Below are 56,949 nucleotides of genomic sequence, written 5' to 3'. Positions count from 1 at the left end.
ACCTTGGCGACTACGCCGATCCGAGCGTCATGCCGATTGATCAGGCCGCTCGCCATCGCAGGAATGACAAGGGGCTGCAGATCAGACGGAACCGCCGACAACTGGACTTCCACAGGCGACTGCTCAGACCTGGGGCCGCGGTTGCTGGAGCGGTCCTGAAGCCGGATATGAACGTACTGAGTACCGTTGGGGTACAGGCGAAACAAATCCCCAGGCACAGGGAGGACAAGGGGCGTGTCTTCGAAGGGAAACTCTACATAGCCACTCGGCGCAGCGTCCGGTGGCGGGTTTTGGTCCGTAATCCAGTAATAGATCCTGTCCCAGGATCGACGACCGTTGTAGGGCGGCACTACCAGGTCAACGGTTGGATGCGTGGCCAGATAGCCTTCATCAATCAACCCCACCGGAAAAGCCGGGGACGGCGGGGTAACGTTATTGTTGGGTGGGCTCCGATCAAGCACCAGGGTCCGGAACTCCGACGTAGTCGGCAGACCGGTTTCATCAGTGATCCGATAAGCCAAGCGGACTGTGCCGTCGTTCTCCAGATAGTCTCGCGGCACACTGATCGGAAAAGGGAATGCCTTGGTAATCGGGCCATCCCACCGCTCCCGGAACGGCGGGACACCCTCACCGCCACTGCGCGACCAAACGATTTCGACAATATTGAACTCACCGGCTTGCGCAGCATCCTCCCACAGTTCCGGGATCACCACTTCCAGGTCGCTGTCGAGATATTGGTGAGGGATATACCCCTCCACGATCGGTGGGACAACATCGTCCAGAATGGGCACCCGAATATCGGCCAAGCGCAAAATGCCGTTATACAGCCGCCTACTTTCGGGGGTTTTATCAGCACTCATCGGAGCCTCCCGTCATACCCATGTCGCACACCGCCACGGCGCGTCTGGTATTCATTAAACGCTCAATGCCTGGCGTCGAATACTGTCAGAACTAACAGGTGGGTATCGCCACTTGTCGGATATCAAGCGATGCCGAGGGCATGAGACGCTTGACGAAATGAGCGAGTTGATGTCTTCTGAAACCGGTTTCAGCCTGCCAAGCCACGGCTGAAACCGACTCATCCAATAAGAAAGGCCTGCGACCGTGACTCCTTTTTCCGCCGCCCAGCGCACCCGCGTCACCATGCTCGACGTCGCCCAACACGCCGGCGTCTCCAAGGCCAGTGTGTCGCGCTTTATCGGCGACGACCGCGCCCTGCTCTCCGATGCCATCGCCCTGCGCATCGAACACGCCATCGAACAGCTCGGCTACCGCCCCAACCAGATGGCCCGCGGGCTGAAACGTGGCCGCACGCGCCTGATCGGCATGCTGGTGGCCGATATCCGCAACCCCTACTCCATTGCCGTGATGCACGGCGTCGAAACCGCCTGCCGCCGGCATGGCTACAGCCTGGTGGTGTGCAACACCGACCGCGATGACGAGCAGGAGCGCCAGCATTTGGCGGCGCTGCGCTCGTACAACATCGAAGGGCTGATCGTGAACACCCTCGGCCATCACCTCGACCAATTGCTGGAACTGCAGCGGGAAATGCCCCTGGTGCTGGTAGACCGCAAGGTCGAGCCGCTGCACAGCGACTTGGTGGGGCTCGATAACCCGGCGGCGGTGCGCATGGCGGTGGAACACCTGGAACAGCAGGGTTACCGCGATGTATTGCTGGTGAGCGAAGCCTGCGATGGCACCAGTTCACGGCAGGAGCGCCTGGACAGCTTCAAGAGCGAAATCGCCCGGCGCCCGGCGCTGACCGGCGCGGTGCTGGCGCTCGATGACGGGCTGGAACAACGCCTGCAAGCCTTTCTCGCCAAACCCGGGCCCAAGGCGGTGTTCTGTGCCAACGGCGTCGCCACACTGGCCTGCACCCGTGCGCTCAAGGCGCTGGACTGCAAGCTGTTCGACGACGTAGGGCTGATCGCCCTGGATGACCTGGACTGGTACCCGCTGGTGGGCAACGGCATCACCGCCCTCGCCCAACCCACCGAAGCGATTGGCGCCAGTGCGTTCGACTGCCTGCTCAAGCGCTTGCGCGGTGACACCGAACCGACCCGAACCCTGGACTTTTTGCCCCAGTTGATCATCCGAGGCTCAACCCAGCGCCCCTGCACGTAGCAGCTGCCGAGCCTTGGCGAGGCTGCGTCGGCGGCGTACCTGACACACCGCAAACGCAGCCTCGCCAAGGCTCGGCAGCTGCTACGGCAGAGTCGATTAGATATTTAACGCAAAAAATGAAACCGGTTTCAGAGGTAAACAACAATGCACAAATACCCCGTCTCCATCAGCCTTTCCAGCTACGGCGCCGACTTGGTCCGCCAGCAAGGCCAATTGAGTTTTGTCGAATTGCTGGCCGCCGCCGGTGCCCGGCGCATCGAGTGGCGCGAAGAACTGCTGACCAGCGAGCAACCTGCACAACTGGCCCAGGCTGCCGCCGAGCAAGGCCTGGAGTGTGTGTTCTCATCGCCTCTGGAATTGTGGATCGCCGGCCGCGCCCAGCCGAATGCCGACCTCAACGCAACCCTGGACCGCGCCCAGGCCTTTGGTGCGCGCTGGCTGAAAGTCTCCCTCGGCTACTTCACCGACACCAACGACCTGGAAAGCCTGCACGCCCTGCTCGCCCGCCATCCGGTCAAGCTCTTGGTGGAAAACGACCAGACCCTGCACGGCGGGCGCATTGAGCCGATGCAGCGCTTCTTCACCGAGGTCGAACGCCTGGGCCTGCCGGTGAAGATGACCTTCGATATCGGCAACTGGCAGTGGCAGGACCAGTCCGCCCTGACCGCCGCGCGCCTGCTCGGCCGGCACGTCGACTATCTGCACTGCAAGGCCGTGGCCCGTCGCGCGGACGGCAAGCTGGTGGCGCTGCCGCCCGGCGCCACCGACCTGCATCTGTGGGAACAACTGCTCACGCACATGACTCAAGGCATTACACGGGCGGTGGAATTCCCGTTGCAGGGCGATGACCTGGCCGACGTCACCGCGCAACAGGTCGCAGCCCTCGCCCTCCTTGGCCAACCCCGTGGGGAGAATGCCCATGTCTGAGATCGATATCCTCTCGTTTGGCGAAACCATGGCGATGTTTGTCGCCGAGCAGACCGGCGACCTGGCCCAGGTGGCACAGTTTCACAAACGCATTGCCGGCGCCGACAGCAATGTCGCCATCGGCCTGTCGCGCCTGGGCTTCAACGTCGCCTGGCTGAGCCGGGTGGGCAATGATTCCCTCGGGCGTTTTGTGGTCGACACGCTGAAAAAAGAAGGCCTGGATTGCCGGCACGTGGCGGTCGACCCGGCGCACCCCACCGGCTTTCAACTCAAGTCCCGCGAAGAAGCCGGCGATGACCCGCAGGTGGAGTATTTCCGCAAGGGCTCGGCCGCCAGCCATTTGTCCACTGCGGCCATCAGCCCGGCGCTGTTGCAGGCCCGCCATCTGCATGCCACCGGCATTCCGCCGGCCTTGTCCGAGGCCACCCGCGAGCTGTCCCGCGAGTTGATGACACAGATGCGCAAAGCCGGTGGCAGCGTGTCGTTCGACCCAAACCTGCGTCCGTCGCTGTGGACCAGCCAGGAACAGATGATCCGCGAAATCAACGCCCTCGCCGGTCTCGCCGACTGGGTCCTGCCGGGCCTGGGCGAAGGCCGTCTGCTCACCGGTTTCGACGACCCGGCGGATATCGCCGCCTTCTACCTCGACCAAGGCGCCGAAGCCGTGGCGATCAAGCTCGGCCCGGACGGCGCCTACTTCCGCACCCAGCTCGACCAGGGCTTTGTCGCCGCCGTGCGCGTGGACAAGGTGGTGGACACCGTCGGCGCCGGCGATGGGTTTGCGGTGGGCATGATCAGCGCCCTGCTGGAAAACCTCAGCTTCCCCGAGGCGGTACAACGGGGTAACTGGATCGGCAGCCGCGCCGTGCAAAGCCGCGGCGATATGGAAGGCTTGCCCACCCGCTCCGAATTACCCACCCGATCCGTCGCTTGACCCACACCCTGTTGCCACAACTACAACAAGCTCAGGAGCAACCTTATGGACACCGTGAAACTCGCCACCCGCCGTTGGTGGTACATCATGCCCATCGTCTTTATCACCTATAGCCTGGCGTATCTGGACCGCGCCAACTACGGCTTTGCCGCCGCCTCCGGGATGGCCGAGGACCTGATGATCACCCCCGGTATGTCGTCATTGCTGGGTGCACTGTTTTTCCTTGGCTACTTCTTCTTCCAGGTGCCGGGTGCGATCTACGCGCAGAAGCGCAGCGTCAAGAAGCTGATTTTCGTCAGCCTGATCCTCTGGGGCGGGTTGGCCACCCTGACCGGCGTGGTGTCCAACGCCTACATGCTGATCGTCATTCGCTTCATGCTCGGCGTGGTCGAGGCCGCCGTGATGCCGGCGATGCTGGTGTACCTGTGTCACTGGTTCACCCGTGCCGAGCGCTCGCGGGCCAACACCTTCCTGATCCTCGGCAATCCGGTGACCATGCTGTGGATGTCGGTGGTGTCCGGCTACCTGGTGCAGCATTTCAGCTGGCGCTGGATGTTTATCATCGAAGGCCTGCCGGCGGTGCTGTGGGCGTTTATCTGGTGGAAACTGGCGGATGAAAAACCCGCAGATGCCAAGTGGCTGAGCGAACAGCACAAAAAAGACCTGGAAAGCGCGCTGGCCGCCGAACAGGTCGGTATCAAGGCGGTGAAGAATTACGCCGAAGCGTTCCGTTCGCCCAAGGTGATCATCCTGGCGCTGCAGTTTTTCTGCTGGAGCATCGGCGTGTACGGCTTCGTCTTGTGGCTGCCGTCGATCCTCAAGAAAGGCCTGCAGATGGACATGGTCGAAGCCGGCTGGCTCTCGGCCCTGCCCTATCTCGCTGCCGTGATCGCCATGCTGGCGGTGTCGTGGGGCTCGGACAAACTGCAAAAGCGCAAACGCTTCGTATGGCCGCCACTGCTGGTTGCCTCCATCGCGTTCTATGCCTCCTACGCCCTGGGCGCCGAACATTTCTGGTGGTCCTACACCCTGCTGGTCATTGCCGGAGCCTGCATGTATGCGCCGTACGGACCGTTTTTTGCCATCGTCCCGGAAATCCTCCCCGCCAACGTCGCCGGTGGCGCCATGGCGCTGATCAACAGCATGGGCGCCCTCGGCTCGTTCGGCGGCTCCTACCTGGTGGGCTACCTCAATAGCAGCACCGGCTCGCCCGGCGCCTCGTACCTGCTGATGAGCGGCGCGCTGATGCTGTCGGTGGTGCTGACGATTTTCCTCAAGCCCGGCGCCAGTGACCGTGAACGCGCGCCCATCTCGACCCTCGAATTGAAGGTGAAAACCCCATGAAAAAGTCTGTGGTTCTGTACAAGAAGCTCTCCGCACCGTTAATGGCGCGCCTGCATGAACAGTGCGACGTCACCCTGATAGACGCACTGGACGAGACTGGCCTGGCCAAGCTGCGCGATGCACTGCCCAACGCCCACGGCCTGCTCGGTGCCAGCCTGCGCCTGGATGCCGGGTTGCTGGATCTCGCACCGCAACTGGAGGCCGTGGCCAGCGTGTCCGTGGGGGTCGACAACTACGATATCGACTACCTGACCCGGCGCGGCATCCTGCTCAGCAACACCCCGGACGTGCTCACCGAAACCACCGCCGATACCGGCTTCGCGCTGATCCTGGCCACCGCCCGGCGTGTGGTGGAGCTGGCCGACATGGTGCGCGCCGGCCAGTGGAACAAGAATATCGGCCCCTCACACTTCGGCAGCGACGTGCATGGCAAGACCCTGGGCATCATCGGCATGGGCCGCATCGGCGAAGCCTTGGCCCAGCGCGGGCATTTCGGTTTTGGCATGCCAGTGATCTACCACAGCCATTCGCCCAAGCCGGCGGTGGAACAGCGCTTTGGCGCGCAGTACCGCAGCCTTAACGATTTGCTGCAACAGGCCGATTTTGTCTGCCTGACCCTGCCGCTCACGGCTGAAACCGAAAAGCTGATCGGCGCCGAACAATTTGCGCGGATGGGCCCGGAGACGATCTTTATCAATATCTCGCGGGGCAAGGTGGTGGACGAGGCCGCGCTGGTGGAGGCCTTGCAGCAACGTACGATTCGGGCGGCGGGGTTGGATGTGTTCGAAAAGGAACCGCTTGATCACGGCTCACCGTTGCTGCGTCTGAACAACGTCGTGGCGACGCCACATATCGGCTCGGCGACCCATGAGACGCGGGAGGCGATGGCCACGTGTGCGGTGGACAATCTGTTGCAGGCGTTGGCGGGTGAAAAACCGAAGAACCTGGTCAACCCAGGGGCTTGGAAACAATAAACACATGTGGGAGGGGCGGTGCGACGATTCGACTTGCCCCCTCCCACATTTTTGCCAGTATTCCAAATACTTAGATAACGAACCTCGCCACCATCCCATTCAAATCCACCGCCAGGCGCGACAGCTCGTGGCTGGCGGCACTGGTCTGGTTGGCCCCCGCCGCCGACTGGGTGGCCAGGTCGCGGATGTTGACCAGGTTGCGGTCCACTTCGCGGGAGACCTGGGCCTGTTCTTCCGACGCGCTGGCGATCACCAGGTTGCGTTCGTTGATCAGGCTGATGGACTGGGTGATCTGCTCCAGGGCCACGCCGGCGGCGCGGGCCATTTCCAGGGTGTCCTGGGTGCGCTGGTTGCTCTGTTGCATCGACTGCACCGCTTCACCGGTACCGTTCTGGATGCCGGCGACCATCTTCTCGATTTCCTGGGTCGACTGCGCCGTGCGATGGGCCAGCGCCCGCACCTCATCCGCTACCACCGCAAAGCCGCGGCCGGCTTCACCGGCGCGGGCCGCTTCGATGGCGGCGTTGAGCGCCAGCAGGTTGGTCTGTTCGGCAATCGCGCGGATCACGTCCAGCACCTTGCCGATGTCACGGCCCTGGGTGGCCAGGCCTTCGATCATCGCGGCAGTGTTTTGAACGTCCTGGGTCATGGTCTGGATCGCGCCAACGGTTTCCATCACCCGGTCGCGACCTGACCGCGCGGCCTGGTTGGACTGGTTGGAGGCCTCGGAGGTGGACACTGCATTGCGCGCCACTTCTTCCACCGCCGCGGTCATCTCGTTGACCGCCGTGGCGGCCTGATCGATTTCATTGTTCTGTTGCTGCAGGCCCCGGGACGCTTCCTCGGTCACGGCGCTCAACTCTGTCGCCGCCGAGGCCAGTTGCGTGGCCGAACCGGCAATGTGCTGGATGGTCTGGCGCAGGTTGGTTTGCATGGTCGACAGGGCGTTGATCAGGCGCGCGGGTTCATCGTTGCCATTATCCTCAACGACGCTGGTCAGGTTGCCACCGGCGATGGTTTCAGCCACCTGAACGGCTTTGCGCAACGGCGTGACAATGCTGCGGGTCAGCAGCCAGGCCAGCAGCACCGTGAGCAGTGCAGCGCTGACCGAGACCACGATAATCCCGGTGATGGCACTGGTGTAACTGTGCCCTGCCGCGTCGCTGGCTTGCTTGGCGTTGGCGGCATTGATCGCAATCAGCTTGTTCAACTGCTCGCCCATCTGATCGGTGCCTTCCTTGATCCGGGTATTGATCAGGGTGCGCATCTGCTCGACGTCGCCTTGCTTGGACAGCGCCAGCATGTCCGCCTGGGCCTTGAAGTAGTTATCCAGGGTGCTGACAAACGTCTTGTACAACGCCGCTTCCTCCGTACCGGCGGGTAATGCCGCGTAGCCGGCCTGGGCCGTCTTGACCTTGTCGACCAGCACGCCGATGCGGGTTTCGGCTTCCTGCAGGCCGGCCGGCTCGCGGTTGACCAGCACCCGAAATGACAGGATACGCATGCGCAGGACGTTCTCCGTCATCTGGGCCAGGTACGTCACGCTGGGCAGCTGGTTGCTGCTCATGTCCACCGAGGCCTGGCGGATCAACGTCATGCGGTTGGCCGCAAACCCGCCCAACACCACCACTAACAGGGCGATGAAGGCGAAACCGAGGGAAGCGCGAGGGGCGATATTCAGGTGACGGAGCGACATAAGGGCGATCTCGAAATATAGAGTGGCGGCGCGCGTCCATGCCACGAAACGATCAGCCAGCGTCAACGCACTGCCTGACACCGGCCATCACTGTTGTTTTTGATAGATGGGCCTATAAGCAGTATCGGCAGGAATCGGGGTTTTATGCAGGGTCTTTATAAATATTTTTTTACACTTCTGACGCTGGGCCGTTTCTGGCATCCTGCGCCTCCATTTTCTGACCCGAGCCCTCATTTTGTCTGACGCTCAAGCCCCCCGCCCCCGCTATAAATCCGACCTGATCTACGGCCTGGAGGATCGCCCGCATTTCAGTGCGGCGATATTTGCCGCGTTGCAGCATGTGCTGGCCAGTTTTGTCGGCATCATCACCCCGACGCTGATCGTCGGTGGTGTGCTCGGTCTGGAAAGCGAAGTGCCCTATCTGGTGAGCATGGCGCTGTTTGTGTCGGGGCTCGGCACCTTCGTCCAGGCGCGCACGTTCGGCCCCATTGGGTCGGGGCTACTGTGCCTGCAAGGCACCAGTTTCTCGTTTATCAGCGTGATTCTCAGCGCGGGGTTCATGGTCAAGGCCCGGGGCGGCGGCACCGATGAGATCCTCTCGACGATCTTTGGCATCTGCTTTTTCGCGGCGTTTATCGAAGTGGTGCTCAGCCAGTTCATCGGCAAGCTGCGCAAGCTGATCACCCCGGTGGTGACCGGCACCATCATCACCTTGATGGGGCTGTCGCTGATCAAGGTGGCCGTCACCGACATGGCTGGCGGTTTTGGCGCCAGCGACCTGGGCGCCGCGAGCAATATGGGCTTGGCAGCACTGGTGCTAGTGACCATCGTGGTGCTCAACCGCTTCAACAACCCGTTCCTGCGCCTGGGCTCCATCGTGATCGGCCTGACCTTGGGCTTTGTGGTGGCGTGGTGGATGGGCCGTGTCGACCTGGCCGCCCTGCCCCACGTGCCACTGATCAGCGTGCCGGTGCCCTTCAAGTACGGTTTCTCGTTCGACTGGGTGGCGTTTATCCCGGTGGCGGTGATCTTCCTGATTTCGCCGTTGGAAGCAGCCGGTGACCTGACGGCCAACTCGATGATTTCCCAACAGCCGGTCAAGGGCCCGCTGTACATCAAGCGCGTCAAGTCGGGCCTGTTGGCCGACGGCCTCAACTCGGCGATGGCGGCGACCTTCAACAGCCTGCCAATGGTGACGTTCGCCCAGAACAACGGCGTGATCCAACTGACCGGCGTGGCCAGCCGCTACGTGGCGTACTTCATCGCGGGTTTGCTGGTGCTGCTGGGGCTGTTCCCGATGATCGGCGCGGTGCTGCAACTGATGCCCAAGCCGGTGCTGGGCGGCGCGACCCTGATCATGTTCGGCACCGTGGCGGTGGCCGGCATCAAGATCCTCGCCGAAGCCGGGCTGCACCGCCGCAATGTGCTGATCGTGGCGATCTCCCTGGGCATGGGCCTGGGCGTGGCCGCCGTGCCGGAAGTGTTGCGCGACCTGCCCAAGGCGCTGCACAACATCTTCGAGTCGCCGATCACTGTGGGCGCGTTCTGTGCAATCCTGCTGAACATTTTCCTGCCGGAAGCGTTCATAGAGCTGCAGGAAGATGAATTTGATCCGGAGTCCTCTACCCTCAAAGTGATGCAGGACCCGGACGTCACGAAATAGGAGCACCCTTTGCATGCGCAAGCTCATGGTTCTATCGCTGCTACTGCTGAGCTTGAGCGCCTGTGCGCTGTTCCCCAACCGCGACCCGGTGAATATCAATGTGGTGGGCATCGAGCCGCTGCAAAGCCAGGACCTGGAAGTGCGCTTCGCCGTGAAACTGCGGGTGCAGAACCCCAATGAAACGGCGATCGACTACAACGGCGTGGCCCTCGACCTGGAGGTCAATGGTCGGCCGCTGGCGTCGGGGGTGAGTGACCAGCGCGGCAGCATCCCGCGTTTTTCCGAAACCGTGCTGATGGTGCCGGTCAGCGTTTCGGCGTTTTCCGTGCTGCGCCAGACCTTAGGCCTGAGCCAGACCCAGAGCTTGAACAACCTGCCCTACGTGCTGCGGGGCAAACTGGCGGGCGGGCTGTTCGGCACGATGCGCTTTGTAGACCGTGGCACGCTGGACTTGCCGAATACCGCGACCTGGTAATGACACCATGCAACCGACACTCTTTACCGAACGCCTGATCCTGTCTGGGGAATGACCCGCGAGGAATGGCTGGAAACCCAATCGCCCAAAGGCTGAGAGAGCCAAAGGTGGAAGGGGCTTGCCAGAATGCCGTTCAGTTGGCTTTTTGTAGGAGCGAGCGTGCTCGCGAAGCACTCAGGGCCACCGCGTTTATCGAGAATGAACGCGTTGCCTGAGCGTTTTTCGCGAGCAAGCTCGCTCCTACAGGGATTAACTGAACGGCGTTAGGGCTTGCCCCCTCCCACATTTCGACCGTGTTTCAGTCCGTGATATAGCGCACGCCTGGCTTGGCCCGCTCATCCACCACCAACTCGAACACATCCGGACGGGCGTAATGCCCCACCACGTCATAGTCGTACCGCGCTCGCACCAGGTCATCGGTGTCGATCTGCGCCGTCAGCAGCCCGACCTCCCCCACCAGTGGCCCGGCCAGGATGTCGCCCATCGGGCCGACAATCACGCTGCCGCCGGCGATCAACGGGCGCTCTGCAGGCCAGTTGGCGACCTCGATGCCCAGTGCCTGGGGCGAGGCCTGCACCTGGCACGCACTGACCACAAAGCAGCGCCCTTCATGCGCCACATGGCGCATGCTCACCTGCCACATCTCGCGCTCATCCACCGTCGGCGCGCACCACACCTCGACGCCCTTGGCGTACATCGCGGTGCGCAGCAGCGGCATCATGTTTTCCCAGCACACCGCACCGCCGATACGCCCTGCCGCCGCGTCGATCACCGGCAAGGTCGAGCCGTCGCCCTTGCCCCAGATCAGCCGTTCGGTGCCGGTGGGCATCAGTTTGCGGTGCTTGGCCACCAGGCCGCCCGTGGGTTCGACATACAGCACGGTGCAATACAAACTGCTGCCACTGCGCTCGATCACACCCAGCACCAGGCTGGCGCCGGTACGTGCCGACAGGCCGGCCAGAGCCTCGGTCTCGGCGCCCGGCACATCGATAGCGTTGGCAAAGTAGCGGGCAAAGGCTTCGCGGCCTTCGGGCAGGCGATAGCCCAATTGGGTGCCAAACCCTTCACCCTTGGGATAGCCGCCGAGCAGCGCTTCGGGCATCACCACCAATTGCGCGCCGCTGCGCAGGATCTCGTCTTCATAGGCGAGGATTTGCGCCAGGGTCTCGGCCTTGCCGCCAGGCAGGGAACCGATTTGCAGGGCCGCCACAGTAGAAACGGGCATCACGATCACTCCAGATAAGGGGTTGCCCATTCTCTCGCCAGGCTCGATCATGAATAAAGCCCACCTCAGTGCTGAATGATATGAGCCAGATGAATATCGCCCAGGTCGACCTGAACCTGCTGAAAACCTTCGAAGCCCTGCACGATGAGTCCAGCGCCAGCCGCGCGGCATTGCGCCTGGGTGTCACGCAGTCGGCCATCAGTGCAGGCCTGCGACGTCTGCGCGACGTCTATGGCGACCAATTGTTTGTGCGCACCGGCCGTGGCCTGGCGCCGACGCTGCGGGCCAACCAATTGAAACCGGTGATCAGTGAGGCGCTGGAGCGCTGTCGGCAAAGCCTGGCGATGGTCAATCCGGACAACCCGAACTATCAAGGCCGCTCGGTGGTGGTGGGCCTGTCCGACGACTTCGAAATTGCCTATGGCCGCCGGTTGATGGACACCATCGCACAGCGCTTGCCGAAGCTGCGGGTGATCTTTCGCCAGACCCACAGTCAGATCGTCGCCGGCGCCCTGCTCGACCGCACCCTGGACCTGGCAATTACCGCGGGCGGCTTTGCGCAAAGCCGATTGAGTCGGCAGGTACTGGGAGAGGGGGATTATCGCTGCGTCGTGGACCCACGCAGCCTGGCGCCAGGCCAGGAAAGCCTCAGCCTGGATGAATTTATCACCCGCGAGCATGTGTTGGTGTCGTCAGGCGGGTTCATCGGCATCACCGACGAAGGGCTGGCAGCGCAGGGCCTGAGCCGCCAGGTGTGCGCCTCGACCAGTCATTTTGCCGCACTGCCGTTTCTGCTCAAGGGCAGCCAGGCGGTAGCGACCATTCCCGGGCATGCGGCGCAGGCCATCGCCGAGATGACCGGCCTGCGGGTCCTGCCCTGCCCGTTGGCACTGCCGCGATACCCGGTGGAACTGGGTTGGCGCACCCAGGCCCAGCTTGATCCGATGTTGCTTAAAGTACGCGAAGCGATTGCCGCCGGCTTTACTTCGCCGCCGCCATCAGTTTGTTGACTTCACTGCGCACCATGTTGGAAAACTCCGGTGGCGACATGCCGTCCAGTTCGGCGCGGACCCATTCGGACCACCTGCCCTTGCGCTTGGCGCGCTCACCGAACAACCGCGCGGCTTCGCCCTTGGCCTTGCCCAGGTTGGTCTGCCACAGGTCATAGAGGCGGGACTTTTCATCTTCCAGCTCGGCGCGTTCGGCGAGGGTCTTGTTGGCGAGATTGAAGCTCATGTTGAAATTCCTGCTGCACAAATAGACGACATCTTACACTGTAGGTCGATTTTTCCGGATTCGGATTTCGTTCGCCAGTGCCGACCCGGCAAAAAAACTGCAACTTTTGCCACCGCCCGGCACTCCATTGTTCACTGTCACATTCACTTGCAAGGAGTCACACCCATGGCCCGCAAAACTGCCGCCCAAGCTGTTGAAGATCAAATCAAGGATCAAGCATTCAGTGAACTGACGGCCCTGATCGAAGAATCGGACAAGCTGCTCAAAAGCAGCGCTGCCCTGGTGGGCGAAGAAGGCGAAACCCTGCGCGAACAGGTCGCCATCAAACTCAAGCAGGCACTGGATTCGGTATCCAACGTGCGCGAGCGTAGCAAGCCAGTAGTCGATGCCACCGAGACCTACATCGGTGGCCATCCATGGCAGACCGTCGCGATCTCCGCAGGCTTCGGCCTGGTGGTTGGCCTGTTGTTGGGTCGCCGTAACTGACATCGTCCGTATAGCGCTATGCGTGCGGAGCAGCTGCCGAGCGCAAGCGAGGCTGCGTCAGGCGCACTGCCGATTCAAGCTCGGGGCGCGGCCGACGCAGCCTCGCTTGCGCTCGGCAGCTGCTACGGAATTGCGCGGAGCGGGATAGACAGCCTCTACGTAGCCCAGTCCCGCAGCTGGTTCAGCGCTTCCAGATCCACCATCACGCCCTCCTCCAACGACTTCGCCCGCGTGCGATGACGTCGATCCCCCGGCAACCGCCGCAGCCCCGCCGCATGCATCTGCCGCACCAATTCCTGGCTGCGCTCGGCAAAGTTCTGCCCGGCGGTTTTGCTTGGGTCGATCAGGATCAGCAATTGCCCGGTCCAGGGTGTGCGCGCTCCCGGATGGTCGGCCCAGTTGAACTCAAAGGAGAAGTTACCGCCGGTCAAGGCCGCTGCCAGCAACTCGACCATCATCGACAACGCCGAGCCCTTGTGCCCGCCAAACGGCAGCAGCGCCCCGCCTTCCAGCACGGCTTTGGGGTCGGTGGTCGGTTGGCCAAGGCTGTCGACGCCCATACCCGCAGGCAAGCGTTCGCCTTTGCGCGCGGCGATCTGCACATCGCCATGGGCAATGGCGCTGGTGGCCAGGTCGAAGACGATAGGCGCGCCGTCGGCACGCGGTGCGGCGAACGCGATGGGGTTGGTACCGAACAACGGCCGGTCGGCCCCATGGGGCACCACGCAAGTCATGCTGTTGACCACGCTCAGCGCCACCAGGCCTTCTTCGGCGAACGGTTCGACATCGGGCCACAGGGCGGCGAAGTGATGGGAGTTGTGGATCGCCAGCAGCGCAATGCCGGCACTGCGCGCCTTGGCCACCAGCAGCGAACGGGCGGCCTGCAACGCTGGCTGGGCAAACCCGTTGCCGGCGTCGACCCGCACAAAGCCGGACGCCACGTCCGTGACGACCGGCACGGCCTTGCCGTCGACCCAGCCGCTGGCCAGGGTGCTGAGGTAACCGGGAATACGGAAGATCCCGTGGCTATGGGCACCGTCGCGTTCGGCGCCGGCGCAGTTATGCGCCAGGATCGCGGCGACGTCCGGCGAAGTGCCGTGCTTCACGAATACCGCGTGCAACAAACCCACGAGGTCGTTGAAACCGATGAGCGCTGTAGCGTTGTCAACTATCGGGGACTGGGCAGACATCTGTAGCTCCGATTTTATAATTGGAAGAGACAACAAGAATCCAGACCCCCGATTAAACAACGCCTCAGGTGCCTGCTGTCAACGGGCGCTTGACGTCTGCGGCGGTTTGATCGCGAGTTATCTACCCCCCTGCACTCCCGCGCAATCCTTAACGTGGGCGCTCGTAAACGTCTATCTGATGGAGAGTGCCCTATGTCGACGGTCATCCCGCCCTACTTCTTCGACGAGTTCCTGCTTCCCGTAAAACGCAAGGAGCCGACACCACGGGAGCGTGCCCTGGGGTTCACGGTCAAGGACCTTGAATGGTTGCACACGCTGTACTACGCCACCGACGCAGCCCGCCAGGACCCCGCGGTGCAAAGCAACCCCATGCACGTAGAACGGTTGTTGATCAACCCCGGCGGTCAACCCGCCATCCCACTGGCGGGCGCGTTCATGATGAGCCCGACGCCGGACGACAACAAAGCCGTGCTCTATACCCCCTACGGTGGCCTGGAACTGTTCGACAGCCGTGCCGGCCTGCTTGGCGAGGTGCAGGAACGCTTGACGCAACCGAGCAGGCGCAGCGAGTTGCTCCAGTTTCTGTCCATTGCCGAACGGGACGCGTTGCCGATAAACGTGCGCCTGACGCTGACCACCGCCACGATTGCGGACGCCGTGATGGCCGACCAACGGAGGATCATCCTGGCTAACCAGCAAAAAAATGTACGGGCGATGCTCGATGAACTGCGCAAGCTCCCCGGTCTGAACGACATGCTCGACACCTTGCTCGGCATCATGGCCCGCTCCTATTTCCCTGGGTTGAACCCGGCCGACACTCGCGTGAACTTCTTCAGCCGCCCGGCCACGGGCGAAGAGGCCCGCTGGGTCGACTCGCTTCCCTTGCGTGATGCGTTGCTGCGGTTTTATGTCAGGCATGCCTGGCCAACCGACCAGACTCATTCGTTCTTCAACATCGGCCGAAACACCACAGCCTTCAGCCAGCAGCAACTGGCCGAGGACCAGCAGCGATGGAACAGCGTGGTCGAGCAAACCAGCGGCATTCTTTCCAAGCTATTGAACAGCCTGCTCCAGTCGTACTGGAACCAAGAGGTCAACGCGGACCAGTCGCGCCAACGGTTTTGCGCCCGCGTCATGAGTGACAAATGTCGCGCAGACCTGCTGTTCAAGCATCAGGACATGATCCTGAGCAGCGAAGAAAGCGAGCAACTGCGCGCGCTGTTCCTGGCAGACAAGACCGCGCGCGCGGCCTATACCCACCACCTGAACGTCGAGAGGGTGCGCATCCATGCGCCCTTTCAGCACTATGTCCATCTTGGGGGCACCTTGATGATCAGCAATGCCCACGCGTACCTCTACACGCAATCACGCGGCTTGCAGGTGCTCAAGGACATCGATGATCTGAAGGACATCCTGTTGACCCTGCTCAAAACCGCAGGGCATGAAGATGAGTTGCTCAATTTCCTCTCCTTGGACGAGCGTAGCGTGTTCATTGGCAGTGATCAGATAGAAGTGACCGGCAAGCCGGTTGCGGGCGATGCGTTCCAGGAGATGGTCGAAGACATTCTCGCCAAACAGTTCGACAACCTGGAATATGCGCTGGGGCTCTATCGGCGTAGCGCAGGTGAGATCGACCTGGCCGCGCTGCTCGACAATGCCCTGGACGTGCGCACCATGCTCGACAGCCGTTTGCAGGCGCTGGACGCCGGCGGGCGCTGGTCCGTCCATCCCATCACCAGCGGCAACGGCCGCCCCTCTACCGTCCATGCCGAAAAGGCCAAGGCACAGCTGAAGACGCTGGAAACGGTCGAGGCGGCGATGGCGATGGAGCGCAGCAAACACCCGACCCTGCGCGAGTTGGTGGGCCGAGCATTGAACGTCGAGCTGGGCAAAAGACAGTTGAGCCTCAAAGCCGACAACGTCTACATCAACCGCTACGCCACGCCAGCCAGCGAGCGCGAAGAGCGATTGCCCCTGGCGTCGACAAGCATGGTGGAGCACTTTATTGCGCGCCTGGCCAAGCAAGCCGAGGCCTTGACCGACTCGCCCCTGACCTGGTTTTACGGCAAGCGCCGCTCAGGCGTCGCCAACCAACTGCACAACCTGACCACGAACAGCTTCAATGCGGTGATCGAGCAGGTCCTGACCACCTTTGCAGAACATGACCTGCGGACGCTGCCGCATCTACTCCTGGAACATAACCGCGCACACCTGAGCCATGGCATGTTGCTGGGGCTCAGCGGTGAAGCACAACTGAGGCGATTACAAAAGAGCCTGCCGGTCGCCTGCCTCGACCTGCTGGACAGCGCCCTTCACGCCGAAAACATGACCCGACTCACCCGGCGTGGCCTCAACGGGTTTATCCCTGACGCGTTTGGCTTGACCCTCAACCTCGGGGCTGACGCCGTACCCGAAGCTCTGACCAACTGTTTTGTACTGACCGAGCGTGGTGGCACCGACCCCGACCATTCAGGGCTGGCAATGCTGTGGACGCCGCGTGCCGGCTATGAGGCCTTTGCGTCGTTCAACGTCTTGCGCGAAGTGCTGGAACAACGCTTGCTGAGCCCCACCGCACGGTTACCGCTGATCGAGAACCTGAGGCCCTCCAAGCGCAGACCCCACCAGTCCTATCGGCTCGGCCCCCTGCAACGTATCGACGAGCATCTGCTGCACAATCGCCAACAGACTTACAGCGACTTCATGCGCGACAAGATCGACCATGTACTGTCGATGAAATTGAACGCTCAACGCTTTCAGGACTTCATGGACAGTTTTATCCGCCAGGCCACACCGACCAACCTGCCCAGGGCCATTGCCATTGCACGTGCCATGATCCATCAACAGGCACTGCCGGTCTGGCTGGGGATGGCGCGGCCACATGAACAAATCCTGCATGCCGAACTGCTTGAGCAATACCGCGCCAGCGTAACGGATGAGCAGGATTACCTGCACAGCCTCACACCCATGCGCGAACAGGTGGTGAGTAGCTTATCTACCTTGCTCAATGCGCGGTTTCCCGGGCAAGTGGTCAACCCCGACGCCATATTGATACCTGGCCGTATCGACCTGCAAAACCACACCCAGACCCTGACCGACTTCGCCCTGCGGCACTTGCCTGAACTGAACGCTGACCATATCCGGCCGCGATCGCGTACAGACACGCCCTTGCCAGCAGCACTCGATGGCAGCACCGTGGTGCAACTGGTGCGCCAACTGGACTTGAAAAGTCTCTACCAGACACAACTGACCACCCTGCTCAAGGGCCAGACCGAAGACACCCGTCGCCGTCGTCGATTGTTTTGTCGGCAACTGCCGTGGCAATTGCTGCAATACGCCCATGAACAAACACTTCAGGAGCGCCTGTCGGCATCAGCCTGGAGCTTTATCCAGCAAGTCTTTGATATGCCCGATGCCCTGGCGCGCAACAGCGTAAGCGGCGTCACGGCGATGGTTCGCCCGCTCGAACTGATCGCCACGCCGGGGGCGGCGCTGGTCAAGGCTCTGGGCTGCTACCTGATCGGCCCGAAGGGCGGCGCGACGGGCCCGTTGATCCTGTATGCGCCCTATAGCCCCAGCCACCTGTTGAAGGAATACGCAAATGAAGCGGCGTTCATCAGCGAATTCACCACCCCTGGGGCGCTGCAAGAGTGGGTGGTCAGCCAGTTGGAAGAATCGCAACAAGCCACTTACCGCAATTTGCTCAGCCAGAACTGGCGTCATGGGCTTTCGGAAATCCGCGTGGGTGCCAACCCGATTGTCGGCAACCTGCTCAAGCGCCTGTTCAAGGACAATATTGAGTTGCTGCTGCAGATGCTCGCCTGCCAGTTCTCTGAGTCGGGCAAGGTCAAATGGGACGGGATCACCAGCCTGTTGACCCGGGAGATTCCCAAGGGTTTGCAGTTCATGGCCGGTAAACTTGCTTACCCGCTAGTGGTGTGGCGCAGCTACAAACTGTTCCTGGCCTCCGCAGAAGACCTGCAACAGCACCGCTGGCAACGCGCGCTCAAGGCCTTTGCCGGCGGAGTGGCCGAATTGGCCGCGTTGCGCAAGGCGCTGGACAAGCTCTTGCCCCAGGACGCGCCAGTCACGGAGCCGCCCCCCGTTGAGCAGTGGTTGCAAGCCCCCGCGCCTGCTGCGGATACCCTGGCAGACCTGGACCTGACCGCACCCGCACGGACACACCTGCAAGTATTCGAAGACCACGATATTGCGCTGGCGGACCTCACCCCAGGCAAGCCTACCGGCCTTTACAGGGATCAGGCCGGCACGCGGCAGTTCATCCCCTTGTCGGGCAAGGTTTATCCGATAAAACAAGCCGGCAAACACTGGCGGTTGATCAAGGGCGAGCTACCGGGCCCCTATGTGCAGTGCAACACCCAGGGGGTGTGGACACTGGACCTCGACCGGCATTACCCGCGCTACGGCAAAACGTTAAGCCGCTACGCCGGCAAACTCACCACCCGTGCAGCCGAGCGCGATGCCATCAATATCGAAGCGGTGGGCATACGAGAGATTGCCACGCTATCCAACTGGAAGGCCCAGTGCATTGATGAAGCGCTCAATGTCGCGACGTACTATTCGGTCAACTGCAAACGCAACCTGCTGCACTTCGCGACACATTTGGCTCCCAATAGCCGGCTCGGGCGGTTTTTCAGCGAACTGTTCGGCATCGTCACGCTGACGCCCGAGCAGGTGCAGCGAGTCGAGCGACGGGTCGACGAGATACTCGATGAGTTGACGAACCATACCCTCATCAGCCCCGATTCGATGCGGTTTGTCAGCGGCACCCATCGCTACAGCCCGCGCAACACCTTTGCCTTTGTGCTGCCCGATGACCAGGAGCAGAAAATCTATTTGCTCGACCGCTTTTTCGACCCCCCACTGGATAACTATCAAAACCGCCTGACCACGCCGTTCAACATCTCGGCCCACGCACGGGCAACGGTGCTGATTCACGAGATATCGCACATCAAATCCTTGACTGAGGACCTGGCCTACCTGGACAGCATGCGCCCGTTTCACGACCTGATTAATGTGAAGATCCAAGGTGCCAGGCTGATGCAGACCGACCTGGCCGACTTGCGTGATACCGCGCTGTCCACGCTGACGCCCGCCACGCTGTTGTTCAAAACCTGGGATGAGTTCAGCGAAGAATGGGAGGATTTCGGCAGCAGTCGGGCGACCACGCCGCAAAAAGATAAAGTCCTCGGCATCACCGGCTGCCGAACCCTGAATGAGGCACGGGACATGTTCATGAGCAATGCAGACAAACGAATCGACACGATTCTGGCCAATGCCGATTCGGTCACCTACCTGATCAGCCAACTCGGGCGAGAGCTGGATGCGGGAGCCTGAGCAGGCTCCCGGCAGGTACGTCAGTCTTTCTGGTCGCGCAGGATGTTGCCGGAGGCCCCATCGATACGGGCTTCGTACACGGTACCGTCGGACTTGCGTCCCTTGACTTCCCAGTAGCCATTGTCATCGGCTTCCGCCGCATAGACCTCGACATAACCCGCCTTGGTCTTGGCAACGTCGATGGCTTTTTCGATGGTGATCCAGCCTGCGCCTGGCTTATCGGCCAGGGCAGCGCCCGCACTAAGCAGAGCAGTGGTTGCACACAGCGCGACTAAGGTTTTCTTCAGCATTTTCGTACTCCATTGTGGGAATGTCCTGATTTTTAGGTACTCCCAAACGAGAATAAGTTCCAATTGATGTGCAATCGCCATGACGCCTGTTCTCGCGGTCCACCTCGGGAGGTTAGAATGTGCGAAATCAGGATGAGTTAATGAGCGAAAAGTCCATTTCAGAAGCCGAATATGACGCCATCACCGACGCCGCCGCGCATTGGTGCATGCGCCTGCACGCCAGTGATTGCACAGCGGATGAACGTCAGGCTTTTGCGCAATGGCATGACTCCCATCCGCTGCACGCCTTTGAATACGCGGCCATGCTGGAAATTTGGGACGTCGCCGACCACCTGCCGCGCCACGAGATCCCGTCGGTGGTGGTGCCGTTCAAGCCGCGCAGCCGGCTGCGCACCTATGCAGTAGCGGCCGCGATCTGCCTGGTCGCCTTGCCCCTGGCCGCTTTCACTGGCTGGGAAGCCGGCTGGCTGCCGAGTTCCTATGAGCGTTTCCAGGCCGCCAACGGCTTGCGCCAAGTCATTCTGGGCGACGGCAGCCAGGTGGAACTCAACCTGGGCACCGAGCTGGTCTACAGCAACTACAAGGATCAGCGCCGCGTCACGTTGAACAAGGGTGAGGCGTTCTTCAAGGTCAGCCATGACAGCGCGCATCCGTTTATCGTGCACGCAGGCGAAGGCCAGGTGCGCGTCACGGGCACCCAGTTCAACGTCTGGAAGTATGAAGACCAGGTGCGGGTGATGTTGCTCGAAGGCTCGGTGCAGATTGCCAGCGACTCGTTACACGGCAGCGTGCCCCTGACGCCGGGCATGCAGGCCAGCTACCAACAGGGCGATGCAACGCCGCGTATACAGGCAATCACCGCCAATGACAGCGCCCTGGCCTGGCGCCAGGGCAAGCTGGTGCTCGACAACCTGGCGCTGGTGGATGCGTTGCCGTTGATCAACCGCTACCTGAACAGACCGGTGATGCTGGCAGACGCCAACACCGGGACGATTCGCATCGGTGGCATCTACAACATCACCGAGGTCAATAACCTCATCCCCTCCTTGCCCAAGGTCTTGCCGGTCTATCTGACGCAGAACCAGGATGGCAACCCCGTACTCAATTCCATCCCGCGTAAATCCCCCAAAGGCTGAGCCTGCACCCCGGCCGGGGCATCGTTGCGCCTGAAGTGTCCATTTTTGAAACACTCGACTCCCCTGGACCGCCCGTGTGGTGCGGATTCATCGTTTTGTCATAGGCAGTGTTACAGCGCTGATACAGCTTGGTGAATCGTTTGTGGTATGCCGCTGTGTGTATGCCTTGGAGGCAGGTGTCTCAGTGCTGAAACAGCACTGACATCACTTCGCCCACAAACAAATCCAAGCCATTGAATAACAACGGCAAATAAAAAGCGGCACGGCTTCTGCTCTATCCCTTGCAGCGCTGTTTAGGGTCAGCGCGACGAATAAGGAATGCCGCCGTGGCCACACTCACTCAAGGTTCGATGAACGTGCTGCTGATCAGCTGTGTACTCAGCGTCGGCATCAGTGTTCCCAGCTTTGCAGAGGATGGCGTGATCGTGACAGGGCGCAACGTACAGGCTCATATGTACGGCCGCGCCGCCTTCGGTAAAGACCCCTACCCCACCACCGCCAACGCCAACCCCAGCCGGGACATCATCGGTGCCACTGGCGAGCTCAGTGATATGGATATCGGCGGCATCAGCAGCGGCTCAAGCATTGTCCGCGCAGTTCAGACCAACGGCACCTTGACCGGCCTGCACGCCACGCAAAACAGCATGTCCACCTTGGGGGCCGGCTCTGCCGCCGGCCACGGTGCGGGCAGCAGCATGGGCGGGCAGATCAGCGACTCGGTCCAGCGCGGCATGGCGCCGTTGAATAACATCGGCAGCATGCTGGGGGGCAAGTGATGAATCGTTCCCTGCTCGTTCTCGCCCTGTTGGCCAGCGCCCCGGCATTCGCCGACGACACGGCGGTGATCCACAACAGCGGCCAACAATACCAGGGTGTCGTGTCGATCAACCAGGCGGCCGGCAACCAGCAGCAAATGTCCAACAGCCGCGCCATCGCGCTCGGTGGCCAGGCCACCAACGTCAACATCCAGCGCCTCGACGGCAGTGTCGACCCGTCCCTGAACGCCAGGGCGGCGATCCAGGGCAGCTCATTTACTAACGGCAACGGTGTACTGGGCATCAACCAGTCCGCCGGGGCCAATAACCAATCCATCAATGCCGTGCGGATCAGCATCAACCCTGGCCCGCAAAGCATCGATGACAGCGTCCTGTTGCAACAGAACACCACGACGCTGGCAACCGACTCAGGGCTCACCCCCACCACTGGCAGCCGCCTTGTCGTTACGAGCGACCAGGCCTTCACAGGCAGCCGAGGAGTGATTCAGGTGAACCAGAGTGCCGGGGTGGGGAACCGAGTGGCTAACACCCTGGGCATCACTATCAAGTAAACGCTTGGTAGCACTCGTTAGACCGTACCAACACTTAACCAACTAATTAGAAGCAAGGAGAAACACCATGAAACCTCAAATGGCTCTGAAACCACTGGTTTTCGCACTGGCCGCACTCATGGCTGCTGCTGCTCAAGCAGGTGGCGGCTGGCACCCTGCACCTCAACCCACCGGTGTGGTTGCCTCTGTCGTGACCGATGTGCAAAACAGCGTGGGCAACAAGTTCGATGACACCAAAACCGAAAACAACGCCTCTGCCGACGGCTCGGTAACCAGCAACAGCGGTAACACCGGGGTCAACGTACAGGCGGGCAGTGGTAACCAGGCCGACAACTCCGGCGCCATCTCCAGTGCCAAAGGTGACTTTGCAACGGTATTCGCTGTCGTCGATGTCAATCAAAACAGCGGGCTCAACAACTTCGTCAACAAAGGCACCCAGAACAACGCCTCGTTGGATAACTCGGCTAACGGGAACTCCGGCAACCTGGGTTACAACGGCCAGGCCGGTCAAGGCAACCAGGGTAAAAACAACCTGGCAATCACCACCGCTGATGGCAAAAACATCGCAGCGGCCGCCAACACCGAGCAAAACTCGCTCGCCAACAGCTACCTGAACACTGCCGCTACCAGCTACGGGTATGGCCATGGCAGCAAAGCCCAATACGTGTCCAACAACTCCAGCCTCGACAACTCGGTTAACCGCAACTCCGGCAACGTGGGTGTGAACCTGCAATCCGGCTCGGGCAACCAAGGCAGCAACAGCCTGTCGATCGGTCAAGGTTGCAGCGTCTGCGCCAGCGGCGTGCGCTTCTGATCCAACGGGGCCTTGGCAACAAGGCCCTTTTTTATTCCAGTGTCCAGCAGGTCACATGATCATGCGCCTCGCGACCCTCACCCTCCTGATGCTGCTCACCGGCCCGACCTGGGCAGGCACCATGGCGATCTCCGCCCTGCCTGGCGGTGCAGTGATCTACAAGAAGGTCGAGAGTATTCGTGAACGCCGGTTCGCCAACCTGGTGGAACAGAAAACCGATTTCAGCTGCGGTGCTGCGGCACTCGCTACCATTCTGCGCCAGGGTTATTGGCTGGATGTAGACGAAGATCACGTCATCAAAGGCATGCTGGTCAATTCCGACCAGGACCTGGTGCGTACCCAGGGCTTTTCCATGCTGGACATGAAGCGCTACCTCGAAAGCATCGGCATGCGTGCCCGGGGCTACAAAATCGCGCCAGAAACACTGGTCACCGTAAAGATCCCCGTGGTGGTCCTGCTGGAAATTCGTGGCTACAAGCACTTCGTGGTGATGCAGCGGGCCGACAAGGACTGGGTCTATATCGGCGACCCGGTACTGGGCCATAAGCGCTATTCCCATGATGACTTCGTCAAGGGCTGGAACGGCATCGTGTTCGCCGTGCTGGGTGAAGGTTACGACAAGGCCAACGCCCTGCTCGACCCGCCCACGCCACTGACCGCCAAGAACCAGTTGAATGAGTTCAGGCCCGTAGGCGATGCCGAGCTGATGGATTTCGGTTTTATCCAGAGCGACTTCTTCTAAGAAGCGCAATAAGGGGCAGGACGCTCCAGGAGCAAAAGATGAACACTTCCCGTTGGCTGACGGTCTTGTGTCTGGCAGCCTCAATGCCCGCTTATGCTTCGTCGGGGTTCAAACCCATCGAGCTCAAGGATTCGGAAATGGCCGACCTGCGCGGTCGTTACGTGATGCCGGGGCGGATCATCAGCTTCGGCATTGTCATGAGCAGCACCTGGACCAACGCCGTGGGTGACACCATCACCGGCAAGGCCAGCATGCAGATCGATTCGTCGACCATCACCCCGCAATTCTACGTACAAACCACCGGCTCGACCGGCAACGGCACGAACCCGAACACCGGCACCGGCACGGTCACCGGCGGCGCCGGCCTGGGCAGCGGCCAGGGTGTGACACAAAGCGTGCGTACCGCCGGCGATGGCAACACCGCCTATAACAATGTGGGCATCACCGTCGAGAACGGTTTTGCGCCCTCCAACATCGTGCAATCGGGGCAAGTGCTGGTCGCCGGCGGTACGGTGACCGGTGACAGCGCAGCAGGCCGCGTGAGCGTGTCGGCCAACAACGGTGGCTTGCAGATGGCGATCCAGGCCAACCACAACCAGGGCAACAGCCTGCAGCAGATCGGTGGTGGGAATGTGCTGCAAGGCACGGTTCTGACTGGCAACACTAACTTCGTCAACAACATGACCCAACTCAACGTAGTGATGAACAACAACGGTTTGAACAACGGCGCATTGAACTGCAATCTGGATCAACTCAAAGCCCTACGCACGCTCGGTTATTGAACTACGCTGACCGTCGACACTTACGCATTAGAAAAGGACGGCTTATTTCATGCATCGATCGTTATCGCTCCGTGCTGTGATCTGTTTAAGTACGCTCTTGCCCGCATCCGTTCTGTATGCAGCGCCAGATAGCGACATCGAAACCCTCAAACAGGAACTCCTGGAACTCAAGCAGCGGTACGAAGTGCAGCAAAAAGCGCTGGCCGTGCTGGAGCAGCGCGTGCGTCAGGTCGAAGACCAACCGGCAACCCCGGCCCCCAAACGCTTGGCCAAGTCCCCGGCAGACTTTCAAAAAGCCAACGGCACCACCGTCGCGGGCACGGGGGCCGCGGCTGCATCCGGTGGCGCTGGAGGGGGTGGTGGCAGTTCCTACGGCCAGTCCCTCAAGGACGACTCCGCCCCGGCGCAAAGTGTCAGCAACCTTTATAACGAAGCCAGCGGCTTTTTCGGCAATGGCAAGTTCAGCTTCGAAACCGGCGTCACCTATGCCCGTTACGACGCCCGTCAGTTGACCCTCAACGGGTTCCTGGCGCTGGACTCGATTTTCCTCGGCAATATCAACCTGGACCGCATCAAGTCCGATAACTGGACCCTGGACCTGACCGGGCGCTACAACGTCGATAACCGTTGGCAGTTCGACGTGAACGTGCCGGTGGTGTACCGCGAGTCGACCTACCAGTCTGCCGGTGCCGGCAACAACGGCACCGCGACGTCGGAACAATCGGTGACGCGCGACCCGACCATCGGCGACGTCAACTTCGGCGTGGCTTACAAGTTCCTCGACGAAACCCCTAACCTGCCGGATGCGGTGGTATCGGTGCGGGTCAAGGCGCCCACAGGTAAAGAACCGTTTGGTATCAAGCTGATCAACACCCCCGGCAACGACAACCTGTTCGTGCCCGAAAGCCTTCCCACCGGCAACGGGGTCTGGTCCATCACGCCGGGCATTTCCCTGGTCAAGACCTTCGACCCAGCCGTGTTGTTTGGCTCGCTGTCCTACACCCATAACTTCGAAGAATCGTTCAGCGACATCAGCAGCGACGTCAACCAGAAGGTCGGCGGCAAGGTCAGCCTGGGCGACAGCTTCCAGTTCGGGGTCGGCGTGGCCTTTGCCCTCAACGAGAAGATGAGTATGTCGTTCTCGGTGTCCGACCTGGTGCAGCGCAAGAGCAGGCTCAAGCCCAACGGCGGCGACTGGCAATCGGTGGTTTCCAGCGATGCCAACGCCGGTTATTTCAACGTGGGGATGACCATTGCCGCGTCGGATAACCTGACCATCGTGCCGAACCTGGCAATCGGCATGACGGACGATGCGCCGGACTTTACGTTCAGCCTGAAATTCCCGTATTACTTCTAACCCGACCGCTACAGAATCCGGTGCACAAGGAAAAGCCCCGCAACGATAAGGGTCGTTGCGGGGCTTTTCGGTTTACCCGCCCTAGCGGATCTGGTGTTTGTGCAGCAACCGGTAGAACGTCGGCCGGGAAATCCCCAGCACACGGGCCGCGACACTCAGGTTGTCGCTGTGCCGGTTGAGCACATCGCACAGCGCCTGGCGTTCAGCACGGTGCTTATAGTCTTCCAGTGTAGCCATGGGTGGCGAAATTGCCTGTTCGCCCAGCAATCCCAGATCGGCGGCTTCGATCTGGCGCCCTTCGGCGAGTACCAGGCCGCGGCGCACGCGGTTGGCCAGTTCGCGCACATTGCCCGGCCACGGGTGTTGCCCCATGGCCACCAGGGCGTCATCGCTGAAGCTGCGGGGGCGGCGGCCGGTTTCCTGGCTGTAGAAGCGTGAAAAGTGGTTGGCCAGCATCGCCACATCACCATGGCGCTCGCGCAAGGGCGCGGTGACCACCTGCAGCACATTGAGCCGGTAGTACAAGTCTTCGCGGAAAGCCCCCTTGGCGACGGCCGCTTCAAGGTCGACGTGGGTGGCCGCCAACACCCGCACGTCCACCGGAATCGGCTGGCTGCCGCCGACCCGCTCGACCTGCTTTTCCTGGAGAAAGCGCAGCAGGTTGGCTTGCAGTTCCATGGGCAAATCGCCGATTTCATCGAGGAACAGGGTGCCGCCATGGGCCGCTTCGATGCGCCCGACCTTGCGTTGATGGGCACCGGTAAACGCGCCCTTCTCATGGCCGAACAGTTCGGATTGGATCAGGTGTTCGGGAATGGCGCCGCAGTTGATCGCGACAAAGGGCCTGGCATGGCGCTGGGATTGGCGGTGCAGGGTCTTGGCCACCAGCTCCTTGCCGGTGCCGCTGTCGCCACGGATCAGTACCGGGGACTCCGTGGGCGCCAGCTTGGACAATAATTTGCGTAACTCACGAATGGGGCGGCTTTCCCCCAGCAACTCGTGCCCTTCATCTACCGGGGTGTGACCCTTGCCACGCAGGCGCGCCATGCCAAACGCGCGGCCCAGGGTCACCTGCACCCGCGCCACGTCGAATGGCAGGGTATGGAAGTCGAAAAACCACTCGCAGACGAAGTCCCCCACATTTTGCAGGCGCAGCACATCCTGGCTGAGTACGGCGATCCACTCGGTGCCACTGCGGCTGATCAGTTCCTTGACCGCTTCGGGCCGCTCCAGATGATAGGGCTGCAGGCGCAATAGGCCGACATCGCATGAGCGCTCTCCTACCGATTCCAATGTGCAGCTGTCGACATCCCACCCGGCCGTACGCAAACCGGGCAGCAACCCGTGGCAGTCATCACAGGGGTCAACCACGAGCAAACGACGTTGGACGAGGGGCACACCCATGACTGATCCTTGGCGTCAAAAATCACTAAAGTTATTTAGAAACAACAGTTTGTAATGGTTGCCGATAACCCTAGCAAGATCTTGACAGCGTGCTTGTATCGTTTCGCTATAAGTGCGGACAAAAAGCCACTACTCGTGTTTGCAGGTCAAAAAGTTGCGTCTTCGCAAAACTTTCAATCAGCTTTCAAAACAGCCGCTTACATGACGTCCATCAGGAAAAGTTGAAATTTGTTGCTCTAACATGTGACCCGTACCCCGTCATCGCGCATCAGTACAAGTAACCCGCCGCACGGTCAGCCCAACCGCCGGTACTCACTTGAATGGGCATTTAGAGAGAGACCCACATGAACGCCCCGCTCCGCATCAACGAAGCTCTTTTGATCGCAGACCGTGCTTTCCAGCCCTTTCAATGCGTGGCCTGGCACGATGGCAATGGCGCCCTGAGCCTGAGTGTCATCGACCGCACCAATAACCGTATCGGCAGCAAACAGCTGTCGTCGAACACCTATAGCGACCCGGCGCAATTGGAAGACTTGCTGTTGCGGGCCCGCGCCGAACTCGACAAAGATGGCTACCAGTTGCAGTCCTGGGCCATGCCGAAGTAAATCGCGGCTAACTTGCGATCACTGCAAAACAGTGATCGCAAGTTGCACAATCGAACTTAAGACGCTTATCGCGCCGCGAGAATAAACCGTTCGATTGCTTCCGCAGCGCCCTCCTCGACATTACTGCCGGTGACCACGCTGGCCTGGCGCTTGACGGCTTCTTCCGCCTGCCCCATGGCAATCGACAACCCCGCCACCTGAAACATCGCCGGGTCATTGCCCCCATCCCCGATGGCCGCCGTCTGCTCCAGCGGCACCCCAAGGTGCGCCGCCAGGGTCTTCAACGCCTCGCCCTTGTTGGCCAGCATGGCCGTCACATCCAAATAAATCGGCTGCGAACGCGATACCTGGGCCAAGCCCTGGACCTTGGGCTGCAATTGCGCTTCCAACGTCACCAGTAATTGGGTGTCGTTGCTCGCGGCGACGATCTTGTCGATACGCTCCAGGTAGGGTTCGAAACTTTCCACCACCACCGGCCCATACCCCAGGCCATGGGCTTCGCGCGGTTCCACCGGCCCTGGCGGACCACGGCGCAGCCAGTCGCCGTCGGCAAACACCCAGACTTCCACATCCGGCTCGGCCGAGAACAGCGCCAAGGTCACCAGCGCCGCCTCCGCTGGCAAATGGTGGGCAACCAGGATGCTGCCATCCGGGTTGATCAAGGTGCCACCGTTGAAGCCCGCCACCGGCACATCGATCCCGAATGTCTCGATCAGGTGCAGCATGGCCTTGGGCGGTCGCCCGCTGGCCAGGCTGAAAAACACCCCGGCCTCGCGCAGGGCGCTCACCGCGTCGACGGTGCGCTGGCTCAGGCGATGATCCGGATGCAGCAAGGTGCCGTCCACGTCGCTGAGGATAAAACGGATGGGATGAATCGCTGCGTCACTCATCCGAGCGAGTGCCAGGTGCGGCCATCGCGCGCCAGCAACCCATCAGCCGCTGCGGGCCCGTCTTCACCGGCCTTATAGGTCTGGATCCCGTCGTCCTCCTTCCATGCATCGAGGAACGGTTGCACTGCTCGCCAGCCGTTTTCGATGTTGTCGGCGCGCTGGAACAAGGTCTGGTCGCCGGTCATGCAGTCGTAGATCAGGGTTTCATACCCGGTCGACGGTTGCATCTCGAAGAAGTCCTTGTAGGCAAAACCCAGCTGGATGTTGGCCATATCGAGGGTGGGCCCGGGCTTTTTCGCCAGCAGGTCGAACCACATGCCTTCATTGGGCTGGATCTGGATCTTCAAGTAGGTGGGCTTGACCTCGTCCACCTCGGTGTCACGGAATTGCGCATAGGGCGCCGGCTTGAAGCAGATCACGATCTCGGTGTCGCGCACGCTCATGCGCTTGCCGGTACGCAGGTAGAACGGCACGCCGACCCAGCGCCAGTTATCGATCATCACCTTGAGGGCGACGAAGGTCTCGGTGCTGCTGTCGGGAGCGACGTTGGCTTCTTCGCGGTAGCCGGGCAGTTGCTTGCCGGCGATTTCGCCCGCGGTGTATTGCCCGCGCACCGAGTTGGCCCGCGCGTCTTCCAGGGACCACGGGCGTACCGCGCCGATGACCTTGGCCTTTTCACCGCGCACCGCATCGGCACCAAAGGCGGCCGGGGGCTCCATGGCCACCATCGCCAGCAGCTGGAACAGGTGGTTGGGCACCATGTCGCGCAGGGTGCCGGTTTTTTCGAAGAAATTGCCTCGCGTCTCCACGCCGACGGTTTCGGCGGCGGTGATTTGCACGTGGTCGATATAGTGGTTGTTCCAGAACGCTTCGAACAGCACGTTGGAGAAACGGCTGATGAGGATGTTCTGCACCGTCTCTTTGCCCAGGTAATGGTCGATGCGATAGATCTGCTTCTCGCTCATCACCTTGAGCAGGCTGGCGTTCAACGCTTCGGCGGTGGCCAGGTCGGAGCCGAAGGGCTTCTCGATCACCACGCGCCGGAAACTGTCATCGGTTTCCGTCAGCAGGCCCGCACTGCCCAGGCGCTCCACCACCTCACTGAAGAAGCGTGGTGCGGTGGCCAAATAGAACACCGCGTTGCCGGTGCCGCTGGCAGCGATCTTCTTGCCGATGTCGGCGTAGGTGCTGTCATCGAGGAAATCGCCCTCGACGTAGCTGATGCCTTTGGCCAGTTGCGCCCACAATGCCGGATCGAGGGCGTTATCCCCATTGCCCTTGACCTTGCTCGCGGCCTCGGTGCGGATAAAGTCCTCGAGTTTCTTGGCGAAGTCGGCATCACTGATCGCGTTGTGATCAACGCCAACGATGCGCAAGCCATCGCCCAGCAAGCCATCACGACTGAGGTTGTACAGCGCCGGCATCAGCAGGCGCTTGACCAGGTCGCCATGGGCGCCAAACAGAAACAGGGTGGTGGGTGGAGCAGGTTCGGCCTTGAGTTTCTTGCCGTTGGCGGTCATTTTTTGGAAGTCTCCACGTGGCCGCCAAAGCCAAAGCGCATGGCAGACAGCATCTTGTCACCGTAGGTGCTCTGCTGGCGCGAGCGGAACCGCGCGAACAACGACGTGGACAGTACCGGCACCGGCACGGCTTGTTCCATGGCGGCTTCGATGGTCCAACGGCCTTCGCCACTGTCGGCCACGGAACCGGAGTAACCGTCCAGCTTGGGGTCGGTGGCCAGGGCGTCGGCGGTCAGGTCCAGCAACCAGGACGAGACCACGCTGCCACGGCGCCAGACTTCGGCGATATCGGCAACGTTGAGGTCGAAGCGCTGGTCTTCGGGCAGGTTTTCCGAGTTCTTGGTCTTGAGGATGTCAAAACCTTCGGCAAACGCCTGCATCATCCCGTACTCGATGCCGTTGTGGATCATCTTGACGAAATGCCCGGAACCCGCCGGGCCGGCGTGGATGTAGCCCTGCTCGGCACGCTTGTCAGCCGACGCGGAACGGTCCTTGGTGCGCGGGATGTTGCCCAGGCCCGGTGCCAGGCTGGCGAAGATCGGGTCGAGGCGCTGCACAGTCTCGGTGTCGCCGCCGATCATCATGCAGTAGCCACGCTCCAGGCCCCAGACCCCGCCGGAGGTACCGACATCGACATAGTGCAGGCCCTTTTGCGCCAGGGCCTTGCCGCGACGCACGTCATCCTTATAGTTGGTGTTGCCGCCGTCGATGATCACGTCACCGTCTTCCAGCAGCTCACTGAGTTCATTGATGGTGTTTTCGGTGGGGTCGCCTGCCGGCAACATCACCCAGACGGCACGGGGTTTCTGCAGCCCGGCCACCAGGGCCTTCAGGTCGGCAACGCCGGTGGCGCCCTCTTCGCTCAAACCTTTGACAAATGCTTCGTTACGGTCGTAAACAACGGTGGTATGCCCATTGAGCATCAGGCGCCGTGCAATATTCCCGCCCATGCGGCCTAGTCCGATAATCCCCAGTTGCATGTGCTGATGCTCCCAACTACTGAATAAATGTGTGACATAGTTTATAGCGCAATGAGGCTAATGAGGGTTAGTCCAGGGCAGATCCGTGTAGTTTCATGGGAAAAAATTGCCATCGTTTCACCATCACGCCTCCGAAAGTCACACGACCACCAAAAATAAAAAAGTTCCATTGATGGGAAAAAGAATTCAGAATTGCTTCCGACTGTTGCCGAGAACCTCGACTCAAGCGTTCTGGCACACCGCGACACACCGGCTATTTGCGAGGCAAGCAATGAGCACAGCACAGATGACCCGTCCTCCACAGACCCTCTACGTCACACTCCGTCGCGATGAATTGCGCCAGTTGAAAGACGAACGCGATCAGTTGCAGCTTGAGGTCATGCGCCTGCGTGCCCATATCATTCAAGCCCAGCTGGACCAGCCTTCCGGTGCGCAGCCCGCGCTCTGCTGAGCTCGTCATCACTTTGTAAGATAACGGCTACATAAATCTCACAAAGTTTTCACATGCCCTTCCCGATACTCCCGCCCCCAAGGGCCATCCCATGCAAGGGTGGCCTCTGTTGCGTGCAGCCCTGCGCGTCAACTGAAAAATTACCGGGTTGGAGCGCTGGATGGCGATGTTCGAACGCAGCAGCAAGTCTGCGAAAGGCTTTGATTGGGCCGGTCTTGGCTGGCTATTCGTGTTTTTCTGGTACTTCTCCGGCATTACCCAACTGCTGATCCAACTCAGCGGCACTTCCGGCTTCAGTGGTTTTCGCCAAGCCTTCTTCATGAGCGCGATATGGCTCGCGCCCCTGCTGGTATTCCCTCGCCGTACGCGCTTGCTTGCTGCCCTGATCGGCGTGGTGCTGTGGGCCTGCTCCATGGCCAGCCTGGGTTATTTCTTCATCTACCAGCAGGAATTTTCCCAAAGCGTCATCTTCATCATGTTCGAGTCGAACATCTCCGAAGCCGGCGAGTACGCCACCCAATACTTCGCCTGGTGGATTGTGCTGGCGTTCATTGCCCACACCGCCGTGGCTATTTTCCTGTGGACCCGGGTACGCCCGGTATACTTGCCGCGCGGCCAGGCCCTGGTGGCGGCAACGGCGATCCTGGTGGCGATCATCGGTTACCCGCTGGTCAAGCAGATAGCCCGCAGCGACACCCTGGACGACGCCATCGACCGCTTCGAGTCGCGCATCGAACCGGCCGTGCCCTGGCAGATGATCGTTGCCTACCGCCGCTACACCGAACAACTGGACAACATGCAAGGCATGCTCGACAGCGCCAGCCAGATCCCCCCCTTGACCAACCTCAAGGACACCATGGCCGGCCAGCCGTCGACCCTGGTGCTGGTGATCGGCGAGTCCACCAACCGTCAACGCATGAGTCTCTACGGCTATCCGCGCAACACCACGCCGGAACTGGACAAGCTGCGCGACCAACTGGCGGTGTTCGATAACGTCATCACCCCGCGCCCCTATACCATCGAAGCCCTGCAACAGGTACTGACGTTCGCCGACGAGGAGAACCCCGATCTCTACCTCAAGACACCGTCGATCGTCAGCGTGATGAAACAGGCCGGGTACAAGACCTACTGGATCACCAACCAGCAGACCATGACCAAGCGCAATACCATGCTCACGACCTTTTCCGAACAGGCCGACGAGCAGGTGTACCTGAACAACAACCGCAACCAGAACGCCCGCCAATACGACGGCGATGTACTGGAACCATTCTCCAAGGCCCTGGCCGACCCCGCCGAGCGCAAGTTCATCGTGGTGCACCTGCTCGGCACCCACATGAGCTACCAGTACCGCTATCCACCGACCTTCGACAAATTCACCGACCGCCAGGGCGTACCTGCCGGGATCAGTGACGATCAACTGCCCACCTACAACAGCTACGACAATGCGGTGCTGTACAACGATTTCGTGGTGTCGAGCCTGATCAAGGACTACGCCAAGACCGATCCCAACGGCTTTTTGCTGTACCTGTCGGACCACGGCGAAGACGTATTCGATTCCGCCGGCCACGCCACCCTGGGGCGTAACGAAGGCAAGCCGACGGCGCCGATGTACACCATTCCGTTCATGGCCTATGCCTCGCCGAAATGGCGCGAAACCCACGACTGGAAGTTTGCCGGCGACTTGCAACGCCCTTACAGCAGCTCGCAATTGATCCACACCTGGGCCGACCTCGCCGGGCTGAGTTTCAACGAACTGGACCGCAGCAAGAGCGTCGTGAGTGACAGCTTCACGCAGCGCCCGCTGATGATCGGCAACCCCTACATGCGCCCGCAAAAGGCCTTGATTGACTTCAGCCTGATCAAGCCCAAGAAGGTTAATCCGACCGATGTGGTCCTGCAGGAACCGCCGGCCTTGTAACAGAAAGATAACAATCATTCTCGTTTAGCCCTAAAGTTCCACCGCTCCTTTCGTCTTTGAGCCAAGGCCTTCCCTTTCCGGGGTGGCCGCAAAGACGACAAGGAGTCTTCCGCGATGTTCGCGCCTTTTACCCGCTCCATGACCCTCACGCTCGGCCTGTGCGGCGCCGCCCTAAGCCCGGCCCTGCTGGCTGAAACCGACCCTGAACACACCCCGCTCGAACTCGGCGCGACCAACATCTCCGCCGAAGGCCTGGGCGCCACCACCGAACACACCGGCGCCTACACCACCGGCTCGATGAGCACCGCCACCCGCCTGAACCTGTCGGTCAAGGAAACCCCACAATCGATCTCGGTGATCACTCGCCAGCAGATGGATGATTTCAATCTCAACACGTTGACCGACGTGCTGCGCCAGACCACCGGGATCAACGTCCAGCATAACGACTCCGACCGCGTGTCCTATTCCTCCCGCGGCTACGGCATCACCAACTTCCAGATTGACGGGATGCTCAATACCTTCGGCTACATGAAGTCCGACGCCGATACCATTATCTATGACCACATCGAGGTGGTACGCGGTGCCACGGGCTTGACCACCGGCGCCGGCGACCCCTCGGCCACCATCAATATGGTGCGCAAGCGCCCGACGGCCCAATGGCAGGCGAAAACCGGCGTCAGCGCCGGCAGCCATGACAACTATTACAGCTACGTGGACGTGGGCGGCCCGCTGGCGTTCGACGGCAAGCTGCGCGGGCGTACGGTGCTGGCCTACCGTGACAGCCAATCGTTCCGCGACAACTATGGCCTGCAGCGGGCGGTCGGCTACGGCATCCTGGAAGGCGATCTTTCCGACGATACCGTGCTGGCCGTAGGTTTCGATTACCAGAACAAGCAGGTCCAGGGCACCTCATGGGGCACCGTGCCGTACTGGAACAGCGAGGGCGGCAAGGCCGGGCTGTCGCGCTCCACCAATATGGCGGCGCACTGGAGTTCCTGGCCGCTGACGGACAAGACCACCTTCGCAACCCTCGACCATCGGCTGGGCGGCGACTGGCACGTGAAGGCCGCCTACACCCATCGCCAGAGCGACACGGATGGCAAGGTGTACTACGGCGGTGCGGGGTTCCCCAACGATGACCGCAGCGGCATGACCGCCTGGGCCAGCCACATGCGCGGCACATCGAGAATGGAGGCCGTCGACCTCAACCTCGCCGGCAGCTATGCACTGCTGGGCCGCGAACATGCACTGATGATGGGCTATGGCGAGGCCACGCAGCGGGACGTCTCCCCCGTGATGCGCAGCAACCTACCCGCCGGCTATTACACCATCGAAGACTGGAAATACATGGGCGGGATCGCCAAGTTCGGCGACACCGTCACCGACCTCAAGGGCGAGCACAGCAGCAAGCAACAGAAGGCTGGCTATCTGGCCACGCGACTGAGCCTCACCGACCGCTTGCATGCAGTGCTGGGCAGCCGCTATGGCAGTTGGGAACTGAAAAGCGCGGCCCCCGAATACAACGCCAACGACCAACTGACGGCCACCAACAAGACCTCCCAGACCCACAATGATATGTGGACGCCCTACGCCGGCCTGCTCTACGACCTGACGCCGGAGTACACCGTCTACGCGAGCTATACCGACATTTTCAAACCCCAGAGCCTGCGGGATGCCAACAAGAAGTACCTGGAGCCCGTGGTCGGCAGCAACTACGAGGTGGGCCTCAAGGGCAGCGTGCTGGAGGAGCGCCTGAACCTGGCGGCGGCATATTTCTGGAGCACCCAGGACAACGTCGCAGAGCGGGACGATTCGGTGGAGCGGAACCCGACCACCGGCGAGGAGTACTACAAGTCCGGCGGCAAAGGTAACAAGGTCAACGGCTTCGAATTGGAAGCTGCCGGGGAAATCATGCCCGATTGGAACCTGACGGCCGGCTACACCTACACCCATTCGGTCAACGGCTCGGGTAAACGCAACAACACCGGGCAGCCGCTGAACCTGCTAAAAGTCTCCAGCGCCTACCGTTTGCCGGGGGCATGGCGCAACCTCACGGTCGGCGGCGCGGTGAACTGGCAGAGCGACATTTACGATTGGAGCAATCGACCTACAGGGGTACGCGTCGGCAACACACCGGTGACCGAACGGGCGAAGATCACACAACAGGCATACACGGTGGTCAACCTGATGTCCCGCTATCAATTCGACGAGCACGTCTCAGCGTCGCTTAACGTCAACAACCTGTTCGATAAAAAGTATTACGAACGCGTCGGTTTTTATAACGGCGTGTATTGGGGCGACCCACGCGCCATTACGCTGGCCGTTGACTGGAAGCTTTAAAGCCGACCATCCGAAGTTAACGATATTGTTAACTTCGGATGTTTCTCGCGTTAATTCCCACTTAATAAGACCGCACCAGAATCGCCCCACGATTCTGATCAAGGACAGAGCAGATAACCGATCACACTTAATGAGTAAACACAGATGAAACTCTCGACCTTGATGCTTGCCAGCCTGATGACCCTGGGCTCCGCCGCCGCGTTCGCCGAAGGCGGCTCGGAGCGCTCGAAGGAGTTCTACAACAACTTCACCTTCACGCAGCAGACGCTTCACGGCACGGTTGAACAAACGGCGTCCGCCGACGGCAAGACACCGAACACCAACACGACCGAACAGGAACAACCCAAGAGTTAATTTAATCGTTAGTTAATCCGCAACACCCTGGGCCATACCGCTCCGTTGGCAAAGGTTTATTGGGCGCCCTCCGCTGGCGCCCTTTTTTTCGCCGGTTATTTATTAAAGCGGCTTGTTCCAGAACAACATGCGCCCATGGGCGGGATCAAACTTCGCATCATCAAAACCAAACTTGCGATACGCCGACTGGGCGACGGCATTACCTTCCAGCACCTCCAGGGTGATCTTGCAGCAACCACGCTGGCGGGCGATGTCCTCGACCTTCAGCAGCATTTTCTGGCTCAGCCCCAAGCCGCGAAACTCATTCATCACCACCACGTCGTGCACGTTGACCAAGGGGCGGCAGGCAAAGGTGGAAAACCCTTCAAAGCAATTCACCAGCCCCGCCGGCTCACCGCCAACAAACGCCAGCACACTGAACGCATGGGGGCGCTTGGCCAACTCGGCCGGCAGTTGCTCCAGTAGATCAGCGGGCAGGCTATGGCCGCCGCCCATGGGGTCTTCTGCGTAATGGTTAAGCACCTTGGCAATGGCTTCGGCATGTACAGGATTGGTGTAGCTGGCTTGCAGCACCAGGATATCTGGGGTGTCCATTTCCGTCCTCGATCACGACTACAAGGGAACCGGTTCCCTTTGAGGGGCACGATTGTAAGCGTGGAGTCAGCACCAGATGAAGGAGATTAACTACAAATGTGCGCCCGAAAGCGCGAAGGCTTTGGCATTAAAAAACCCCAAAGTGTCCATTCAGGGCTTTTTTCGTACAGGTCTCAGTTGAAGCGCTGCAGCTGCATTTCTTGCAAGCGGCTCAAGGTGCGACGGAAAGGAAACGCCAGGTAACCGTTGGTATACAGGCGCTCCAGCGGCACCTGGGCGTCGATGAACAGCGGCACCTTGCGGTCGTAGCACTCGTCCACCAGGGCGATGAAGCGACGCACACTGTCGTCGTGCACCGACAACTGCGGCAACTCGCGATCACCGGCCACCACGCGCTCGACCCCATCCTCGGTGCCGCGGGCAATCCGGCCTGGGCGCTGTTGCGCACTCAGGTTGGGCACCTCCCCCAGCAGGATCGCCTTGAAGCGGTCGCACAGCAGGATGAAATCCATTGCCGCCAGGGGTTGTTCGCAGAGGTCGGCATAGCGGCACCACAGCACGCTGTCACTGGCCTGCACGCACACGATAGAACGATGGCCGACGGTGACCGGACCAAGACTCACCGTCTGGCCTTCGGCCAATTGTGCGAACACGTTCGCCAGCGCTTCAGGCTGGTTCACCCAATAGCGCTGCCGGCCCACACCTGGATGCAAGCGATGATCCTCGCCACCGTCGACCGCCACCACGTGCATATGCCGCTCAATCGCCGCAATGCCCGGCAGGAAGCGCTCCCGATTGAAGCCATCGGCATACAGCTGGGCCGGTGGTTGATTGGAGGTGCAGACCATCACCACACCTTCCTCGAACATGACCTGGAACAGCCGGCCGAGGATGATCGCGTCACCGATGTCACTGACGAACAGCTCGTCGAAACACAACACCCGCACCTCCCGGCTCAGCTCCCGCGCCAGGGCCTGCAACGGGTCATGGGTGCCGGTGAGCTGGAACAGACGCTGATGCACCCAGCCCATGAAGTGATGAAAATGCTGACGCCGTGCGGGCACCCGCAGGCTTTGGTAGAACTGATCCATCAACCAGGTCTTGCCGCGGCCCACCGGCCCCCACAGGTAAACGCCAGTCACGGGCGAACGGCCCTGATGCAGGGCTGCATGGCAGGCTTGCAGGGCATCCACCGCCCGGCGCTGGGCGTCGTCGGCAACGAAACCCTGTTGGGTAATGGCGTGTTGGTAAGCAGCGAGGGGCGAGTCGAAAGTCATGCCCGCGATTATGACCTACAGGGAGATGTCCAGCCGTGAAATCTTGCCCTGCGCGTCCAGGCGAAAGGTGTAGCGCAACTCCAGCGGGCTGCCGGGAAAATTGCCGGAGACCACATTGCTGACCAGCACCTTGCCGGTACGGTGCTGCACCTTGAGCACCTCGACACGCGGCTGGTAGCGGCGCCCGGTGTCTTCCATCCAGCGTGCAATGGCGGCGGTGCCCACCTGGTGCTGGCCTTCATCGAACACATTGGCATCGTCGGCAAAACACTGGGCAATGACCGAGGTGTCGCGGGTATTGGTCGCCGCGATATAGGCGGCGATGGCGGGGGCCAATTCAGGCTGGGACATGGCAAAGCTCCTTTTCAGGTGGTTGTAGCAGCATGCTAAGCCAGGGGTGTGTCAGTTTTTGTCAGGAGTGAAGGGCCCGGATTCATTCTGTTCCATCAGCTTGCGCCAGGCCCGCAGCCAGTCGCTGCGCCGCCCCGGATAACGTTCGCCGACGACCTCGGCACTCGCCACGCGGTCGGTGCGAAAAGTGCGATACGCGCCGCGCAGCTCACACCAGGCCACGATCACCCGCACCTCATTGAGAAACCCCAGGGCCAGGGGCCAGATCAGGCGTTGACTCTGGGTCTGGCTGGCATCCGCGTAGTCGATATGCAACTTGTCCTGATGCCGAATCGCTTCGCGAAATACATCCAGCGGCACGCGGTTTTCCGGGTAGCCAAACCCTGGCGGGCCGGGCAGCAACGTCGGGTTGCGCAAGGCTTCCTGCGCCGCCGGGTCGAGCACATCAGCGATTTTCGCCAAGGCGTTGGCGGCGGCATGGCTGAGCACGTCATCGCCGCGCTGGTCCACATAACGCAAGCCCAGCACGATCGCTTCGGTTTCTTCGGCGTTGAGCATCAAGGGCGGCAAAAACAGGCCGCTGCGCAGCACATACCCTACCCCGGCCTCGCCGAAAATCGGCGCGCCCAGGGCGGTCAACTCGGCAATGTCGCGGTACAGCGTACGCTCGGACACTTCCAATTGCGCCGCCAGCACGGCGGCGGTCACCGGGCGTTTCTTGCCTCGCAGGGCCTGCAACAACGTCAGTAAACGAGTGGTACGCGACACGTTGATCCCACCGAATAAGGAAAAGTGCCGCAGCTTAGCAGAGCCTTCTGCCAGGAAACGTCAGCAGCAAAAAAGCGCTCCTTGAACGAAGCTCCGAGGCAAAAAAAAAAACGGCCTGAACAGGCCGTTTTTTTTTACCGAAGCGATTTATTTAAGCAAGACTCTTGCTCACCACCTCGAACACATCGCTGGACAACTCACCCGACCCACGAATGCGCTCCAGCTCCGCCTTCATCAACGCCTGGCGCGCGCTGTCGTATTTACGCCAGCGGGTCAGCGGCGCCAACTGGCGCGAAGCGATCTGCGGGTTGAACGCATTCAACTGGATCACCAGGTCCGCCAGGAAGCGGTAGCCCGAACCGTCGGCGGCGTGGAAGTTGATCAAGTTCTGCCCGGCAAACGCGCCGATCAGTGCACGCACCTTGTTCGGGTTCTTGAGCGTGAACGCCGGGTGCTCCATCAACGCCTTGACCCGCTCCAGCCCGCCCGGCAACGGGCTGCCGGCCTGCACGCTGAACCACTGGTCCATGACCAAAGGGTTGTCCTTGAAGTTCTCGGCAAATACCGCCAGCGCCTGGGCCTTCTCCGCTTCGAACGGCGAGTTCACCAGCACCGCCAGCGCGGTCAGGCGCTCGGTCATGTTGTCGCTGGTGTCGAACTGCTCAAGGGTCGCCGCCAGCACTTCGGGCTTGCCGCTGAGCATCAGGTACGACAGCGCGATGTTCTGCAAGGCACGCCGGGCGAAGTGCTCGGCCGCCGCCACATAAGGCGTCTGCTTGGACAGTTCGCGGTTGGCCTGGTAACGCAACCACAGCGGCTCATGCAGGTTGTCAGCCAGTTGCCTGCGCGCAAACTCACGCGCGGCGTGGATGGCATCCACGTCCGCGACGTCGCTGATTTCCGTCAGGTAGGCTTCGCCCGGCAACGACAGCATTTCCGCAACCATGGCCTGGTCCAGGCTTTCGTCGCTCAACACACTGCGCAAGGCCGTGATCAGGCGCTGGTCCATCTGCAACGCCTGGCCCTGCTGATGCTGGCCGATCAGTTCCTGCAACACCTGCACCGACAGCTGCTGGCCCGCATCCCAGCGGTTGAAGCCGTCGCTGTCATGCTGCATCAGGAACATCAGTTGGTCGCGGTTATACGGGAAGCTCAGTTTCACCGGTGCCGAGAAACCACGCAGCAGCGACGGCAACGGCTGTTCGGCGATGTCGACGAAGGTGAAGGTTTGCTCGGCTTCGGTCACCGAGATCACACGGGACGTGGCGCCGGCCGTGGCTTCACCGGCCAGGCGCAAGGCCATGCCCGCGCCCTGCCCGTCCAGCAGGCCCAGTTCGACCGGGATCACGAACGGCAGTTTCTCGACCTTGTCCGGGGTTTCCGGGCAGCTCTGGCGGAAGGTCAGGCTGTAGGTCTTGGCCGCAGCGTCGTAGGACTCGCTCACCGCCAGGCGTGGCGTGCCGGCCTGGCTGTACCAGCGTTTGAACTGGCTGAGGTCGGCACCGTTGGCGTCTTCCATGGCCTTGATAAAGTCGTCGCAGGTCACGGCCTGGCCGTCATGGCGTTCGAAGTACAGGTCGCTGCCTTTACGGAAGCCTTCGGCGCCGAGCAAGGTATGGATCATGCCGACCACTTCCGAGCCTTTTTCGTACACGGTCAAGGTGTAGAAGTTGGAGATCTCGATAAAGCTGTCCGGGCGCACCGCATGGGCCATAGGGCCGGCATCTTCCGCGAACTGGTGGGTACGCAGGTAGGCCACGTCCTGGATGCGTTTGACCGTGGCGGAGTTCATGTCGGCGGAGAAGCCCGAATCACGGAACACGGTAAAGCCTTCCTTCAGCGACAGCTGGAACCAGTCGCGGCAGGTCACGCGGTTGCCCGACCAGTTGTGGAAGTATTCGTGGGCAACGATGGCCTCGACCCGCTGGTGCGCGGCGTCGGTGGCGGTTTCGGCGCGGGCCAGCACGGCGCTGGAGTTGAAGATATTGAGGCCCTTGTTCTCCATGGCGCCCATGTTGAAATCGTTGACCGCCACGATCATGAAGATGTCGAGGTCATACTCGCGACCGTAGGTTTCTTCGTCCCAGCGCATGGATTTTTTCAGGCTGGTCATGGCGTGCTGGCACTTGTCGATATTTTCCGGCTCGACGTAGATGCGCAGTGCTACTTCACGCTGGGTCATGGTGGTAAAGCTGTCTTCGACACACCACAGGTCACCGGCCACCAGCGCGAACAGGTAGGCGGGTTTCTTGAACGGGTCTTCCCAGGTCGCCCAGTGGCGGCCGTCTTCGCCGGGACCGCTGGCAATCGGGTTGCCGTTGGAGAGCAGCACCGGGTAGCGGTGTTGCTCGGCGATCACCGTGGTGGTGAAGGTGCTCATCACGTCGGGGCGGTCGAGGTAATAGGTTATCTTGCGGAAGCCCTCGGCCTCGCACTGGGTGCAGAACATGCTGCCGGATTTGTACAGGCCTTCCAGGGCGGTGTTGGTTTCCGGGTGGATGCGCACGCTGGTGTCGACCGTGAAGGTTTCGCGGGTCGGATGCAGGGTCAGGTGGCTGTCCGTCAGCTGGTAGTCAGCCTCGCTCAGTTCCTGGTCGCCGAGGTTGACGGTCAGCAACTCCAGCTGCTGGCCGTCGAGTACCAGCGGCGGCAGGCCGGCGCCACGCTCAGGGTTACGGCGCATCACCAGCTGCGCGTGGACCAGGCTGTGGTCCTCGAACAACTCGAAGGTCAGGTGCGTCTCTTCGATCAGGTAGTCCGGCGCCTGATAGTCCTTCAGGTAAATCATCTTCGGTTGTTCGGTGCGCATGGGTGGCATCCTTCTACTGATGCACGGCGAGCTGGTAGGCCGTGTACTTACGAATATTGATCACGCCGGTGTCGAAGATCAGGTATTGGCCCTTGATCCCCAGCAGCGTGCCTTCGGCAATCGGGTTCTTGTCCAGGTTGAAGCTGACGATCTTGGCTGGATACTGCTCCACCGGGTAGCGGATTTCCAACGGTTCGAGGTCGGTTACCGGTTGGATGGCCTGCAGGCCGAAGCGTTCCTGCAATTGCAGCAGGCCATCGGCGCAGGAGGCGAACAACTCGTCGCGCACCTGCTTGAGGTCCACCGCCACCGCGTCGCCCTTGAGCAACGCACGCCAGTTGGTCTTGTCCGCCACCTGGCTACGCAATACATCCTCGACAAACCCGGATTGCTGGCGCGTCGCCACGCGCATGATCGGCAGCGCCTGGCTGGCGCCCTGGTCCAGCCAACGCGTCGGCAATTGGGTGGCACGGGTGATGCCGACCTTGATGCCCGACGAATTGGCCAGGTACACCACGTGGTCGGTCATGCAGAAAGTCTCGCCCCAGCCTGGATCACGGCAGGTGCCGGCGTCGTAATGGCAACGCTCGGGGCTCATGATGCACAGGTCACACTGGGCCAGCTTGGTCATGCACGGGTAGCAATAGCCCTGGCTGAAGCTGGTCTTGGTCTTGCGACCGCAATGGCTGCAATGAATGGCGCCGAGGTATTCCAGGCGCACATGGGTGCCGATCAGGGGGTTGACCGGCACCTCGGTATCGCCCAGGCGAAACGCGTATTGAACGGTCGGCTCACCGAGTTGCGCCGACATTTTGCTGACTGCACCGCGACCAATTTCAATCAATGGATCGCATCCGACTTGAACAGGATGTTCGGCACGGTGCTCGACTTCGACTGGCATTCCTGCGGGCCCATGTAGCCGGTGCGCTGCTCTTCCGGCAGGTTCTGGATCTCCCAGGCGATCATGGCCTGCAGGGACAGTTCGCGCTGCTCGGCACTGAGCTTGCGGCCATCGGACCACTTGCCGATTTCCACGGCGAGCTTGAGGCTCGCGTAGATGTCCGGGGTGATGTTTTCGATCATTTCAGCAAAAGAGGACATAAGGCTCTTCCTTATCAAAGAGAGGATTTGCGACGGTTATACACACCGCCGAGCAAACCGGTAAGGCAACCGATAACCAGGCCGCCGACATGGGCAGCGTTGGCGATTTCGCCGAAGCCGATCATCGACACCAGCCCCGACAGGCACAACACCAGCCACACCAGCATCATCACCAGCACCCCACGGGGCAAGCGATAGGCCGGGTTGGGCGAGAGCAGTTGAAAGATCCAGCAATGCCCGAGCAGGCCATACAACACGCCGGACAAGCCACCGAACAGGCCGGGACCACCGTAGGCATATTGCGCGTAGTTGGAGACCAGGCTGAACAACAGGGTCAGGCCCAGCAGGTTGATGCTGCCCTGGCGCACTTCGATACGCCGGCCCAGCTCCCAGTACCACATGCCGTTCATGGCCAGGTGCAGGATGCCGAAGTGGATCAGCATCGGCGTAAACAGCCGCCACCATTGGCCGGAAGCCAACATGTCGGCGAACGGCGTGAACTGGATGTACTCGCCCATCACCCGGAACGGCAGGAAGGTCAGCCAGCTCATGGCTTGCAGGTTTTCACCGAGCAAGGTCACGGCGCCGACAATGATGCTTGCCAGCAGCACCAGCGCCGTTACCGGGCTATGGCGCACTTGCTGGACAAAGCCCGGACGTGTGACCGGCGCCTGTTCGGGAATATCCAGTTGCTGGTCCGGGTCACCGGCGGGAAAGCGCTGGTACAGCACGCGCACGTCATCGCTGAGGGTCTCGGGCACCCACAGCACCTGCTCGCCGGCTTCTTCGCTGACGCGATGGGGCACTTGCATGCGTTGCAGCAGTTTCACGAAACCGCCCAGGTCGACGCTCAACGGCAAGCGCAATACGGGCACGGCACTCATACAGTCACCTCGGGTCGCTCAACGTCGACCCATACGAATTTACGCGGATCCAGGCGGGTTTCCTGGTCCAGGCGGTACGCCACCAGCTTGCCGTACAGCACTGCGCTGTAGTCCAGGCACGCCAGGTTCGGGCGGATCGGCGCCGGTTTGCCACTGCGCCAGTAATGGCCGACGAACAGCAAGGGTTCGTCGGCGCCGTAGCGCAGCAGGGAATTCTTTTCATGGGGCGACAATGGCGTGCGCGCCACCGGCTCCGGCAGTGCGTCGGGCTGGAACACAATGTCGCCGTAGGTCTTCGGGTCGTCCTCCCAGAACTTGGTGCGGAAGAACGAGCGCGTCAGGCCATCGCCACCGGTCAGCGTCAGGCCGTCCGGCAAGCGCATATCGGTGCCGCGCAACAGGCGGTCGAAGGCGTTGCAGGCAAAACTGCCGGGCACGGCGGCGGCCTGCAGGAAGTGCCGGTCGATGCAGCCATCCGGGAACGTCGCGCGCAGCGGCTGGATAAAGCCGTCGTCCCAGCACGCATGCACCACGCGGAAACGCCCGGCATCGACAAACAGCGGCATGTCGTAGAACCAGGCGAGGAAGTCGTGCCAGTCGGCCGGGTGCTGCTCGAACTGGGTCAGGGTCTCGTGGATCAGCCGCTCATGCCGTGGGGTGTGCTCGCGCACGAACTGCCTGCCACTGCCCGGCGGCGCCGGTGTGGCCCAACCCAGGGCATTGAACTCGTGGTTGCCCATGATGCACAGCGCCTGGCCGGCCTCGGCCATGTCGTGGACGATATGCAGCGCCTCGCGAATGCGTGGGCCACGGTCGATGATATCGCCGAGGAACACCGCCATGCGCGAAGGATGGCGCCAGGTGCCGCCCTGCTTGTGGTAACCCATCTGGTCGAGCAAGTGCTCAAGGGTATGAGCGCAACCGTGCACGTCACCAATCAGGTCGTAGCTACGCGCGGGATCGAGCATCAGTCGCCTCCACCCCCCAAGCGGCTGCCCCAGCCCAACTTGGTGCGGCACACTTCGTAGTAGTTGTGATCCAGCGGGTGGATCAAGCGCAACTTCTGTGCCTTCTTGCTCACGGTGATGGTGTCACCGGGGGCGCAGGTGAAATGGTTCTGCCCGTCGCAGGAGACTTGCGGGTAGATCTGCATGTCTTTGGACACCACGATTTTCAGCTCACTGTTGCCATCGACCACAATCGGCCGGCTGGACAACATATGGGGGTACATCGGCACGATCACAATGGCATCGAGCTTGGGATGCATGATCGGGCCACCGGCCGACAGCGCGTAGGCGGTGGAGCCGGTGGGCGTGGCGACGATCAGGCCGTCGGCCTTCTGGCTGCACACGAACTGGCCGTCGATATACAGCTCGAATTCGATCATCCGCGTGGATTTGCCCGGGTGCAGCACCACGTCATTGAGCGCATCGCCCTGGCCGATGGCTTCGCCGTGGCGGCGCACTTCGGCCTGCAGCAGGAAGCGGTTTTCCACCAGGTAATGGCCGTCGAGCACCTTGGCCACTTCGACTTCCAGCTCATCGGGGCGGATATCGGTGAGAAACCCCAGGCTGCCACGGTTGATCCCCAGCACCGGCACGTTATGCCGCGCCAGGGCCCGGGCCGCGCCGAGCAGGCTGCCGTCGCCGCCGACCACGATGACCATGTCGCAGACTTCGCCGAGCATCTTGCGCGAGGAGGTTTGCAGGCCGTGGCCGGGGAGGATTTCGGCGATGGTGTCTTCGAGGATCACATGCAGGTGGCGTTCCAGCAGGAATTTTTTCAGCCGGCGGACGGTGTCCAACACCTGGGTACTGCCCAGGCGACCGATAATGCCGATATTGCGAAAGTGCTCCATGGGGCTCCTGCGGGATTGGGGGTGGGGCAAAAAAGAAACGATTATGGGCGAAAGGCCGGCTCAGGCAAAATCCTTTGTCGCCGTGAAGCCTTGATGACAACGGTTCTCAGCCCCCTGCGCAACGGTTAAAAGGCTATGCTCGGACCATGACTGTGTTCCCGGATTTGCACAACCTGCCCCGCCAGCTGCGCCACCCCGAGGTGCGCGACCTGGCGTGGGTGATGCTTGCCCCGCCGATGCTCGCGCAGACACCGTGGCCACAGCGCCACCCGCTGGCGGGCAGCGACTGGGTGCAGGCGCCCGACCGTCTTGAACACTGGCTACGCGCACTCGACCAGGACAGCCGCGCCTTGCAGCACTGGTTGAGCCTGTCACGCACCCGGCGCCTGGGCCTGTACTACGAACGCCTGTGGCAGTTCGCCGTGCAGCATGCGCCGGGGGTGGAGTTGCTTGCCGCCAACCTGCCGATCCGCCGCGCCGGGCACACACTGGGCGAACTGGACATGCTGCTGCGCGACCGCAATGGCGTGCATCACCTGGAACTGGCGATCAAACTCTACCTGGGCCCGCAGGACGGCAATGGCCAGGACACCGCGCAATGGCTGGGCCCAGGCTGCCACGATCGGCTGGACCGCAAGCTGGCGCACCTGGCCCAACATCAACTGCCGATCTCGGCGCGGGCAGAAAGCCGCGAGGTGTTGGCAGCCCTGGATATTCAGCAGTTTGATGCGCACCTGTGGCTCGGCGGGTATTTGCTCTATCCCTGGCCTGGGCTGGCCGAACCGCCCCAAGGCGCACACCCGCAGCATCTGCGCGGGCGCTGGTTGCATCAGCGGGACTGGCGGGATTTTGTCAGCGCCAGTGCGCCAGGCCGCTGGCAACCATTACCCCGGCATGCGTGGCTGGCGCCGGCGCACTACCCGGCGGATGAAGTGTGGAGTGAAGAACAGATGCAGGCCTGGCTGGCAGACCTTGATCCGATGGCGCCTGCGCAGCTGCTGGTGCGCATGGTGCAGAACGGCGCGGATTGGGAGGAAGCCGAGCGCTTGTTCCTGGTGGCGGATCTTTGGCCGAATGTGCCGGGGGCTGGCTGATAGAGTGTGTGGTGTATGTGAGGGCCTCATCGGGGGCAAGCCCCCGATGGCTGTGGTACCGCCACTACAACTCATCGATATGCCGATAATCCAACTGCAACCCCACCGCCAGCTCCTGGGCCCGCCCCAACCTGATCGGCCCGCGCTCGATATCCACCAGCAACCCCGCACACGCCAGTAACGGCAACCCGGTAATGTCCTTCAGCCGCCCATCCGTAATCACCAGTACACGCTGCTGCTCGGCCGGATAACGCTTGCGCCGCGCCACCAGCCAATGCCCGGCCTCGGTCAGCGCCGCCAGCAACGGCGTACCACCGCCCGCGCCCAACTGATCCAGCCAGCCCGCCAGGCCTTTCGCAGCTTTCAACCCCTGTACCTGCCACTTCGGCGCCTGGCCGCTGGCGGTCAACAACGCTATGCGCGCCCGTTGCCGGTAAGCATTGTCAAACAGCTGGGCGAGCAAGCCCTTGGCGTCGGTTAATGCACGATGCCGCCGCGTGGACGCCGACGCATCCACGATCACCAGCCACAACTCATGGGCCGAGCGGCTGCGCAGGTGGTAGCGCAGGTCTCCACGGGAGTGCGGCCGGCCGCCGAGCAAGGTGCCCGGCCAGTTGATCGAACCCAGCTGTGCGCTGCGTGCCTTGCCCTGCCTGCCGTTGTCCAGTCGCCCCGCCTTGGGCCGGGCATCCGCCCCCGCGTCAGGTCGGGGGCGAATGCCTAGGGCTTTTTTGGCCAGGTGGGCACGTCTCGGCGCGTGCCAGTAGGCAGGGCCGGTGCGGGCATATCGCCCCATTGGCCTTGGCCGGGCGAGGTGTCCGAGGGTGTCGGCGCCTGCCCTGGCTTGGGTGGACTGGCCGGTGGGGATTGCGCCTGGCGACGGTGGCGCAAGGCGAATTCCGCCACCGCTTCGATGTCTTCTTCGGCAATGGTATCCGCGCCCCGCCACGCCGCATGGGCCCGGGCGCCGCGCAGCCAGACCAGGTCGGCGCGCAAGCCGTCGACACCGGCGGCAAAGCAACGCTCGGTGATCTGCGCCAGGGCCTGATCATCCAGCTCGATACTGTCCAGCCGCGCCCGCGCCTGGGTGCAGCGCTCGCGTAACGCCGCCTGCTGCCCGGCCCACTGGGTGCAGAACGCGGCGGGGTCACTGTCGAAATCCAGGCGCCGCCGGATGATCTGCCCGCGCTCGGCCGGCAGCGTCTGCCCGCTCAGCGCCACGTTAAAACCGAAGCGATCCAGCAACTGCGGGCGCAACTCGCCCTCCTCCGGATTCATGGTGCCGATCAGCACAAAGCGCGCCGAATGGCGATGGGAAATGCCGTCGCGTTCGATCAGGTTGGTGCCGCTGGCGGCGACGTCGAGCAACAGGTCCACCAGGTGATCGGGCAGCAGGTTGACTTCATCCACATACAACACGCCGCCGTCGGCCTTGGCCAGCACCCCAGGGGAAAACTGCGCGCGGCCTTCGCCCAGCGCGGCATCCAGGTCCAGGGTCCCCACCAGGCGCTCTTCAGTGGCGCCCAACGGCAAGGTGACGAATTGGCCGCTGGCCAGCAGATCCGCCAGACCACGGGCCAGGGTGGATTTGGCCATGCCACGCGGGCCTTCGATCAGCACGCCGCCGATCTTCGGGTCGATGGCGGTCAGGCACAGCGCCAGTTTCAGGTCGTCGGCAGCGACCACGGCGGACAGTGGGAAATGCGGAGTATCGGTCATCCGTTCTCTCTTTAAATTCTGCTGTACAAGTAATCACCCGGTCATGAACAAGCTACTTGTGGTGAGCGGGCTTGCCCCGCTCACCACAACAAGCCCGCCAGCCACAACAAGCCGCATCTCGCGTTCTAGCTGTCTTCTTCTATATCCAGCAACAGGTTTTCCAGCGCCTCGCGATAAGCCCCGGGCTCCTGCCACAGGCCACGCTGCTGGGCTTCGAGCATGCGCTCGGTCATTTCGCGCAGCGCCGCGGGGTTGTGCTGCTGCACGAACGCGCGGGTGTCAGGGTCCAGCAGGTAGGCGTCGGCGAGCAATGCATATTGATGATCGTCGATCAGCGCCGTGGTGGCGTCGAAGGCGAACAGATTGTCCACGGTCGCGGCCATTTCAAACGCACCTTTATAGCCATGGCGCTTCACGCCGTCGATCCACTTGGGGTTGGCGGCGCGGGAACGGATCACCCGGTTCAGCTCTTCCTTCAAGGTGCGAATCCTCGGCAGGTCCGGCTGGCTATGGTCGCCGTGATAGCTGGCGGCCTTGTCGCCGCTCAGGGTTTCCACGGCGGCGAGCATGCCGCCCTGGAATTGGTAGTAGTCGTTGGAGTCGAGCAGGTCGTGCTCGCGGTTATCCTGGTTCTGCAACACCGCCTGCACCTGGCTCAGGCGCTGGGCAAACTGTGCGCGAGCAGCGGTGCCTTCGTCGGAGCCGCCATAGGCGTAGCCGCCCCAATTCAGGTAGACCTCAGCCAGGTCCTCGCGGCTTTGCCACAGGCGCCCGTCAATGGCGCCCTGCACGCCCGCGCCGTAGGCACCGGGCTTAGCCCCGAAGATACGCCAGCCGGCCTGTTTCGCTGCGGCCTCTGCATCCAGGCCGGAGGCCAGCAACGCCGCGCGCTCACTGCGCACCTTGGCGGCCAGCGGGTTCATGTCGTCCGGCTCATCCAGGGCCGCCACCGCCTGTACCGCCGCGTCGAACAGGCGGATCAGGTTGGCGAAGGCGTCGCGGAAAAACCCGGACACGCGCAAGGTGACGTCCACGCGCGGGCGGTCCAACAGGCTGATGGGCAGGATTTCAAAATCATCCACCCGTTGACTGCCGGTGGCCCACACCGGCCGTACGCCCATCAGCGCCATGGCCTGGGCGATGTCGTCGCCACCGGTGCGCATGGTGGCCGTGCCCCACACCGACAGGCCGAGCTGGCGCAGGTGATCGCCGTGGTCCTGCAGGTGCCGCTCAAGTATCAGGTTGGCGGACTGGAAGCCGATGCGCCACGCGGTGGTCGTCGGCAGGTTACGCACATCGACGGTGAAGAAATTGCGCCCGGTCGGCAGCACATCCAGGCGCCCCCGGCTCGGCGCACCGCTTGGGCCGGCCGGAACAAAGCGCCCGCCGAGGGCCTCCAGCAAGCCGTGCATTTCCGCCGGGCCGCAGGCATCCAGGCGTGGCGCCACGACGATGCGCAGGCTTTCGATCACCGCCTTCACCTCTTCCCAGCCGGGCTCTTCCAGCTGTTCCAGCGGCCCTTCCAACGCCTGCTCGATCATTCGCGCCGCATACAACTCCAAGCGCTCGCGGGTATCCCCGGCGGTGCGCCACTGCTGCCCATCGATCTTCTGCAACACTGCCGGGCGTCGCCCGGTCCAAGGCTCGGCCAGGGCACAGTCCAGCGGGTCAAAACCCAGCGCGAACGCCTTGGCCAACACGCGCAGCAGGCTCGATTGCGGGCCACGGCCGTCTCCACGCGGGATGCGCAGCAAGGCCAGCAAGGTGTCGATGCGCAAGCGGCCCACGGGGGATTCGCCAAAGATGTGCAGGCCGTCGCGGATCTGCGACTCCTTCAAGTCGCACAGGTAGGTGTCGAGGCGCGGCAGCCAGATAGCGGCATCGGCGTCGCCATCCAGCTCAAGCTCCTGGTCGATGCGGGTTTCGCGCACCAGCTTGAGGATGTCTTTTTGCAGCTCGCGGGCCCGGCGTGGGTCGAGCAGTTGGGCTTCGTAGTATTCGTCCGCCAACAGCTCAAGGTCCCGCAGCGGCCCGTAGGTTTCGGCGCGGGTCAGCGGCGGCATCAGGTGGTCGATGATCACCGCCTGGGTGCGCCGCTTGGCCTGGGCGCCCTCGCCCGGGTCGTTGACGATAAACGGGTAGATGTTCGGCAGCGGTCCCAGCAGCGCATCCGGCCAGCAGTTTTCCGAGAGCCCCACGCCCTTGCCCGGCAGCCATTCGAGGTTGCCGTGCTTGCCCACATGGATCACGCCATGGGCGCCGTAGGTGTGGCGCAACCAGAAGTAGAACGCCAGGTAGCCATGGGGCGGCACCAGGTCCGGGTCGTGATACACCGCGCTGGCATCCACCTGGTAACCCCGGGCCGGCTGGATACCGACGAAGGTCTGGCCCAGGCGCAGGCCGGCAATCATCAGGCGGCCGTCACGGAACATTGGATCGTTGTGCGGCGCGCCCCATCGCTCCAGCACCGCCTGGCGGTTGGATTCAGGCAAACGCTTGAACATCGCCTCGTAGTCGTCCAGGCCGAGGCTTTGATGACAGGGGCGCAGGTCGAGGCTGTCGAGGTCGTTGGTGACGCCGCCGAGCAGGTCATGGATCAGTGCAGTGCCGCTCTCAGGCAGTTGATCCGGCACCGGATAGCCTTCGGCCTGCAGGGCACGCAGGATATTCAGCGCGGCGGCCGGGGTGTCCAGGCCCACACCATTGCCGATACGGCCGTCGCGGGTCGGGTAGTTGGCAAAGATCAGGGCGATGCGTTTATCCTCATTCGGTACCCGTGCCAGCTCGACCCAACGGCGCGCCAGCTCGGCGACGAAATCCATGCGTTCGGGCGCTGCGCGGTAGCACACCACGTCCGACTGGCTGCGCTCGCTGCGCCAGGCCAGATCCTTGAAGCTGATCGGACGGCTGATAATGCGCCCGTCCAGCTCCGGCAAGGCAATGTGCATCGCCAAGTCGCGCGGGCCAAGACCTTGCTCGCTGGCCTGCCAGCCCGGCTGGTTATCCTGGGCGCAGATCGCCTGGATCACCGGGATATTGCGACGAAACGGACGCAGATGCGGGGCTTCGGGGCTGGATTGGGCAAAACCGGTGGTGTTCAGGATCACCGCCGCGCCGACCTCATCCAGCAGGTCCTCGACCACCGCCAGGCAGCCGGGTTCTTTCAAACTGGCCACCGCCATCGGCAACGGGTTAAGGCCCGCCGCCTGCAAGCGCTGGCAGAACACATCGATAAAACCGGTATTGGCCGCCTGCAGGTGCGAGCGGTAGAACAGCACCGCCGCCACGGGCCAATCCGCGTGCCAATCGGTCTGCCAGTCATTGAGGCGAGGGTTGGCTTTGTGCGGGTGATAGATCGCGGTGCGCGGCAAGGTCTGCGGCTCGGCCCACGGGTAATCGCGGTCCAAGTAGCCGCTGGCCAGGCAGCGGAAAAAATCCAGCGCGTTAGCGAGCCCGCCCTGGCGCAGGAAGTGCCACAGGCGGTCGCGCTGTTCGGCACTCACCGTGCTCAGGCCGCTGAGTTCCGGGTCCGGGCGGTCATCCCCCGGCACCAGGATCAGCGTAACGCCGCGCTCGGCCAGCTCAACCAGGCGCTCGATGCCGTAGCGCCAATAACCGATGCCGCCGTGCAGGGAAATCAGGATGACCTTGGCGTGGCGCAGCACCTCGTCGACATACAAATCGACCGAAGCGTGGTTCTGCACCTGCATCGGGTTGGCCAGGCGCAGGCTGGGGTAATCCTCGGGCAACTGCTGGGCCGCTTCGGCCAGCAGCGCCAGGCTGGAATCGCCGCTGCACAGGATCACCAGTTCGGCGGGGGTTTGGCCAAGGTCGGCAATATTGTCGTCCGCGACGAAACCACCGGGCTGAGTCCTGAGCAGGTGCATGGGTTAAACGCTGAGGGCAGCGCGCAGTTGCACTTCGAGGCCCGCCGCGTCCAGCGCCTGGCCGATCAGCACCAGCCGTGTGATGCGCGCTTCGTCGGCGCCCCAGGCACGGTCGAAGTGCTTGTCGAAACGCGTACCCACACCCTGGATCAGCAGGCGCATCGGCTTGTTCGGGATGGCGGCGAAGCCTTTGACCCGCAGGATACCGTGCTGAACCACCAACTGGTTCAGGGCGTCGAGCAGCAGCGCTTCGTCGGCTTGGGGCAGGTCGATGGAGATGGAATCGAAGGCGTCGTGATCATGCTCGTCTTCACCTTCGTGGTGATGATCGTGGTGGCTATGGCGAGCGTCGATATGTTCTTCGGAACCCGCGCCCAGGCCGATCAATACGTCCAACGGCAGGCGACCGCTGCTGGCTTCGATGATCTTCACCGCCGGCGGCAGCTCTTCGGCGACTTCCAGGCGCACACGGGCCAGGTCTTCGGCGCTGATCAGGTCGGATTTGTTGAGGATCACCAGGTCGGCGCTGGCCAGTTGGTCGGCAAACAGCTCGTGCAGCGGCGATTCGTGGTCCAGGTTCGGGTCGAGTTTGCGCTGGGCATCGACCTGATCCGGGAACGCGGCGAACGTGCCGGCGGCCACGGCCGGGCTGTCGACCACGGTGATGACCGCATCAACCGTGCAGGCGCTGCGGATTTCCGGCCACTGGAAGGCCTGCACCAGGGGTTTTGGCAGGGCCAGGCCCGAGGTTTCGATAAGGATATGGTCGAGGTCGCCACGACGGGCGACCAGTTCGCGCATCACCGGGAAGAACTCCTCCTGCACGGTGCAGCACAGGCAGCCGTTGGCCAGCTCGTACACACGGCCGTTGGCCTCTTCTTCGGTGCAGCCGATGGAGCACTGCTTGAGGATCTCACCGTCGATGCCCAACTCGCCGAACTCGTTGACGATTACCGCAATGCGACGGCCCTGGGCGTTGTCGAGCATATGGCGCAGCAAGGTGGTCTTGCCCGAGCCAAGGAAGCCGGTAACGATGGTGACGGGGAGTTTGGCCAGTGTTTTCATCGGATGCCCTTTGGGGCGGGCATACGGGACGATAGGCACTGCGGCGGCGCGCAGAAGCGGATTTCGTCACCGGATCACCCCGCCCGGTTGAATTGGAAAATCGGTGGCGAGGCAGGTCTCCTGGCTTGGGGCTTGCGGGTCTTGCGACCGGCGCCGACTGCGCCTTCCCGCCGCAGTGGCAGTGGCGTGGCAGTCAGATAAACCCTTCACAGTTGCGGGGGCAGCCGCGGCTTGGACCGCGTTCCCTTCTTAGCTTCGGCCTGGGCCGAAGAACCTCGAGGGTGCAAGGCTACAGGGGCTCGCCGCATTTGACTACCGTCCCCGGCCCATGCTCTCCTACACATCTTGTTTCGGGTGCCCTTCACAGGGTGAAACGGGAAACCGGTGAGTCATGGCGTCATGACGAGTCCGGTGCTGCCCCCGCAACGGTAAGCGAGTGAAGCGTCAGATCCACTGTGCCTGTACGGCATGGGAAGGCGACGCTTTATAGACCCAGTGTCCCTCGCAAGCCCGGAGACCGGCCCGAATAACATCGAATAACAAACCCGCGGTGGGCGGGCGCTGTTAAAACCCTGCGTGCCTGGCTCGCGGAGTTTGCATGCGCTCGTGTCACCTTGACACCTGAAAGGGACGCGCCATGTCGATCATCAGCAGCACCTCGCACACCGCCAGCAGCTCCGCCACCCTCAGCCAACGCCTGACCGCCGCCATCGGTGCGTCGATCCTCGGCGCGTGCCTGGTGTACTTCGCCGGTTTCTCGCACATCGAGGCGGTGCACAATGCCGCCCACGATACCCGCCACAGCGCCGCGTTCCCGTGCCACTGAGGCCTGCCGACATGATCAAGCGTATTGCGCAAACCGCAGGGTTCACCGGCCTGCTGGCCGCCCTGCTGCTGACCCTGCTGCAAAGCTTCTGGGTCGCGCCGCTGATTCTGCAGGCGGAAACCTTTGAAAAGGCCCCGGCCGCGACTGAAGTGGCCCATGAGCACGCCGCTGGCGCCGCCGCACACACCCACGACGCCGAAGCCTGGGAGCCGGAAGACGGCTGGCAGCGCGTGCTGTCGACCACCGGCGGCAACCTGGTGGTGGCCGTCGGCTTCGCCCTGATGCTGGCCGGCCTCTACACCCTGCGCGCACCGACCCGCACGACCCAAGGCTTGCTGTGGGGCCTGGCCGGTTACGCGACCTTTGTGCTGGCGCCCACCCTGGGCCTGCCACCGGAGCTGCCGGGCACTGCCGCCGCTGACCTGGCGCAACGGCAGATCTGGTGGATCGGCACCGCTGCCTCCACGGCGGCCGGGATTGCGCTGATCGTGTTTGGTCGCAACTGGCTGCTGAAAGTCCTGGGCGTGGCGATCCTGGTGGTGCCGCATGTGATCGGTGCACCGCAGCCGGAAACCCATTCGATGCTGGCGCCGGAAGCCCTCGAAGCGCAGTTCAAGATCGCTTCGCAGTTGACCAACGTGGCGTTCTGGCTGGCCCTTGGCCTGATCAGTGCCTGGTTGTTCCGCCGCAACCGCGACGATCAATACTCGGCATGACCCTGGTGGTCGGCCTGGGTTGCCAGCGGGGTTGTGATGTCGACACCCTGCTGGCGCTGTTCGACAGCGCCCTCGCCGCAGGCGGGATCGAGCGTCAGCGTGTCAGCGCGCTGGCCAGTATTGACCGCAGGCAGGATGAGCCCGGATTACTCGCCCTGGCCCGGTTGCTCAACCTGCCGTTGCAGTGTTTCAGCGCCGGGCAACTGACGGCTTATGAAGCCAGGCTGAGTCACAGGTCCACGGTCGCCTTCGCCCATACCGGCTGTTACGGCATCGCCGAAAGTGCCGCCCTGGCCCTGGCCGAACAGCTCTGCGGCGGCCCTGCCCGTTTGCTGATCACCCGTCAGAAAAACGCCCAGGCCACCTTTGCATTGGCCTGCGCCGGCTAAAATCCCGATAATCGCCCATCCCGATCATGAGCAATCTTCATGCTCGCCCGTTTTTCCACAGGAATCCTCCATGACCGTCTACTTCATCGGCGCCGGCCCCGGCGATCCGGAATTGATCACCGTCAAAGGCCAACGCCTGATCCGCAGTTGCCCGGTGATCATCTATGCCGGCTCGCTGGTGCCGGCGGCGGTGCTGGAGGGTCATCAGGCGCAACAGGTGGTCAACAGCGCCGAACTGCACCTGGAACAGATCATCGAACTGATCAAGACCGCCCACGCCAACGGCCAGGATGTGGCCCGCGTGCACTCCGGCGACCCGAGCCTGTATGGCGCGATTGGCGAGCAGATCCGTTACCTGCGCGAGTTGGGCATCCCCTTCCAGATCATTCCCGGCGTCACCGCAGTGGCCGCCTGCGCAGCGTTGCTGGAGACCGAACTGACCTTGCCGGACATCGCCCAAAGCGTGATCCTGACCCGCTACGCCGATAAAACCCGCATGCCGGCCGGAGAGGACTTCGACAGCCTGGCCCGGCATGGCACCACCATGGCGATTCATCTGGGGGTCAACCATTTGGACAAGATCGTCGCCGAACTGCTGCCGCACTACGGAGCAGACTGCCCGATTGCCGTGGTACACCGGGCGACATGGCCGGATCAGGATTGGGCCGTCGGCACGCTCAGCGATATTGCCCACAAAGTCGCCGCCAAGGGCTTTCGGCGTACGGCGTTGATTGTGGTAGGTCGGGTACTGGCGAGTGATAGTTTCAGTGAGTCGTCGTTGTATCGGGCAGGGCATGCGCACCTTTATCGACCTTGATGATTTACTTCAAAAAATCAAAGCAATCCATTTATTTAAATGACTAAACACAGAACAAAATGTGGGAGGGGGCTTGCCCCCCCCGATGGCCATAGGTATCTACACAACTCTTAAAGGCTGACACATAACTCTGTGGTGAGCGGGCTTGTCGAATCGTCGCACCGCCCGCGCCGGGTTGCGAAGCGGCCCCAATAAGGTCACCGCAGAGTGCCAGAATCAATCGAGGTGAAGGTTTTGGGGCTGCTTCGCAACCCA

General features: G+C 61.9%; 51 protein-coding genes and 2 riboswitches (1 of these 53 only partly in view). Of the genes, 27 read left to right on the top strand and 24 right to left on the bottom strand.

The genetic code is table 11. From position 1 onward, the window contains the following. Positions 1-860 carry the 5' portion of a hypothetical protein gene (locus PspCFBP13509_RS17865; protein ID WP_137212433.1) on the bottom strand. It extends 1,093 nt beyond the left edge of the window, so 860 of the gene's 1,953 nt are visible here — the first part of the coding sequence; its start codon is at positions 858-860; its stop codon lies off the left edge, out of view. Positions 861-1,104: 244 nt separating this feature from the next. On the opposite strand from PspCFBP13509_RS17865, the gene PspCFBP13509_RS17860 reads away from it, so the two are divergent. The 5 genes from PspCFBP13509_RS17860 to PspCFBP13509_RS17840 all read left to right on the top strand — a co-directional run bounded on the left by PspCFBP13509_RS17860 (position 1,105) and on the right by PspCFBP13509_RS17840 (position 6,303). Beyond that, positions 1,105-2,124, top strand: a complete 1,020-nt coding sequence (locus tag PspCFBP13509_RS17860) for a LacI family DNA-binding transcriptional regulator (RefSeq protein WP_065927871.1) — start codon at positions 1,105-1,107, stop codon at positions 2,122-2,124. Between the two features lie 144 nt (positions 2,125-2,268). Next, complete coding sequence (locus PspCFBP13509_RS17855) at positions 2,269-3,051, top strand: sugar phosphate isomerase/epimerase family protein (protein WP_137212432.1); 783 nt, start codon at positions 2,269-2,271, stop codon at positions 3,049-3,051. Then, positions 3,044-3,985 (top strand): sugar kinase, encoded by a 942-nt coding sequence (locus PspCFBP13509_RS17850; RefSeq protein ID WP_065927873.1) that lies wholly within the window; start codon positions 3,044-3,046, stop codon positions 3,983-3,985. Before PspCFBP13509_RS17855 ends, PspCFBP13509_RS17850 begins: the two co-directional genes overlap by 8 nt. A gap of 45 nt (positions 3,986-4,030) precedes the next feature. After that, positions 4,031-5,329, top strand: a complete 1,299-nt coding sequence (locus PspCFBP13509_RS17845) for an MFS transporter (RefSeq protein WP_065927874.1) — start codon at positions 4,031-4,033, stop codon at positions 5,327-5,329. After that, on the top strand, positions 5,326-6,303 hold the full coding sequence (locus PspCFBP13509_RS17840) for an NAD(P)-dependent oxidoreductase (RefSeq protein ID WP_065948654.1): 978 nt from the start codon (positions 5,326-5,328) through the stop codon (positions 6,301-6,303). The genes PspCFBP13509_RS17845 and PspCFBP13509_RS17840 overlap by 4 nt, the downstream gene beginning before the upstream one ends. A 70-nt stretch (positions 6,304-6,373) precedes the next feature. On the opposite strand, the gene PspCFBP13509_RS17835 is transcribed toward PspCFBP13509_RS17840, so the two are convergent. Beyond that, entirely contained in the window at positions 6,374-7,999 is a 1,626-nt protein-coding gene (locus tag PspCFBP13509_RS17835) for a methyl-accepting chemotaxis protein (protein ID WP_027606434.1), read from the bottom strand. Positions 8,000-8,234: 235 nt separating this feature from the next. Between PspCFBP13509_RS17835 and PspCFBP13509_RS17830 the strand changes: the two genes are divergently transcribed. Further along, positions 8,235-9,662: a nucleobase:cation symporter-2 family protein gene (locus PspCFBP13509_RS17830; protein WP_137212431.1), complete on the top strand. Its 1,428-nt coding sequence runs from the start codon at positions 8,235-8,237 to the stop codon at positions 9,660-9,662. A 13-nt stretch (positions 9,663-9,675) separates the two neighbouring features. After that, positions 9,676-10,137 carry an LEA type 2 family protein gene (locus tag PspCFBP13509_RS17825; protein WP_065927877.1) on the top strand — a complete coding sequence of 154 codons (462 nt, stop codon included), beginning with the start codon at positions 9,676-9,678 and terminating at the stop codon, positions 10,135-10,137. A gap of 298 nt (positions 10,138-10,435) precedes the next feature. Here PspCFBP13509_RS17825 and PspCFBP13509_RS17820 read toward each other — a convergent pair whose 3' ends face one another. After that, positions 10,436-11,362, bottom strand: coding sequence for a carbon-nitrogen hydrolase family protein (locus tag PspCFBP13509_RS17820; RefSeq protein ID WP_065927878.1), 927 nt, complete (start codon positions 11,360-11,362; stop codon positions 10,436-10,438). Positions 11,363-11,451: 89 nt separating this feature from the next. Here PspCFBP13509_RS17820 and PspCFBP13509_RS17815 point away from each other — a divergent pair, with 89 nt between their 5' ends. Continuing rightward, positions 11,452-12,372, top strand: coding sequence for a LysR family transcriptional regulator (locus PspCFBP13509_RS17815; protein WP_065927879.1), 921 nt, complete (start codon positions 11,452-11,454; stop codon positions 12,370-12,372). Here PspCFBP13509_RS17815 and PspCFBP13509_RS17810 read toward each other — a convergent pair. Next, complete coding sequence (locus PspCFBP13509_RS17810) at positions 12,344-12,598, bottom strand: hypothetical protein (RefSeq protein ID WP_065927880.1); 255 nt, start codon at positions 12,596-12,598, stop codon at positions 12,344-12,346. The two genes, PspCFBP13509_RS17815 and PspCFBP13509_RS17810, sit on opposite strands and share 29 nt — an antisense overlap. A gap of 165 nt (positions 12,599-12,763) precedes the next feature. On the opposite strand from PspCFBP13509_RS17810, the gene PspCFBP13509_RS17805 reads away from it, so the two are divergent. Then, positions 12,764-13,084, top strand: a complete 321-nt coding sequence (locus tag PspCFBP13509_RS17805; protein ID WP_032887039.1) for a DUF883 family protein — start codon at positions 12,764-12,766, stop codon at positions 13,082-13,084. A 155-nt stretch (positions 13,085-13,239) separates the two neighbouring features. Here the strand turns inward: PspCFBP13509_RS17805 and PspCFBP13509_RS17800 are convergent, their stop codons facing one another. After that, on the bottom strand, positions 13,240-14,274 hold the full coding sequence (locus PspCFBP13509_RS17800) for an Ldh family oxidoreductase (RefSeq protein ID WP_137212430.1): 1,035 nt from the start codon (positions 14,272-14,274) through the stop codon (positions 13,240-13,242). Positions 14,275-14,466: 192 nt separating this feature from the next. On the opposite strand from PspCFBP13509_RS17800, the gene PspCFBP13509_RS17795 reads away from it, so the two are divergent. Further along, a complete protein-coding gene (locus PspCFBP13509_RS17795; RefSeq protein ID WP_137212429.1) occupies positions 14,467-19,629 on the top strand; it encodes a dermonecrotic toxin domain-containing protein in 5,163 nt (1,720 codons plus the stop codon). Between the two features lie 20 nt (positions 19,630-19,649). Here PspCFBP13509_RS17795 and PspCFBP13509_RS17790 read toward each other — a convergent pair whose 3' ends face one another. After that, complete coding sequence (locus PspCFBP13509_RS17790; RefSeq protein ID WP_065927883.1) at positions 19,650-19,919, bottom strand: PepSY domain-containing protein; 270 nt, start codon at positions 19,917-19,919, stop codon at positions 19,650-19,652. Between the two features lie 140 nt (positions 19,920-20,059). On the opposite strand from PspCFBP13509_RS17790, the gene PspCFBP13509_RS17785 reads away from it, so the two are divergent. The 7 genes from PspCFBP13509_RS17785 (at position 20,060) to PspCFBP13509_RS17755 (ending at position 26,077) form a co-directional block, all read left to right on the top strand. Then, positions 20,060-21,055: a FecR family protein gene (locus tag PspCFBP13509_RS17785; RefSeq protein WP_137212428.1), complete on the top strand. Its 996-nt coding sequence runs from the start codon at positions 20,060-20,062 to the stop codon at positions 21,053-21,055. A 326-nt stretch (positions 21,056-21,381) separates the two neighbouring features. Beyond that, the gene (locus tag PspCFBP13509_RS17780) at positions 21,382-21,831 is read left to right on the top strand and encodes a hypothetical protein (protein WP_065927885.1); all 450 of its coding nucleotides are present in this window, start codon (positions 21,382-21,384) and stop codon (positions 21,829-21,831) included. After that, positions 21,831-22,382 (top strand): hypothetical protein, encoded by a 552-nt coding sequence (locus PspCFBP13509_RS17775; protein WP_027606446.1) that lies wholly within the window; start codon positions 21,831-21,833, stop codon positions 22,380-22,382. The genes PspCFBP13509_RS17780 and PspCFBP13509_RS17775 overlap by 1 nt, the downstream gene beginning before the upstream one ends. Before the next feature lie 67 nt (positions 22,383-22,449). Beyond that, a complete protein-coding gene (locus tag PspCFBP13509_RS17770) occupies positions 22,450-23,196 on the top strand; it encodes a hypothetical protein (RefSeq protein WP_027606447.1) in 747 nt (248 codons plus the stop codon). Positions 23,197-23,257: 61 nt separating this feature from the next. Continuing rightward, the gene (locus PspCFBP13509_RS17765) at positions 23,258-23,938 is read left to right on the top strand and encodes a C39 family peptidase (protein WP_065927976.1); all 681 of its coding nucleotides are present in this window, start codon (positions 23,258-23,260) and stop codon (positions 23,936-23,938) included. Positions 23,939-23,976: 38 nt separating this feature from the next. Continuing rightward, positions 23,977-24,720 (top strand): hypothetical protein, encoded by a 744-nt coding sequence (locus PspCFBP13509_RS17760; RefSeq protein WP_027606449.1) that lies wholly within the window; start codon positions 23,977-23,979, stop codon positions 24,718-24,720. A 49-nt stretch (positions 24,721-24,769) separates the two neighbouring features. Beyond that, complete coding sequence (locus PspCFBP13509_RS17755; protein WP_065948660.1) at positions 24,770-26,077, top strand: hypothetical protein; 1,308 nt, start codon at positions 24,770-24,772, stop codon at positions 26,075-26,077. An 81-nt stretch (positions 26,078-26,158) separates the two neighbouring features. Here PspCFBP13509_RS17755 and PspCFBP13509_RS17750 read toward each other — a convergent pair whose 3' ends face one another. Beyond that, the gene (locus PspCFBP13509_RS17750) at positions 26,159-27,481 is read right to left on the bottom strand and encodes a sigma-54 dependent transcriptional regulator (protein ID WP_027606451.1); all 1,323 of its coding nucleotides are present in this window, start codon (positions 27,479-27,481) and stop codon (positions 26,159-26,161) included. 344 nt (positions 27,482-27,825) lie between these two features. On the opposite strand from PspCFBP13509_RS17750, the gene PspCFBP13509_RS17745 reads away from it, so the two are divergent. After that, complete coding sequence (locus PspCFBP13509_RS17745) at positions 27,826-28,086, top strand: hypothetical protein (RefSeq protein WP_065927887.1); 261 nt, start codon at positions 27,826-27,828, stop codon at positions 28,084-28,086. 65 nt (positions 28,087-28,151) lie between these two features. Here PspCFBP13509_RS17745 and PspCFBP13509_RS17740 read toward each other — a convergent pair whose 3' ends face one another. From PspCFBP13509_RS17740 to gnd, 3 genes are read right to left on the bottom strand one after another with little or no spacing between them, the layout of a single operon-like run. After that, positions 28,152-28,976 carry a Cof-type HAD-IIB family hydrolase gene (locus tag PspCFBP13509_RS17740; RefSeq protein ID WP_065927888.1) on the bottom strand — a complete coding sequence of 275 codons (825 nt, stop codon included), beginning with the start codon at positions 28,974-28,976 and terminating at the stop codon, positions 28,152-28,154. Then, entirely contained in the window at positions 28,973-30,496 is a 1,524-nt protein-coding gene (zwf, locus tag PspCFBP13509_RS17735; protein WP_137212427.1) for a glucose-6-phosphate dehydrogenase, read from the bottom strand. The genes PspCFBP13509_RS17740 and zwf overlap by 4 nt, the downstream gene beginning before the upstream one ends. Next, positions 30,493-31,521: a phosphogluconate dehydrogenase (NAD(+)-dependent, decarboxylating) gene (gene gnd / locus PspCFBP13509_RS17730; RefSeq protein WP_223841635.1), complete on the bottom strand. Its 1,029-nt coding sequence runs from the start codon at positions 31,519-31,521 to the stop codon at positions 30,493-30,495. The genes zwf and gnd overlap by 4 nt, the downstream gene beginning before the upstream one ends. 226 nt (positions 31,522-31,747) lie before the next feature. Between gnd and PspCFBP13509_RS31520 the strand changes: the two genes are divergently transcribed. From PspCFBP13509_RS31520 to PspCFBP13509_RS17715, 4 genes are all read left to right on the top strand, one after another. After that, complete coding sequence (locus PspCFBP13509_RS31520; protein ID WP_256097793.1) at positions 31,748-31,927, top strand: DUF6026 family protein; 180 nt, start codon at positions 31,748-31,750, stop codon at positions 31,925-31,927. A gap of 160 nt (positions 31,928-32,087) precedes the next feature. Beyond that, a complete protein-coding gene (locus tag PspCFBP13509_RS17725) occupies positions 32,088-33,845 on the top strand; it encodes a phosphoethanolamine transferase CptA (RefSeq protein ID WP_137212426.1) in 1,758 nt (585 codons plus the stop codon). A 114-nt stretch (positions 33,846-33,959) separates the two neighbouring features. Then, a complete protein-coding gene (locus PspCFBP13509_RS17720) occupies positions 33,960-36,185 on the top strand; it encodes a TonB-dependent siderophore receptor (RefSeq protein ID WP_137212425.1) in 2,226 nt (741 codons plus the stop codon). A 144-nt stretch (positions 36,186-36,329) separates the two neighbouring features. Next, entirely contained in the window at positions 36,330-36,539 is a 210-nt protein-coding gene (locus tag PspCFBP13509_RS17715) for a hypothetical protein (protein ID WP_065927892.1), read from the top strand. Between the two features lie 102 nt (positions 36,540-36,641). Here PspCFBP13509_RS17715 and PspCFBP13509_RS17710 read toward each other — a convergent pair whose 3' ends face one another. The 10 genes from PspCFBP13509_RS17710 to PspCFBP13509_RS17665 form a co-directional block, all read right to left on the bottom strand. Next, positions 36,642-37,133, bottom strand: a complete 492-nt coding sequence (locus PspCFBP13509_RS17710) for a GNAT family N-acetyltransferase (protein WP_027606459.1) — start codon at positions 37,131-37,133, stop codon at positions 36,642-36,644. A 173-nt stretch (positions 37,134-37,306) separates the two neighbouring features. Beyond that, a complete protein-coding gene (gene zapE / locus PspCFBP13509_RS17705; RefSeq protein ID WP_137212424.1) occupies positions 37,307-38,410 on the bottom strand; it encodes a cell division protein ZapE in 1,104 nt (367 codons plus the stop codon). 15 nt (positions 38,411-38,425) lie between these two features. Further along, on the bottom strand, positions 38,426-38,761 hold the full coding sequence (locus PspCFBP13509_RS17700) for a nuclear transport factor 2 family protein (protein ID WP_065927894.1): 336 nt from the start codon (positions 38,759-38,761) through the stop codon (positions 38,426-38,428). A 51-nt stretch (positions 38,762-38,812) separates the two neighbouring features. After that, positions 38,813-39,529: a helix-turn-helix transcriptional regulator gene (locus tag PspCFBP13509_RS17695; protein WP_137212423.1), complete on the bottom strand. Its 717-nt coding sequence runs from the start codon at positions 39,527-39,529 to the stop codon at positions 38,813-38,815. Between the two features lie 151 nt (positions 39,530-39,680). Continuing rightward, complete coding sequence (gene pepN, locus PspCFBP13509_RS17690) at positions 39,681-42,338, bottom strand: aminopeptidase N (protein ID WP_137212422.1); 2,658 nt, start codon at positions 42,336-42,338, stop codon at positions 39,681-39,683. Positions 42,339-42,351: 13 nt separating this feature from the next. Next, complete coding sequence (locus PspCFBP13509_RS17685; RefSeq protein ID WP_027606464.1) at positions 42,352-43,182, bottom strand: DUF2797 domain-containing protein; 831 nt, start codon at positions 43,180-43,182, stop codon at positions 42,352-42,354. After that, positions 43,179-43,439 (bottom strand): YeaC family protein, encoded by a 261-nt coding sequence (locus PspCFBP13509_RS17680; RefSeq protein WP_137212421.1) that lies wholly within the window; start codon positions 43,437-43,439, stop codon positions 43,179-43,181. The genes PspCFBP13509_RS17685 and PspCFBP13509_RS17680 overlap by 4 nt, the downstream gene beginning before the upstream one ends. A gap of 14 nt (positions 43,440-43,453) precedes the next feature. Then, positions 43,454-44,323 (bottom strand): rhomboid family intramembrane serine protease, encoded by an 870-nt coding sequence (locus tag PspCFBP13509_RS17675; RefSeq protein ID WP_065927898.1) that lies wholly within the window; start codon positions 44,321-44,323, stop codon positions 43,454-43,456. Continuing rightward, positions 44,320-45,294, bottom strand: a complete 975-nt coding sequence (locus PspCFBP13509_RS17670) for a metallophosphoesterase (protein WP_161985732.1) — start codon at positions 45,292-45,294, stop codon at positions 44,320-44,322. Before PspCFBP13509_RS17670 ends, PspCFBP13509_RS17675 begins: the two co-directional genes overlap by 4 nt. Then, positions 45,291-46,181, bottom strand: a complete 891-nt coding sequence (locus PspCFBP13509_RS17665; RefSeq protein WP_003190745.1) for an NAD(+) kinase — start codon at positions 46,179-46,181, stop codon at positions 45,291-45,293. The genes PspCFBP13509_RS17670 and PspCFBP13509_RS17665 overlap by 4 nt, the downstream gene beginning before the upstream one ends. Positions 46,182-46,327: 146 nt before the next feature. Here PspCFBP13509_RS17665 and PspCFBP13509_RS17660 point away from each other — a divergent pair, with 146 nt between their 5' ends. Then, positions 46,328-47,275 carry a DUF1853 family protein gene (locus tag PspCFBP13509_RS17660; protein WP_137212420.1) on the top strand — a complete coding sequence of 316 codons (948 nt, stop codon included), beginning with the start codon at positions 46,328-46,330 and terminating at the stop codon, positions 47,273-47,275. A 64-nt stretch (positions 47,276-47,339) separates the two neighbouring features. Here the strand turns inward: PspCFBP13509_RS17660 and PspCFBP13509_RS17655 are convergent, their stop codons facing one another. From PspCFBP13509_RS17655 to cobW, 4 genes are all read right to left on the bottom strand, one after another. After that, positions 47,340-47,942, bottom strand: coding sequence for a vWA domain-containing protein (locus PspCFBP13509_RS17655; protein ID WP_137212488.1), 603 nt, complete (start codon positions 47,940-47,942; stop codon positions 47,340-47,342). 53 nt (positions 47,943-47,995) lie between these two features. Then, positions 47,996-48,994, bottom strand: coding sequence for an ATP-binding protein (locus tag PspCFBP13509_RS17650; protein WP_137212419.1), 999 nt, complete (start codon positions 48,992-48,994; stop codon positions 47,996-47,998). Between the two features lie 125 nt (positions 48,995-49,119). Further along, positions 49,120-52,881, bottom strand: coding sequence for a cobaltochelatase subunit CobN (gene cobN / locus PspCFBP13509_RS17645; protein WP_137212418.1), 3,762 nt, complete (start codon positions 52,879-52,881; stop codon positions 49,120-49,122). A gap of 3 nt (positions 52,882-52,884) precedes the next feature. Next, the gene (cobW, locus tag PspCFBP13509_RS17640; protein WP_065927903.1) at positions 52,885-53,946 is read right to left on the bottom strand and encodes a cobalamin biosynthesis protein CobW; all 1,062 of its coding nucleotides are present in this window, start codon (positions 53,944-53,946) and stop codon (positions 52,885-52,887) included. Positions 53,947-54,039: 93 nt separating this feature from the next. Then, positions 54,040-54,239, bottom strand: a riboswitch (cobalamin riboswitch). Between the two features lie 42 nt (positions 54,240-54,281). Then, positions 54,282-54,486: riboswitch (cobalamin riboswitch) on the top strand. Between the two features lie 97 nt (positions 54,487-54,583). Between cobW and PspCFBP13509_RS17635 the strand changes: the two genes are divergently transcribed. From PspCFBP13509_RS17635 to cobM, 4 genes are all read left to right on the top strand, one after another. Next, complete coding sequence (locus PspCFBP13509_RS17635) at positions 54,584-54,772, top strand: CbtB domain-containing protein (RefSeq protein ID WP_027606475.1); 189 nt, start codon at positions 54,584-54,586, stop codon at positions 54,770-54,772. Between the two features lie 11 nt (positions 54,773-54,783). Further along, complete coding sequence (locus PspCFBP13509_RS17630) at positions 54,784-55,488, top strand: CbtA family protein (protein ID WP_065927904.1); 705 nt, start codon at positions 54,784-54,786, stop codon at positions 55,486-55,488. Further along, positions 55,485-55,877, top strand: a complete 393-nt coding sequence (locus tag PspCFBP13509_RS17625) for a cobalamin biosynthesis protein (protein ID WP_137212417.1) — start codon at positions 55,485-55,487, stop codon at positions 55,875-55,877. The genes PspCFBP13509_RS17630 and PspCFBP13509_RS17625 overlap by 4 nt, the downstream gene beginning before the upstream one ends. A 70-nt stretch (positions 55,878-55,947) precedes the next feature. Then, complete coding sequence (gene cobM / locus PspCFBP13509_RS17620; RefSeq protein WP_137212416.1) at positions 55,948-56,694, top strand: precorrin-4 C(11)-methyltransferase; 747 nt, start codon at positions 55,948-55,950, stop codon at positions 56,692-56,694. Positions 56,695-56,949: the final 255 nt, after the last annotated feature.

This window comes from Pseudomonas sp. CFBP13509 (assembly GCF_005233485.1).
GTDB classification, from domain to species: Bacteria; Pseudomonadota; Gammaproteobacteria; order Pseudomonadales; family Pseudomonadaceae; genus Aquipseudomonas; species Aquipseudomonas marginalis.
The sequence above is the reverse complement of the archived record's forward strand: the minus strand, read 5'-3'. Positions and strand labels throughout refer to the sequence as shown.

Excerpts from the sequence above, each read along its gene's own strand:
- PspCFBP13509_RS17855 (WP_137212432.1), top strand. The coding sequence starts at position 2,269 with ATGCACAAATACCCCGTCTCCATCAGCCTTTCCAGCTACGGCGCCGAC.
- PspCFBP13509_RS17850 (WP_065927873.1), top strand. The coding sequence starts at position 3,044 with ATGTCTGAGATCGATATCCTCTCGTTTGGCGAAACCATGGCGATGTTT.
- PspCFBP13509_RS17845 (WP_065927874.1), top strand. The coding sequence starts at position 4,031 with ATGGACACCGTGAAACTCGCCACCCGCCGTTGGTGGTACATCATGCCC.
- PspCFBP13509_RS17840 (WP_065948654.1), top strand. The coding sequence starts at position 5,326 with ATGAAAAAGTCTGTGGTTCTGTACAAGAAGCTCTCCGCACCGTTAATG.
- PspCFBP13509_RS17835 (WP_027606434.1), bottom strand. The coding sequence starts at position 7,999 with ATGTCGCTCCGTCACCTGAATATCGCCCCTCGCGCTTCCCTCGGTTTC.
- PspCFBP13509_RS17825 (WP_065927877.1), top strand. The coding sequence starts at position 9,676 with ATGCGCAAGCTCATGGTTCTATCGCTGCTACTGCTGAGCTTGAGCGCC.
- PspCFBP13509_RS17820 (WP_065927878.1), bottom strand. The coding sequence starts at position 11,362 with ATGCCCGTTTCTACTGTGGCGGCCCTGCAAATCGGTTCCCTGCCTGGC.
- PspCFBP13509_RS17815 (WP_065927879.1), top strand. The coding sequence starts at position 11,452 with ATGAATATCGCCCAGGTCGACCTGAACCTGCTGAAAACCTTCGAAGCC.
- PspCFBP13509_RS17810 (WP_065927880.1), bottom strand. The coding sequence starts at position 12,598 with ATGAGCTTCAATCTCGCCAACAAGACCCTCGCCGAACGCGCCGAGCTG.
- PspCFBP13509_RS17805 (WP_032887039.1), top strand. The coding sequence starts at position 12,764 with ATGGCCCGCAAAACTGCCGCCCAAGCTGTTGAAGATCAAATCAAGGAT.
- PspCFBP13509_RS17800 (WP_137212430.1), bottom strand. The coding sequence starts at position 14,274 with ATGTCTGCCCAGTCCCCGATAGTTGACAACGCTACAGCGCTCATCGGT.
- PspCFBP13509_RS17795 (WP_137212429.1), top strand. The coding sequence starts at position 14,467 with ATGTCGACGGTCATCCCGCCCTACTTCTTCGACGAGTTCCTGCTTCCC.
- PspCFBP13509_RS17790 (WP_065927883.1), bottom strand. The coding sequence starts at position 19,919 with ATGCTGAAGAAAACCTTAGTCGCGCTGTGTGCAACCACTGCTCTGCTT.
- PspCFBP13509_RS17785 (WP_137212428.1), top strand. The coding sequence starts at position 20,060 with ATGAGCGAAAAGTCCATTTCAGAAGCCGAATATGACGCCATCACCGAC.
- PspCFBP13509_RS17775 (WP_027606446.1), top strand. The coding sequence starts at position 21,831 with ATGAATCGTTCCCTGCTCGTTCTCGCCCTGTTGGCCAGCGCCCCGGCA.
- PspCFBP13509_RS17770 (WP_027606447.1), top strand. The coding sequence starts at position 22,450 with ATGAAACCTCAAATGGCTCTGAAACCACTGGTTTTCGCACTGGCCGCA.
- PspCFBP13509_RS17765 (WP_065927976.1), top strand. The coding sequence starts at position 23,258 with ATGCGCCTCGCGACCCTCACCCTCCTGATGCTGCTCACCGGCCCGACC.
- PspCFBP13509_RS17760 (WP_027606449.1), top strand. The coding sequence starts at position 23,977 with ATGAACACTTCCCGTTGGCTGACGGTCTTGTGTCTGGCAGCCTCAATG.
- PspCFBP13509_RS17755 (WP_065948660.1), top strand. The coding sequence starts at position 24,770 with ATGCATCGATCGTTATCGCTCCGTGCTGTGATCTGTTTAAGTACGCTC.
- PspCFBP13509_RS17750 (WP_027606451.1), bottom strand. The coding sequence starts at position 27,481 with ATGGGTGTGCCCCTCGTCCAACGTCGTTTGCTCGTGGTTGACCCCTGT.
- PspCFBP13509_RS17745 (WP_065927887.1), top strand. The coding sequence starts at position 27,826 with ATGAACGCCCCGCTCCGCATCAACGAAGCTCTTTTGATCGCAGACCGT.
- PspCFBP13509_RS17740 (WP_065927888.1), bottom strand. The coding sequence starts at position 28,976 with ATGAGTGACGCAGCGATTCATCCCATCCGTTTTATCCTCAGCGACGTG.
- zwf (WP_137212427.1), bottom strand. The coding sequence starts at position 30,496 with ATGACCGCCAACGGCAAGAAACTCAAGGCCGAACCTGCTCCACCCACC.
- PspCFBP13509_RS31520 (WP_256097793.1), top strand. The coding sequence starts at position 31,748 with ATGAGCACAGCACAGATGACCCGTCCTCCACAGACCCTCTACGTCACA.
- PspCFBP13509_RS17725 (WP_137212426.1), top strand. The coding sequence starts at position 32,088 with ATGGCGATGTTCGAACGCAGCAGCAAGTCTGCGAAAGGCTTTGATTGG.
- PspCFBP13509_RS17720 (WP_137212425.1), top strand. The coding sequence starts at position 33,960 with ATGTTCGCGCCTTTTACCCGCTCCATGACCCTCACGCTCGGCCTGTGC.
- PspCFBP13509_RS17715 (WP_065927892.1), top strand. The coding sequence starts at position 36,330 with ATGAAACTCTCGACCTTGATGCTTGCCAGCCTGATGACCCTGGGCTCC.
- PspCFBP13509_RS17710 (WP_027606459.1), bottom strand. The coding sequence starts at position 37,133 with ATGGACACCCCAGATATCCTGGTGCTGCAAGCCAGCTACACCAATCCT.
- zapE (WP_137212424.1), bottom strand. The coding sequence starts at position 38,410 with ATGACTTTCGACTCGCCCCTCGCTGCTTACCAACACGCCATTACCCAA.
- PspCFBP13509_RS17700 (WP_065927894.1), bottom strand. The coding sequence starts at position 38,761 with ATGTCCCAGCCTGAATTGGCCCCCGCCATCGCCGCCTATATCGCGGCG.
- pepN (WP_137212422.1), bottom strand. The coding sequence starts at position 42,338 with ATGCGCACCGAACAACCGAAGATGATTTACCTGAAGGACTATCAGGCG.
- PspCFBP13509_RS17680 (WP_137212421.1), bottom strand. The coding sequence starts at position 43,439 with ATGTCCTCTTTTGCTGAAATGATCGAAAACATCACCCCGGACATCTAC.
- PspCFBP13509_RS17675 (WP_065927898.1), bottom strand. The coding sequence starts at position 44,323 with ATGAGTGCCGTGCCCGTATTGCGCTTGCCGTTGAGCGTCGACCTGGGC.
- PspCFBP13509_RS17665 (WP_003190745.1), bottom strand. The coding sequence starts at position 46,181 with ATGGAGCACTTTCGCAATATCGGCATTATCGGTCGCCTGGGCAGTACC.
- PspCFBP13509_RS17660 (WP_137212420.1), top strand. The coding sequence starts at position 46,328 with ATGACTGTGTTCCCGGATTTGCACAACCTGCCCCGCCAGCTGCGCCAC.
- PspCFBP13509_RS17650 (WP_137212419.1), bottom strand. The coding sequence starts at position 48,994 with ATGACCGATACTCCGCATTTCCCACTGTCCGCCGTGGTCGCTGCCGAC.
- cobN (WP_137212418.1), bottom strand. The coding sequence starts at position 52,881 with ATGCACCTGCTCAGGACTCAGCCCGGTGGTTTCGTCGCGGACGACAAT.
- cobW (WP_065927903.1), bottom strand. The coding sequence starts at position 53,946 with ATGAAAACACTGGCCAAACTCCCCGTCACCATCGTTACCGGCTTCCTT.
- PspCFBP13509_RS17635 (WP_027606475.1), top strand. The coding sequence starts at position 54,584 with ATGTCGATCATCAGCAGCACCTCGCACACCGCCAGCAGCTCCGCCACC.
- PspCFBP13509_RS17630 (WP_065927904.1), top strand. The coding sequence starts at position 54,784 with ATGATCAAGCGTATTGCGCAAACCGCAGGGTTCACCGGCCTGCTGGCC.
- PspCFBP13509_RS17625 (WP_137212417.1), top strand. The coding sequence starts at position 55,485 with ATGACCCTGGTGGTCGGCCTGGGTTGCCAGCGGGGTTGTGATGTCGAC.
- cobM (WP_137212416.1), top strand. The coding sequence starts at position 55,948 with ATGACCGTCTACTTCATCGGCGCCGGCCCCGGCGATCCGGAATTGATC.